Annotated in this window: 50 protein-coding genes, 1 tRNA gene and 1 pseudogene (1 of these 52 only partly in view); 24 read left to right on the forward strand and 28 right to left on the reverse strand. The window is 63.6% G+C overall.

The window, feature by feature from the left end; genetic code table 11:
* The first annotated feature begins 655 nt into the window (after positions 1 to 655).
* A complete protein-coding gene (locus FJ977_RS14070; protein ID WP_181179815.1) occupies positions 656 to 2,626 on the forward strand; it encodes a M23 family metallopeptidase in 1,971 nt (656 codons plus the stop codon).
* Positions 2,627 to 2,637: 11 nt separating this feature from the next.
* Here FJ977_RS14070 and FJ977_RS14075 read toward each other — a convergent pair whose 3' ends face one another.
* A complete protein-coding gene (locus FJ977_RS14075; RefSeq protein WP_140772232.1) occupies positions 2,638 to 4,197 on the reverse strand; it encodes an MFS transporter in 1,560 nt (519 codons plus the stop codon).
* A 151-nt stretch (positions 4,198 to 4,348) separates the two neighbouring features.
* Between FJ977_RS14075 and FJ977_RS14080 the strand changes: the two genes are divergently transcribed.
* A complete protein-coding gene (locus tag FJ977_RS14080) occupies positions 4,349 to 4,981 on the forward strand; it encodes a TMEM175 family protein (protein ID WP_140772234.1) in 633 nt (210 codons plus the stop codon).
* On the opposite strand, the gene FJ977_RS14085 is transcribed toward FJ977_RS14080, so the two are convergent.
* The 8 genes from FJ977_RS14085 to FJ977_RS14120 all read right to left on the reverse strand — a co-directional run bounded on the left by FJ977_RS14085 (position 4,955) and on the right by FJ977_RS14120 (position 16,731).
* Entirely contained in the window at positions 4,955 to 6,469 is a 1,515-nt protein-coding gene (locus tag FJ977_RS14085) for a L,D-transpeptidase family protein (RefSeq protein ID WP_140772236.1), read from the reverse strand. The two genes, FJ977_RS14080 and FJ977_RS14085, sit on opposite strands and share 27 nt — an antisense overlap.
* Before the next feature lie 149 nt (positions 6,470 to 6,618).
* Positions 6,619 to 6,984, reverse strand: coding sequence for an MmcQ/YjbR family DNA-binding protein (locus FJ977_RS14090; RefSeq protein WP_140772238.1), 366 nt, complete (start codon positions 6,982 to 6,984; stop codon positions 6,619 to 6,621).
* Between the two features lie 59 nt (positions 6,985 to 7,043).
* Positions 7,044 to 9,650, reverse strand: coding sequence for an ATP-dependent chaperone ClpB (gene clpB / locus FJ977_RS14095; RefSeq protein ID WP_140772240.1), 2,607 nt, complete (start codon positions 9,648 to 9,650; stop codon positions 7,044 to 7,046).
* Positions 9,651 to 9,870: 220 nt separating this feature from the next.
* Positions 9,871 to 10,860 carry a DUF4167 domain-containing protein gene (locus tag FJ977_RS14100; protein WP_140772242.1) on the reverse strand — a complete coding sequence of 330 codons (990 nt, stop codon included), beginning with the start codon at positions 10,858 to 10,860 and terminating at the stop codon, positions 9,871 to 9,873.
* 310 nt (positions 10,861 to 11,170) lie between these two features.
* A complete protein-coding gene (gene prmC, locus FJ977_RS14105; protein ID WP_140772244.1) occupies positions 11,171 to 12,043 on the reverse strand; it encodes a peptide chain release factor N(5)-glutamine methyltransferase in 873 nt (290 codons plus the stop codon).
* On the reverse strand, positions 12,036 to 13,115 hold the full coding sequence (gene prfA / locus FJ977_RS14110) for a peptide chain release factor 1 (RefSeq protein WP_056576253.1): 1,080 nt from the start codon (positions 13,113 to 13,115) through the stop codon (positions 12,036 to 12,038). The genes prmC and prfA overlap by 8 nt, the downstream gene beginning before the upstream one ends.
* A 10-nt stretch (positions 13,116 to 13,125) precedes the next feature.
* Positions 13,126 to 15,396, reverse strand: coding sequence for a phosphoenolpyruvate--protein phosphotransferase (gene ptsP, locus FJ977_RS14115; protein ID WP_140772246.1), 2,271 nt, complete (start codon positions 15,394 to 15,396; stop codon positions 13,126 to 13,128).
* Positions 15,397 to 15,477: 81 nt separating this feature from the next.
* Positions 15,478 to 16,731, reverse strand: a complete 1,254-nt coding sequence (locus FJ977_RS14120; protein WP_140772248.1) for an aspartate kinase — start codon at positions 16,729 to 16,731, stop codon at positions 15,478 to 15,480.
* A gap of 238 nt (positions 16,732 to 16,969) precedes the next feature.
* Here FJ977_RS14120 and FJ977_RS14125 point away from each other — a divergent pair, with 238 nt between their 5' ends.
* A complete protein-coding gene (locus FJ977_RS14125; protein WP_140772250.1) occupies positions 16,970 to 18,835 on the forward strand; it encodes a CHASE3 domain-containing protein in 1,866 nt (621 codons plus the stop codon).
* Between the two features lie 212 nt (positions 18,836 to 19,047).
* On the opposite strand, the gene FJ977_RS14130 is transcribed toward FJ977_RS14125, so the two are convergent.
* Positions 19,048 to 21,279, reverse strand: coding sequence for a diguanylate cyclase (locus FJ977_RS14130; RefSeq protein WP_181179817.1), 2,232 nt, complete (start codon positions 21,277 to 21,279; stop codon positions 19,048 to 19,050).
* Between the two features lie 344 nt (positions 21,280 to 21,623).
* Here FJ977_RS14130 and ubiG point away from each other — a divergent pair, with 344 nt between their 5' ends.
* A complete protein-coding gene (gene ubiG, locus FJ977_RS14135; RefSeq protein ID WP_140772254.1) occupies positions 21,624 to 22,373 on the forward strand; it encodes a bifunctional 2-polyprenyl-6-hydroxyphenol methylase/3-demethylubiquinol 3-O-methyltransferase UbiG in 750 nt (249 codons plus the stop codon).
* Positions 22,374 to 22,472: 99 nt separating this feature from the next.
* Here ubiG and FJ977_RS14140 read toward each other — a convergent pair whose 3' ends face one another.
* Positions 22,473 to 23,363, reverse strand: coding sequence for a DMT family transporter (locus FJ977_RS14140; RefSeq protein ID WP_140772256.1), 891 nt, complete (start codon positions 23,361 to 23,363; stop codon positions 22,473 to 22,475).
* A gap of 113 nt (positions 23,364 to 23,476) precedes the next feature.
* Here FJ977_RS14140 and FJ977_RS14145 point away from each other — a divergent pair, with 113 nt between their 5' ends.
* Positions 23,477 to 23,962, forward strand: a complete 486-nt coding sequence (locus FJ977_RS14145; protein ID WP_140772257.1) for a MarR family transcriptional regulator — start codon at positions 23,477 to 23,479, stop codon at positions 23,960 to 23,962.
* 4 nt (positions 23,963 to 23,966) lie between these two features.
* On the opposite strand, the gene FJ977_RS14150 is transcribed toward FJ977_RS14145, so the two are convergent.
* The 4 genes from FJ977_RS14150 to FJ977_RS14165 are packed head-to-tail and all read right to left on the reverse strand — an operon-like array spanning position 23,967 to position 26,362.
* Positions 23,967 to 24,392: a DUF1178 family protein gene (locus FJ977_RS14150; protein WP_056576228.1), complete on the reverse strand. Its 426-nt coding sequence runs from the start codon at positions 24,390 to 24,392 to the stop codon at positions 23,967 to 23,969.
* Positions 24,389 to 25,255 (reverse strand): carbon-nitrogen hydrolase family protein, encoded by an 867-nt coding sequence (locus FJ977_RS14155; protein ID WP_140772259.1) that lies wholly within the window; start codon positions 25,253 to 25,255, stop codon positions 24,389 to 24,391. The genes FJ977_RS14150 and FJ977_RS14155 overlap by 4 nt, the downstream gene beginning before the upstream one ends.
* Positions 25,256 to 25,265: 10 nt before the next feature.
* Positions 25,266 to 25,535 (reverse strand): glutaredoxin 3, encoded by a 270-nt coding sequence (gene grxC / locus FJ977_RS14160; protein ID WP_056576221.1) that lies wholly within the window; start codon positions 25,533 to 25,535, stop codon positions 25,266 to 25,268.
* Positions 25,536 to 25,561: 26 nt separating this feature from the next.
* Positions 25,562 to 26,362 carry a ComF family protein gene (locus FJ977_RS14165; RefSeq protein WP_140772261.1) on the reverse strand — a complete coding sequence of 267 codons (801 nt, stop codon included), beginning with the start codon at positions 26,360 to 26,362 and terminating at the stop codon, positions 25,562 to 25,564.
* A 64-nt stretch (positions 26,363 to 26,426) separates the two neighbouring features.
* Between FJ977_RS14165 and FJ977_RS14170 the strand changes: the two genes are divergently transcribed.
* Positions 26,427 to 27,299 (forward strand): methyltransferase domain-containing protein, encoded by an 873-nt coding sequence (locus FJ977_RS14170; RefSeq protein WP_140772263.1) that lies wholly within the window; start codon positions 26,427 to 26,429, stop codon positions 27,297 to 27,299.
* 30 nt (positions 27,300 to 27,329) lie between these two features.
* Here the strand turns inward: FJ977_RS14170 and FJ977_RS14175 are convergent, their stop codons facing one another.
* From FJ977_RS14175 to argJ, 5 genes and pseudogenes are all read right to left on the reverse strand, one after another.
* Positions 27,330 to 27,509: a Flp family type IVb pilin gene (locus tag FJ977_RS14175; RefSeq protein ID WP_140772265.1), complete on the reverse strand. Its 180-nt coding sequence runs from the start codon at positions 27,507 to 27,509 to the stop codon at positions 27,330 to 27,332.
* Between the two features lie 110 nt (positions 27,510 to 27,619).
* Positions 27,620 to 27,937 carry a hypothetical protein gene (locus tag FJ977_RS14180; RefSeq protein ID WP_140772267.1) on the reverse strand — a complete coding sequence of 106 codons (318 nt, stop codon included), beginning with the start codon at positions 27,935 to 27,937 and terminating at the stop codon, positions 27,620 to 27,622.
* Between the two features lie 126 nt (positions 27,938 to 28,063).
* A pseudogene (locus FJ977_RS14185) lies at positions 28,064 to 28,485 on the reverse strand ((deoxy)nucleoside triphosphate pyrophosphohydrolase).
* 8 nt (positions 28,486 to 28,493) lie between these two features.
* Positions 28,494 to 29,246 carry a GNAT family N-acetyltransferase gene (locus tag FJ977_RS14190; protein WP_140772268.1) on the reverse strand — a complete coding sequence of 251 codons (753 nt, stop codon included), beginning with the start codon at positions 29,244 to 29,246 and terminating at the stop codon, positions 28,494 to 28,496.
* A gap of 29 nt (positions 29,247 to 29,275) precedes the next feature.
* Positions 29,276 to 30,517: a bifunctional glutamate N-acetyltransferase/amino-acid acetyltransferase ArgJ gene (argJ, locus tag FJ977_RS14195; RefSeq protein ID WP_140772270.1), complete on the reverse strand. Its 1,242-nt coding sequence runs from the start codon at positions 30,515 to 30,517 to the stop codon at positions 29,276 to 29,278.
* Positions 30,518 to 30,685: 168 nt separating this feature from the next.
* On the opposite strand from argJ, the gene FJ977_RS14200 reads away from it, so the two are divergent.
* Positions 30,686 to 31,915, forward strand: a complete 1,230-nt coding sequence (locus FJ977_RS14200) for a caspase domain-containing protein (RefSeq protein WP_140772272.1) — start codon at positions 30,686 to 30,688, stop codon at positions 31,913 to 31,915.
* Positions 31,916 to 31,934: 19 nt separating this feature from the next.
* Here the strand turns inward: FJ977_RS14200 and FJ977_RS14205 are convergent, their stop codons facing one another.
* Positions 31,935 to 33,152, reverse strand: a complete 1,218-nt coding sequence (locus tag FJ977_RS14205) for an MFS transporter (protein WP_140772274.1) — start codon at positions 33,150 to 33,152, stop codon at positions 31,935 to 31,937.
* Positions 33,153 to 33,429: 277 nt separating this feature from the next.
* Here FJ977_RS14205 and FJ977_RS14210 point away from each other — a divergent pair, with 277 nt between their 5' ends.
* A complete protein-coding gene (locus tag FJ977_RS14210; protein ID WP_140772276.1) occupies positions 33,430 to 34,029 on the forward strand; it encodes a TetR/AcrR family transcriptional regulator in 600 nt (199 codons plus the stop codon).
* A 75-nt stretch (positions 34,030 to 34,104) separates the two neighbouring features.
* Here the strand turns inward: FJ977_RS14210 and FJ977_RS14215 are convergent, their stop codons facing one another.
* Positions 34,105 to 35,025: a peptidylprolyl isomerase gene (locus tag FJ977_RS14215; protein ID WP_140772278.1), complete on the reverse strand. Its 921-nt coding sequence runs from the start codon at positions 35,023 to 35,025 to the stop codon at positions 34,105 to 34,107.
* A 261-nt stretch (positions 35,026 to 35,286) separates the two neighbouring features.
* On the opposite strand from FJ977_RS14215, the gene secA reads away from it, so the two are divergent.
* Entirely contained in the window at positions 35,287 to 38,019 is a 2,733-nt protein-coding gene (gene secA / locus FJ977_RS14220) for a preprotein translocase subunit SecA (protein WP_140772280.1), read from the forward strand.
* 14 nt (positions 38,020 to 38,033) lie between these two features.
* Here secA and FJ977_RS14225 read toward each other — a convergent pair whose 3' ends face one another.
* Complete coding sequence (locus FJ977_RS14225) at positions 38,034 to 38,525, reverse strand: hypothetical protein (protein ID WP_140772282.1); 492 nt, start codon at positions 38,523 to 38,525, stop codon at positions 38,034 to 38,036.
* A gap of 1,033 nt (positions 38,526 to 39,558) precedes the next feature.
* Here FJ977_RS14225 and FJ977_RS14230 point away from each other — a divergent pair.
* The 3 genes from FJ977_RS14230 to FJ977_RS14240 all read left to right on the forward strand — a co-directional run bounded on the left by FJ977_RS14230 (position 39,559) and on the right by FJ977_RS14240 (position 43,260).
* The gene (locus FJ977_RS14230) at positions 39,559 to 40,959 is read left to right on the forward strand and encodes a lipopolysaccharide biosynthesis protein (RefSeq protein ID WP_140772284.1); all 1,401 of its coding nucleotides are present in this window, start codon (positions 39,559 to 39,561) and stop codon (positions 40,957 to 40,959) included.
* Positions 40,959 to 42,239 (forward strand): GNAT family N-acetyltransferase, encoded by a 1,281-nt coding sequence (locus tag FJ977_RS14235; RefSeq protein ID WP_140772286.1) that lies wholly within the window; start codon positions 40,959 to 40,961, stop codon positions 42,237 to 42,239. The genes FJ977_RS14230 and FJ977_RS14235 overlap by 1 nt, the downstream gene beginning before the upstream one ends.
* Positions 42,240 to 42,579: 340 nt before the next feature.
* On the forward strand, positions 42,580 to 43,260 hold the full coding sequence (locus tag FJ977_RS14240) for a hypothetical protein (protein ID WP_140772287.1): 681 nt from the start codon (positions 42,580 to 42,582) through the stop codon (positions 43,258 to 43,260).
* Between the two features lie 119 nt (positions 43,261 to 43,379).
* Here FJ977_RS14240 and FJ977_RS14245 read toward each other — a convergent pair.
* A tRNA-Leu gene (locus tag FJ977_RS14245) sits at positions 43,380 to 43,464 on the reverse strand.
* A gap of 18 nt (positions 43,465 to 43,482) precedes the next feature.
* Here FJ977_RS14245 and FJ977_RS35790 point away from each other — a divergent pair.
* The 3 genes from FJ977_RS35790 (at position 43,483) to FJ977_RS14255 (ending at position 44,924) form a co-directional block, all read left to right on the forward strand.
* A complete protein-coding gene (locus FJ977_RS35790; RefSeq protein ID WP_181179819.1) occupies positions 43,483 to 43,644 on the forward strand; it encodes a hypothetical protein in 162 nt (53 codons plus the stop codon).
* Positions 43,645 to 43,737: 93 nt separating this feature from the next.
* Positions 43,738 to 44,325 carry a YqaA family protein gene (locus tag FJ977_RS14250; RefSeq protein WP_140772289.1) on the forward strand — a complete coding sequence of 196 codons (588 nt, stop codon included), beginning with the start codon at positions 43,738 to 43,740 and terminating at the stop codon, positions 44,323 to 44,325.
* A gap of 80 nt (positions 44,326 to 44,405) precedes the next feature.
* Positions 44,406 to 44,924, forward strand: a complete 519-nt coding sequence (locus tag FJ977_RS14255; protein WP_140772291.1) for a disulfide bond formation protein B — start codon at positions 44,406 to 44,408, stop codon at positions 44,922 to 44,924.
* A gap of 181 nt (positions 44,925 to 45,105) precedes the next feature.
* Here the strand turns inward: FJ977_RS14255 and FJ977_RS14260 are convergent, their stop codons facing one another.
* Both FJ977_RS14260 and FJ977_RS14265 read right to left on the reverse strand, forming a co-directional pair.
* Positions 45,106 to 45,663, reverse strand: a complete 558-nt coding sequence (locus FJ977_RS14260; protein ID WP_008874122.1) for an HNH endonuclease — start codon at positions 45,661 to 45,663, stop codon at positions 45,106 to 45,108.
* Between the two features lie 128 nt (positions 45,664 to 45,791).
* The gene (locus tag FJ977_RS14265) at positions 45,792 to 46,433 is read right to left on the reverse strand and encodes a DNA-3-methyladenine glycosylase (protein WP_140772292.1); all 642 of its coding nucleotides are present in this window, start codon (positions 46,431 to 46,433) and stop codon (positions 45,792 to 45,794) included.
* A gap of 75 nt (positions 46,434 to 46,508) precedes the next feature.
* Between FJ977_RS14265 and gluQRS the strand changes: the two genes are divergently transcribed.
* Positions 46,509 to 47,384 (forward strand): tRNA glutamyl-Q(34) synthetase GluQRS, encoded by an 876-nt coding sequence (gene gluQRS / locus FJ977_RS14270; protein WP_140772294.1) that lies wholly within the window; start codon positions 46,509 to 46,511, stop codon positions 47,382 to 47,384.
* A 150-nt stretch (positions 47,385 to 47,534) separates the two neighbouring features.
* Entirely contained in the window at positions 47,535 to 48,449 is a 915-nt protein-coding gene (locus FJ977_RS14275; RefSeq protein ID WP_140772296.1) for a DMT family transporter, read from the forward strand.
* 111 nt (positions 48,450 to 48,560) lie between these two features.
* Here the strand turns inward: FJ977_RS14275 and FJ977_RS14280 are convergent, their stop codons facing one another.
* Complete coding sequence (locus tag FJ977_RS14280; protein WP_140772298.1) at positions 48,561 to 49,412, reverse strand: YihY/virulence factor BrkB family protein; 852 nt, start codon at positions 49,410 to 49,412, stop codon at positions 48,561 to 48,563.
* A 59-nt stretch (positions 49,413 to 49,471) separates the two neighbouring features.
* On the opposite strand from FJ977_RS14280, the gene FJ977_RS14285 reads away from it, so the two are divergent.
* From FJ977_RS14285 to FJ977_RS14315, 7 genes are all read left to right on the forward strand, one after another.
* A complete protein-coding gene (locus tag FJ977_RS14285) occupies positions 49,472 to 50,338 on the forward strand; it encodes an SDR family oxidoreductase (RefSeq protein WP_140772300.1) in 867 nt (288 codons plus the stop codon).
* Positions 50,339 to 50,364: 26 nt separating this feature from the next.
* Complete coding sequence (locus FJ977_RS14290; RefSeq protein ID WP_027031242.1) at positions 50,365 to 50,556, forward strand: twin transmembrane helix small protein; 192 nt, start codon at positions 50,365 to 50,367, stop codon at positions 50,554 to 50,556.
* Positions 50,557 to 50,575: 19 nt separating this feature from the next.
* Positions 50,576 to 51,157, forward strand: a complete 582-nt coding sequence (locus FJ977_RS14295) for a cob(I)yrinic acid a,c-diamide adenosyltransferase (protein WP_140772302.1) — start codon at positions 50,576 to 50,578, stop codon at positions 51,155 to 51,157.
* 31 nt (positions 51,158 to 51,188) lie between these two features.
* Positions 51,189 to 51,989, forward strand: a complete 801-nt coding sequence (locus FJ977_RS14300; RefSeq protein WP_140772304.1) for a rhomboid family intramembrane serine protease — start codon at positions 51,189 to 51,191, stop codon at positions 51,987 to 51,989.
* 234 nt (positions 51,990 to 52,223) lie between these two features.
* The gene (locus FJ977_RS14305; RefSeq protein WP_056576157.1) at positions 52,224 to 52,973 is read left to right on the forward strand and encodes an electron transfer flavoprotein subunit beta/FixA family protein; all 750 of its coding nucleotides are present in this window, start codon (positions 52,224 to 52,226) and stop codon (positions 52,971 to 52,973) included.
* 20 nt (positions 52,974 to 52,993) lie between these two features.
* Positions 52,994 to 53,923, forward strand: a complete 930-nt coding sequence (locus FJ977_RS14310) for an electron transfer flavoprotein subunit alpha/FixB family protein (protein ID WP_140772305.1) — start codon at positions 52,994 to 52,996, stop codon at positions 53,921 to 53,923.
* 116 nt (positions 53,924 to 54,039) lie between these two features.
* Positions 54,040 to 54,918: a 3-hydroxybutyryl-CoA dehydrogenase gene (locus FJ977_RS14315; RefSeq protein WP_013892834.1), complete on the forward strand. Its 879-nt coding sequence runs from the start codon at positions 54,040 to 54,042 to the stop codon at positions 54,916 to 54,918.
* Between the two features lie 144 nt (positions 54,919 to 55,062).
* Here the strand turns inward: FJ977_RS14315 and FJ977_RS14320 are convergent, their stop codons facing one another.
* A protein-coding gene (locus FJ977_RS14320; protein ID WP_246683084.1) for a PAS domain S-box protein crosses the window boundary here: on the reverse strand, positions 55,063 to 56,864 show its 3' portion. The gene runs 175 nt beyond the window's last position; 1,802 of the gene's 1,977 nt are visible here — the last part of the coding sequence; its start codon lies beyond the right edge, outside the window; its stop codon occupies positions 55,063 to 55,065.

Raw genomic sequence — 56,864 nt, forward strand, 5'->3', positions numbered from 1 at the left:
CCCCTGGCGGAGTAAGAGGTTCAGCAGGACTCTGCCGCCCACGTTTCTCTTTCTTCATTATTCAATTTTCAAAGAACAGACACCGCTTCACGCAGCGTCGTGGCCCGTTACACCTTGGCTTCGGGGCCGTTCGAGTGTCGCTCACGCGGCTCTCTTGAATTTCGCAGAGGGCAGTCTTAGAAGCAAACTTCTTCGTCGCCAGCGGCGCACCGCCCTCGTTCGTGAGGCGTATATAGTCGCCACCAACCAAAACTGTCAACACCACATTCCAAAGTTTTTGAACTTTTTGCGACAGAAATTTTGGAGGCGCCCTGTCGATAGCCGACTGCCCCAAGGGAACCGTGGATAACACGAGGAGGCGGCCACGAAGGAGCCCTATTGCCGCCGCATTGCCGGTCGACACCAAAGCCAACAAAGAAGGAGCAGCACAGCCGTGCGATGCTCTCTTCCAGGAGCCTCTTATAGAACCGCGCGATGAGCCTTGGAGAGAAGGCCCGCCGCCCGCTTTGCAGAGTGCTCTATATAGAGAAGTGCGTTGGGGGGATTTCGACCGGGGCCTGAGGCTTCGTTGACTTAACCTGCCGTGACAGGCAAATGTCATGGCCACAACAAAAGCGACAAGCCGTTCCGCCCGGGGAAGAAGCAGCCTTTCTGGATGCCAGATACGGAAGATGTCATAGCCGAACTCGGCAATGAGCCGCCGCTTATCGCGGATGGCCGCAGTGGCCCGCCCGATCGGCGCGAGGTTTCTGCGCGCTGGCTGTCGGGAACATTCCTGACGGGCGTAACCTCGAGCGTGCTGATGGGCGTGGCGCTGTTCGCCGCCCTTGACGGTCGCCAGCAGCTGGCGACCCCACCCGAGATCGCCGAACTCATCGGCCTTGCCAGCAATGGCGATTCCGGCGAGGTGGCCAAGACGACCAGGCTGGTGGCGCCGCGCCAGATCGCCAAGGCCAAGGACCGCCGCCGCATGGAAGTGTCGATGGTCACCAAGGTCGGCGACCGCGATGTCATCCACACCATGCCTTTCGTGCAGATCAAGATGGCGCTCGCCGCCGGCCACACCACCAGCCGGCCCTACCCGCCCTTCGACCCGATGCAGGTATTCGGCGACGACGGCGACGATGCCCCCGCGCAACCAGCGACGGCCTCCGCCGCCTCCGGCCAGATCTATGGCGCCAAGGTCGAAAGCGAGATGAGCCTGAAGACCGTCGACTTCCCCATCGAGACGGCCACCTTCGACGAAAAGAGCGACCTTTCAGCCGACGAGGTGGAAAAGGTGGTACGCGAAGCGGGCACCGACCTCAGTGACGGCGCCGTGCAGGTCGCTTCACTCCACTATGTCGATCCGCAGCGATTCGGCGAAGCCTTTGCCGAGTCGATGGCCGGCTCCTACGACGTCAAGATCGTGCCGGAAAACGTCTCGGTGTCGCCGCGTGCTGCCATTGACGACCAGGCACCGGCTTTTGCCGAGGAAATCATTCCCTTCACCAAGGACACCGACCTCACCGAGGCCTTTGCCGATTCGGGCTATACGGGTGACGACGCCACCGGCATGGCCGAAGCAATCGCCAAGCTGTTGAACGCGCCGACGCTGAAAGCCGGAACCGTGCTGCGCGTCGGCCTCGAGGTTCACGGCGATGCCGCCAAGGTCGTGCGCACCAGCGTCTACGACAAGACCACGCATATCGTCACCATCGCGCTCGACGACCGCGGCCAGTATGTGCCGGCGCAGGAACCGGAGCCGAATCCCGAACTCTTGACGGCGTTCGATGATTCGTCGGCACCCGTTGTCGTGCGCGGCAACCTGCCCAATGTCTATGACGGCATCTACCGTGCCGCCTATTCCTACGGCATGTCCAAGGCGATGACCCAGCGGCTGATCAAGCTCCTGGCGTCCGACGTCGACTTCCAGTCCCGCCTCAATCCCTCCGACCGCCTCGAAGTGCTGTTCTCGCAGCCCGACGGTGACGACCAGACATCGGACAATTCCGAACTTCTCTACGTCTCGGCGACATTCGGCGGCACGACGCGCAACTTCTACCGTTTCCAGATGCAGGACGGCAGCACCGACTATTTCGACGAGGACGGCTCGAGCGCCCAGCAGTTCCTGCTGCGCAATCCGCTGCCGGCCGGAAAATTCCGCTCCGGTTTCGGCGCCCGCAAGCACCCGATCCTCGGCTATGTCCGCATGCACACCGGCGTCGACTGGGCTGCCCCGATCGGCACGCCGATCATCGCCGCCGGCAACGGCGTCATCGAGAAGGTCGGCTGGGCCGGCGGCTACGGCAAGCAGATCATCATCCGCCATGCCAATGGCTACGAAACCTCATACAATCACCAGAGCGCCTTTGCCAAAGGCATCGAGCCGGGAATGCGGGTGCGCCAGGGCCAGACCATCGGTTATCTCGGCCAGACCGGCCTCGCCACCGGCCCGCATCTCCACTACGAATTGATCGTCAACGGCACCAAGGTCGATCCGATGCGGGTCCGCCTGCCGGTCGGCAAGGTGCTGAAAGGCGACGACCTCGTTGCCTTCAAGCGCGAGCGCGAGCGCATCGACGATCTGCTGAAGCAGGAAGATGGCAATTCACTGAAAGTCGCCAGCGCCAAGATCGAAGGCTGAACCTGCACGTTTCAGTCTTGCCTGGTTTCCGCACGCCGCGACCACGGCAGCGGCTCTCCGGAAATTGTCGTCCACGCGATGACAGCTGAAAGCAGGCAAAGCAGCGCCGTCACCCAAGAGACCACGGAGAAGGCAGCGTCACTGGCGGCCAGCCGTGCCGCATCGAGCGCGGGCGCCAGTCCGGCCGGTGCCGGTTCGCCGAAGCCTGGTACGGCTGAAATCGCACTGCCGTCCAGTGCATGGGCATAGACCCAGGCCGCCAGCGATCCCATCGCCGCCACCGCGATCAGGCCGCCAATGCGCGAGACGGCATTGTTGATGCCGGAAGCAGCCCCCGTATCCTTGTCTTCCACCGCTGTCATGATCGCGGTCGACAGTGGCGAGACGACCAGCGCCATGCCTAGTCCCATCAGCGCCATCAGCGGGAACGTCCCCGTCCAGAAATTATGGATGCCGGCATGGGTGAGCAAGGCAAGTCCGGCAAAGGCGAAAGCCACGATCAGACTGCCGCAGGCGATCGGGAAACGCGGCCCGATCCGGTCAGACAATTGACCGACCGGTCCCGACAGAAGTGCGATCGATGCAGACAGCGGCAGGAAGATGAAGCCGACCTCGGCCGTGCTCAGCCCCCAGCCGGCGATCAGCAGCATCGGCAGATAGAAGAGATTGGCCGACAGCGCGAAATAGAGAAAGAAGGTCGCTACATTGGCGCCGGCGAAAGCGCCGATGCGAAACAGGCTGAGATCGATCATCGGCTCGCGCTGTCGCTGCTCGAACAGGATGAAGACCACAAGCAGCACCGCGCCGGCGGCAATGCTCGGCCCCGCCATGTGGCCCTCGCCGCTGGAACTCATTGACGTCAGCCCATATGCAAGCGCGCCGAAGGCCAATGTCGCCAGCGCCCCACCGCCGAGATCCAGGCTGCGTTTCTCCGTCGGCGCATCGGCTGGAATCTTGGCAAGCAGGAGATAGATCGAAATCAGGCCGAGAGGCAGGTTGACGGCGAAGATCGCACGCCAGATGCCGTCGCCGAAAGCCGACAAAACGAGGCCGCCGAGCACGGGGCCGAGTGCGGTGGTCAGCGCCGAGGCCGCCGCCCAGATGCCGATCGCACGGCCGCGTTCTTTCTTTGGGTAGGCCTTGGCGATGATGGCGAGGCTGCCCGGTACCATGATCGCCGCGCCAATGCCCTGGAGGGCGCGAAACGCGATCAGCACGACAGCATTCGGTGCCAGCGCACAGGCAAGCGAGGCTGCGACAAACAACACGATGCCGGCCACGAAGGCGCGGCGCAGCCCGAACCGGTCGCCGGCGGCCCCGCCGGCGAGGATCAGCGCCGACAGCGTCAACGCATAGCCATTGGAGATCCACTGCGCCTCGGCGAGACTGGCGCCAAGATTGACGCGGATCGCCGGCATGGCGATGGCCAGGATCGAACCGTCGATGAAGCCGAGCGCCGACGCCAGGATCGCCGCGATCAGCACGTATCGGCGCTGCGATTGCGGGCAGAACGTCCCGTTCGTGACCGGTCTGGTCAGCGGAATTGCGGCGGCTTCATCTGGCGAATGCATGGCACTCTGCTTAGACCGCCGCTGGGCTGGCAACAACCGGCCAGCAGCTTGTAGTCCTTGAAACCAGCCATATTGCCAGGAAACATCCCGTCCGGATGCAAATGGCCTCAGTCGTGCTAGATTTTTCCGGGAACCGCAGGCGGAGGAACCGATGAAGCGCCCACTCGAAGCGTCGGCGGAAGGACGCGGCCGCATTGTCGGCATCACCGACGGCGTCTTCGCCATCGCACTCACGCTTATCGTGCTCGAGATCAGGGTACCGGCGCATGAGACTGTTCATTCCGAGAGCGATCTGCTCGCCGCCATCGCGGCACTGGCGCCGCGCTTCCTGACCTATGCGTTGAGTTTCCTGACCCTGACCATATTCTGGTTCGGCCAGCAGGCCCAGCATGGGCTGATCGCCAAGTCCGACAGACGGCTCGCCACGCTGAACCTCTGCTTTCTCGCCTTTATCGCGCTCTTGCCGTTTTCGACCGACCTGCTGGCGGACTTCCTCGAATTCAGGACCGCGGTGCTGGTCTACTGGTTCAACCTGCTGATGCTCGGCGTCACCCTGTTCGCCAGCTGGCACTATGCGGAAAAGAACGGCTTTGTCGCGGAAGATGTCGACGCCGAAACGAGGCGCATGGTCTACATGCGTATCGTCAAGGCGCAGATCCTGTGGGCGATAGGCGCCGCACTCTGCCTGGTCAACCCGTTGCTCAGCGTCGGCTTCATTCTGGTCGTGCAGCTGATCTACGCCGCCGCGCTGCGCGGCTCATTGCTGCGCAACGTCATCGGCTGAAGGTCCGCCGACAAACTCCACGGTAACGCCCGGCGACACCAGCTTGGCGAGTTCGCGCGCGTCCCAGTTGGTCAGGCGCACGCAGCCGTGGCTTTCGGTCTTGCCGATCTTCGACGGTTCGGGCGTTCCGTGGATGCCATAGGTCGGCTTGTCCAAGGCAATCCAGACCGACCCGACAGGTCCGTTGGGGCCGGGCGGAATGGTCAGGATCTTGTCGTTCTGGCCCTGCTTGAAATTGATGTTCGGGTTGTAGGTATAGTTCGGATCGAGCGCGATGCGCGACACGGCGTGGATGCCGGTGGGCGACGGCGTATCGGCCGAGCCGATGGTGGCGGGATAGGCCGCGACCAGCTTGCCACCCGCATCGTAGGCGTACACTTCTTTCTTGGTCTTGTCGGCAACGATGCGCGCGACGGGCGTTGACACCAGCTTGCCGAAATTGGCGACCTTGATGATCGTGCCGGGGCGGTTGAAGTCGACGCCCTTGTTGATCGACTTCAGATAGTTTTCGTCCATGTGGAAGCGCTCCGCCAGCGCCTCGGTGACAGAGGTGTAGCACATGCAGTTGAGCTGCGCCTTCTGGCTGTAGTCTTCCGGGACCGAGGCGACATAGGGACCGGCCGCATCCTCCGCGGTGATCGTATAGTTGGCAAACGCGTCGCCACCGGACTGCGCAAGGGCCGTCTGGATACCGACAGCATCGGTCGACTTGAGATTGCTGCCGGTGATCTCATTATACGCGGCGATCGCCTTGTCCACATTCGAGCCGAACCGCCCGTCGATGACGCCAGGCGAAGCGCCACCCCGGTCGAGCAGCACCTGCAGCGCCGCTACATCCTGGCGGGCGCCCAGCGACAGCGATGGGTCAACCGTGGTCTTGCCGTCAATCTTCGGCGGCAATGCCGATTGGTCGGCGGGCGGTGCCTGTTCCGTCGGCTGCACAGGGTCTATCGAGGCCTCGTTCAGCGGCTGGCGCTTGATGGTGCCCGGCTTTGCCGGCTGCGGCGCATCGGGATAGTTGTTGTCGTAATTGCCGTCGTCCTGCGGCGCCGGCGGATAGGCTTCCACCGAATTGTCGCCATAGGGGTCATATTCGTCGGCCGGCGGCGGGATGACCCGGCCTTCCTCTTCCAACTGCTTGCGGCGGAACCGCGCCATGTCTTCCGGATTGTCGAGATAGTAACGGTCGTCATCGGCGGGAGCCCGGCCCAACTCGCGCAGCCTTGTCTCGCGGCGCAGCGCGCGCCGGTCAAGCCGTGTCTGCGGCGGCTGGATGGCGATGACCTTGCCGGTATCGGCATCAACGATGACGCGGTTGCCGCGGGCATCATAGTAGATATCCAGATTCCCATCCTGGGCGACGAGAATGCCGCCGTCATCGGCAGCGCGCACAAGCCGTGGTGCATTGTCCTGTGTCGGCGCAGCAAGCGCACCAAAAGACACAAGCCCGGCGGCGAGCGCCGAAAGGGCAAAGATCGTGCGGAACATTGTGGCCAAACTCTCCGGTCCGTAGTTGCCGCCGCCCGGCGTCGTTCTTCGGCGAACCCCTTCGCCAGCAAACCAGTTACCCCACCATATGGTTCCAACATGAACCGGGCATGAAGATGGCGGTTTTCCGGCGTATAGACGAATATCAGCTAGCTTGCGGCAAGGCCCAGTTCCTTGCGCGCCTGCTTGGTCAGCTTCAGGGCGACAAGGCGATGGCTTTCGCGCAAATAGTCCTTCAGCGCACCATCATCCATGCTCTGGCTTGTCCGACGCTGGATCCATTTCATGCCGCGTGAAGCAAGATAGGGCGCGGGCAGCAAGCCCGGCTGCTCCTTGAGCACGTCATAGGCGATGTCGGAACATTTGAAGGTGACGAAGAGCTGCTGGCCCTGATCCCAGCCGCCGATCGCAAACACCTTGGTCCCGACCTTCCAGACATGGGCGCCACCCCACTGGACGACATGGTTTGTTGCGGGAAGCGAGGCGCAGAAGCTGTTGTAGTCGTCCAGCGTCATCCACGCCCCATCATCAGTATGAAAACGCCGCGCGCCCAGGGTGGACGCGCGGCGCGGGATCAAGCCGCCGCTTCGGTCGCCACGACCGTCGGCTTCGAACGGAAGTTCAGCCGGTCGGAGCCGGCCGTCACCTTGACGGTCGAGCCGTCGAGGATCTCGCCGAGCAGGATCTTCTCCGCCAGCGGGTCCTGCAACTCCTTCTGCATCACCCGCTTCAGCGGCCGCGCGCCATAGGCCGGGTCATAGCCCTTGGCCGCCAGCCACTCGATCGCCTCGTGATCCAGCGACAGCGTGATCTTGCGATCGACAAGCAGGCTTTCCAGCCGCTTGAGCTGGATTTCGACGATGCGGTCCATGTCCTTGCGGCGCAACCGGTGGAACAGGATCACCTCGTCGACGCGGTTGAGGAACTCCGGCCGGAACGATGCCCTCACCACGCCCATCACTTCGTCGCGCACCGCGTCGACATCCTGGTCCTCGCCGAGATTGACCAGATATTCGGCACCGAGGTTCGACGTCATGATGATCAGCGTGTTGCGGAAATCGACCGTGCGGCCCTGCCCGTCGGTGAGCCGGCCGTCATCGAGTACCTGCAAAAGCACGTTGAAGACATCGGGATGCGCCTTCTCGATCTCGTCGAACAGCACGACCTGATAGGGCCGGCGCCGCACCGCTTCGGTGAGCGCGCCGCCTTCCTCATAGCCGACATAGCCGGGAGGCGCGCCGATGAGCCGGGCGACCGAGTGCTTCTCCATGAACTCCGACATGTCGATGCGCACCATGGCGCTGTCGTCGTCGAACAGGAAGCTTGCCAGCGCCTTGGTCAGTTCGGTCTTGCCGACACCCGTCGGCCCGAGGAAGATGAACGAGCCGATCGGCCGGTTCGGATCCTGCAGACCGGCGCGGGCGCGCCGCACTGCCTTGGAAACGGCTTGCACCGCCTCGCCCTGGCCGACGACCCGCTTGCCGATCTCGTCTTCCATGCGTAGCAGCTTGTCGCGTTCGCCCTGCAGCATCTTGTCGACCGGAATGCCGGTCCAGCGCGAGACGATATGGGCGACGTGGTCGGGGGTGACCACCTCCTCGACCATGCCGGCCTTGCCGTCCTGGGCTTCGGCTTCCTTGAGTTTCTTTTCCAGTTCCGGAATCTTGCCATAGGCAAGCTCGCCGGCGCGCTGGAATTCACCCTTGCGCTGGGCAATGGCCAGTTCGTTGCGCGCCTCGTCGAGCTGCTTCTTCAAGTCGGCGGCGAGCCCGAGCTTCTGCTTCTCGGCCTGCCATTTGGCGGTGATCTCGGTGGATTCTTCCTCGAGCCCGACAAGTTCCTTTTCCAGGCGGGCGAGACGGTCTTTCGAGGCGTCATCCGTCTCGACCTTCAGCGCCTCGCGCTCGATCTTGAGCTGCATGATGCGGCGGTCGATCTCGTCCAGCGCCTCGGGCTTGGAATCGACCTGCATGCGAAGCCGCGAGGCGGCCTCGTCGACCAGGTCGATCGCCTTGTCCGGCAGGAAGCGGTCGGCGATATAGCGATTGGACAGCGTCGCCGCCGCCACCAGCGCCGAGTCGGAGATGCGCACCTTGTGGTGCTGCTCGTATTTCTCCTTCAGGCCGCGCAGGATCGAGACCGTGTCCTCCACCGTCGGCTCATCGACGAAGACCGGCTGGAAGCGGCGGGCAAGTGCCGGATCCTTCTCGACATGCTTGCGGTATTCATCGAGCGTGGTGGCGCCGACGCAGTGCAATTCGCCGCGCGCGAGCGCCGGCTTCAACAGGTTCGACGCATCCATCGCACCGTCCGCCTTGCCGGCACCGACCAGAGTGTGCATTTCGTCGATGAACAGGATGATGTTGCCATTGGCCGAGGTGACTTCCGAGAGTACGGCCTTCAGCCGCTCCTCGAACTCGCCGCGATACTTGGCACCGGCGATCAGCGCGCCCATGTCGAGCGCCATCAACTGCTTGTCCTTCAGCGATTCCGGCACGTCGCCATTGACGATGCGCAGCGCCAGGCCTTCGGCGATCGCCGTCTTGCCGACGCCCGGTTCACCGATCAGCACCGGATTGTTCTTGGTGCGCCGCGACAGCACCTGGATGGTGCGGCGGATCTCGTCGTCGCGGCCAATCACCGGGTCCAGCTTGCCGGCACGGGCATCCGCGGTCAGGTCGCGCGCATATTTCTTCAGCGCATCATAGCCCTGCTCGGCACTCGCCGAATCGGCGGTGCGGCCCTTGCGGACGTCATTGATGACCTGATTCAGCGCCTGCGCGGTGACTCCGGCCTTGGCCAGGATATCGGCGGTCTTTGCCGACTTCTCCATGGTGAGCGCCTGCAACAGCCGCTCGACGGTGACGAAGCTGTCCCCGGCCTTCTTGGCCAGTTCCTCGGCGGTCGAGAACACCTTGGCCAGCGGCTGCGCCAGATAAAGCTGGCCGTTGCCGCCTTCCACCTTCGGCATCGCCTCGAGCGCGGTCTCGACGCCGAGCTTGACGTCGCGGACGTTGCCGCCGGCGCGTTCAATCAGCGACGCGGCTAGGCCCTCATCATCGTCGACGAGGACCTTCAAAATGTGTTCGGGAGTGAATTGCTGGTGATTGCGGGAGAGCGCCATGGTCTGCGCGGACTGGATAAAGCCGCGCACGCGCTCGGAGTACTTCTCAAGGTTCATATCTGTCTCCTTCCATCACCGGCCCGCTTCGCGGCACCGGATCAGATTGCGGTGACGGACCCGCCCATTCGAGCCGGATCCTGTTCAGCCGAGATATGGTGCATGGACCATGCCGTCTCAAGACGCCTTGATATCGGTCAATGCATAATATTCCACGTCAGCCCAAACGGAAACGGCGGAGATTTCTCCCCGCCGCTCCATGTCTTGAAATGGTGTTCGATCAGTTGTCGATGTCGGCAATCACCGGCTCGGAACTGCCGTTGTCTGCCGGAGCCGCGGCCACCTCGCCGGCATCCGCATTGCCGCTGCCGGCGTCGACCTGGTCGGCGCTGGCGCGCGGACGGCGCGGACGGCGCGGACGGCGGGCGGCACCGCTCTCGGTGGCCGCCTCGTTGAGCTCGGCCTGGGCGGCAAGAGCCGCTGGCGAAAAACTCTCGAACAGCGGAGCCGGCTCGGCTACCGCAGCGGTCTCGACCGGCGAACCGGGCTCTGCCTGTACTTCCGCCTGCCCCGGGAATTCGTTGCGCTGCTGCTGACCGCCTTGCTCGGCGGACGAAGCATAATCGCGCTGGCCATTCTGGCCGTAGCCGCCATTGGGACGGCGATCGCGGTGGCGCCCGCCATTGTTGTCGCGGTTATTGTTGCGTCCGTTATTGTCACGTCCGCCATTATCGCGCCCGGCATTGTCACGCCCGGCATTGTCACGATTGTCGCGGCCGTCCCGGTTCAGCGCGACCTCCGCCGGCATGCCTTCGATCACCGGCTGCGGACCGGCGCCATGGTTGATTACAGGTACTTGCGGTTCGGAAACGGTGTTGCCGCTGTTACCGGCCCCATTGTTCCCGGCATTGTCGAACTCGTCGCGATCCTCATCACCGTCATCGTCGAAATCGTCGCGGTTCTGCTGGACGTTCTGGATCGGCATCTGCGCCTGCGCGGCGGCAATGATGCGATTATAGTGTTCGGCGTGCTGGAGATAGTTCTCCGCCATGACCCTGTCGCCGGAGCTTTGCGCGTCACGGGCCAAGGTGGCGTATTTTTCGGCGATCTGCTGAGCCGATCCACGGATCTTCACGTCCGGGCCGTTGCTCTCGTAGTTGCGCGTCAGGGGATTCGGGCCCTTGCGGTTGTTGTTGTTATTGTTGTTGCCACCGCCGCCGCCATTGTTATTGCGACCGCGCATGCGCCTGTTCTGCTGTTGTGGCCTCATTCGACTCTCTTCATCTTGAAATTTTCGAAAACTCGTCACGAACGGAGGCGCTCATGCAGCCAGCCGTTTCGTTTCTTCACCGGCGTTCGCCCGCATCAATTGCGTTGGCGCCACGTGCCATCCTGTTCCGGTTACATCACTTGCCGGACGATTCCCGCACGAAGCTTGGGCGTCGTTTGCGCAAGAAGGCAGCTATTTCCAAGGAGGACCGAATCGCTAAGAGCACTGCCTGCTTCGTCTCATCCGGTTGAGGCGACCCTAGCCGCATTCCCCGGTATTGCCAAGCGGTTTTTTCGCAGTGCGTCAAGGCTTATTCCCATTGAAAGACAAGAACCCTGTCGTTTCCGCCAAGATCACGAAACAACTCACCCGCAGCGTAGCCGGCTGCGCGGAATATGTCGTTGACCTCGTTGCGTTGCGTGTGGCCGATCTCGACCGCAATCCTGCTTTCTGCTTCCAGAAACGGTGCCGCTTCGGCGGCGATGATCCTGTAGGGGGTCAGCCCATCCACGCCACCATCCAGGGCCAGGCGTGGGTCGAAATCGCGGACCTCGTCCTGCAGATTTCCAATGTCTCGTGAAAGTATATAGGGAGGGTTTGCGGCAATTACATGGTATCGGCCGGAAACTTTTTCGAACCAGTCCGATCGAACCGTCGCGAACCGGTCGCCAACCCCGATTTGCCCGGCATTGCGGGCCGCCGTCGCCAGCGCTCCAGCTGCGATGTCGACGCCAGTGGCGGTAGCGGTCGGCACCGCACTCAGCAGCGCCAGGGCGATGGCGCCCGTCCCGGTGCCGAGATCGAGGATGCGGCACGAACCTTCCCGCGCGGCAATTGTCTTGACGAAAGGCAGCACCGCCTCGACCAGAGTTTCGGTATCCGGCCTGGGTTCCAGCGTTTCCGGCGACAGCGCCAGGCGCAAACCGTAGAATTCACGGTAGCCCAGGATGCGATGCACGGGTTCGCCGGCGGCTCGACGCCCCAGGGCGGCGTCGATCGCGGCGATGGCGTTGCTGTCGATCTCATGTTCAGGGTCGGCAATGGCCTGCGTACGGGTCGTGCCGGAAAAATGTTCGACGATCAGCCGTGCGTCGAGCGGGGGATCATCCACCCCGGCCGCCACAAGCCTGGCCCGCGCTTCCCGCAACAGCGGCCCCAGCGCGTTGGGCAGAGGGTCAGCCATCGAGGCCGATATCGGCCAGCAGCTTCGACTGGTGGTCGGCGATCAGCGCGTCGATGACTTCGTCGAGTTCGCCCATCATCACCCGGTCGAGCTTGTAGAGCGTCAGGTTGATCCGGTGGTCGGTAACGCGGCCTTGCGGGAAATTATAGGTTCGAATGCGTTCCGAGCGATCGCCGGAGCCGACCTGCGACTTGCGCGACTCGGAACGCTCCTCGTCGGCCTTGCCGCGCTCCAGGTCATAGAGCCGGGCGCGCAGGATCTGCATGGCCTTCGCCCGGTTCTGGTGTTGCGACTTCTCCGCCTGCACCACCATGATGCCGGTCGGCAGGTGGGTGATGCGGACAGCCGAATCGGTGGTGTTCACATGCTGGCCGCCGGAACCCGAGGCGCGCATCGTATCGATGCGTATGTCTTCGGCACGGATCTCGATGTCGACCTCTTCGGCTTCCGGCAGCACCGCCACCGTCGCCGCCGAGGTATGAATGCGCCCGCTGGCCTCGGTCGCCGGCACGCGCTGCACGCGATGCACGCCGGACTCGAATTTCAGATGGGCGAAAACGCCCTTGCCGGAGACCGTGGCGATGATTTCCTTGAACCCGCCGGCATCGCCGTCGCTGGCCGACACCGTCTCGAACCGCCAGCCACGCTCGGCGGCATAGCGCTCATACATGCGAAACAGGTCACCGGCGAAAAGCGCGGCCTCGTCGCCGCCGGTTCCGGCGCGGATTTCGAGGATGGCGTTCTTGTCGTCGGCGGCATCCTTGGGCAGGAGCAGGATCTGGATATCCTTCTGCAGTGCCTCGATGCGTTCCTCCACCCCCGGCAGATCCGCCTCGGCAAGCGCCCGCATCTCGGCATCGGTGCCCTTGTCGGCGAGCATTGCTTCGAGGTCGGCCTGCTCGTGTTCGGCCGCTCGCAATTCCCTGACCTTGGCCACCATGTCCTGCAGTTCGGCATATTCGGACGCCATCTTCACATAGGCATCCGGCGCTGGGCCGGCCGACATCTGCGCTTCGAGCATCTCGAAACGCTTGACGACTTGATCCATGCGATCGCGGGGCAAATTGACCATGATGGGGGCGCTACAACGGGATCGAGCGGTCGTCGGCGAAGGCCTGCAGCAGCGCCCGCATCGGCAGCCCCTGTGCCGGCGCCATCAGATTGTCGTCGAAGAACGCCGTCAGCTCATCCAGCGGCAATTCCGTCAGCATCGCCTTGACCGGGCCGATCGAGGCCGGTGACATCGAGATCGAGCGGAAGCCGAGACCGATCAGGGCCATCGCCGAAATCGGCTTGCCGGCGAGTTCACCGCACAGCGTCACCGGCGTGTGGTTGCGGATGCCGGCATCGGCGATCTGCTTCAAGACACGCAGGAACGGCGCCGACAGCGTGTCGAAGCGGTTGGCCAGTTGCGTGTTGCCGCGATCGACCGCCATGACGAACTGGAACAGGTCGTTCGAACCGACCGAGACGAAGTCGACCGCCTTCATCAATTCGTCGAGCTGGAACAGAAGCGACGGCACTTCCAGCATCGCGCCCAGCTTGAGGCTGGTCGGCAGATGGTGGGCGAAGCGCGACAGATGCCGCACTTCGCGGTCGATGATCTCGCGCGCCTGGGCAATCTCGCCGAGCTCGGTCACCATCGGCAGCATCAGCTTGAGCTCGCGCCCGCCGCTCGCCTTCAGCAGGGCTCGGATCTGGGTGCGCAGCAGCCCCGGCCGGTCGAGCGTCAGGCGGATCGCCCGCCAGCCGAGCGCCGGGTTCTCTTCCTGGATGGCGCCCTTGAAGTAGGGCAGAACCTTGTCGCCGCCAATGTCGATGGTGCGGAAGGTGACCGGCTTGCCGCGTGCGGCCTCCAGCACGTCGCGATAGAGTTTTTCCTGTGCCTCGGCACGCGGAAAGGTCGAGGCGACCATGAACTGCAGCTCGGTGCGGAACAGGCCGATGCCGGCAGCACCCGCCTCGGCCAGCTGCGGCAGGTCGACGGCAAGCCCGGCATTCATCAAGAGGTCGACCTGGACGCCGTCCCTGGTCATCGACGGCTTCTTGCGCAGTTCGCGGTAGACCTCTTGCCGGCGCGCCCTGAAACGCACTTTTTCGGCATAGGCGGCCTCGAGATCGGACTGCGGCCGCAGATGGATCGTGCCCTCCTCGCCGTCGACGATGATGGCATCGCCATTTTCCGCCATCGAAACGGCGCCCTTCATCTGGCCGGCGACCGGAATGCCCATGGCGCGGGCGACGATGACGACATGGCTTGTGGCCGCGCCATCCTCCAGCACCAGCCCGCGCAGCTTGTCGCGAGGGTAGTCGAGCAGTTCGGCCGCACCCATCGAGCGGGCGACGATGATGGCGTCCTTCGGCAACGAAGCCGCGACATCTTCCGGCCCGCGTCCCATCAGCTGGCGCAGGAGCCGGTTGGCGAGGTCGTCGAAATCGCTCATCCGCTCGCGCAGATAAGGATCGGTCATGTGCAGCATGCGGGCGCGCATGTCGCTCTGCACCTTTTCCACCGCGGCTTCTGCCGTCAGGCCGTTGCGGATCGCCTCTTCCAGGCGCCGCACCCAGCCGCGGTCATTGGCGAACATGCGATAGGCTTCCAGCACCTGGCGGTGCTCGCCCTCGAAAGCGACATCTCGGCGCTCCAGCATGTCGTCGATGGAGAGCCGCAGCGACCCGAGCGAGCTTTCCAGCCGCCGGACCTCTTCCTCGCTGTCCTCGTTGAACAGATTGGTGACCACGATGCGCGGCTCGTGCAGCACGACATGGCCAAGCCCGACGCCATCATTGAAGGACAGGCCAGTGAAGCTGACAGGCCGGCGCAAGTCGAGTTCGAGGCCGGGGCGGGTCAGCCGCGCCAGGTCGCCGGTGGCGATCATCTCGGCGATGACCATCGCCGTGGTTTCCAGCGCCTCGACCTCGTCGTCGCGATAGTGCCGCATGGTCTTGTTCTGGACGACGAGGACGCCCAGCGTGCGTCCTGCCCTGAGCACCGGGACGCCAAGGAAGGAATTGTAGATTTCTTCCCCGGTCTCCGGCAGGTAGGCAAAGGCCGGGTGTTCCTGAGCATTCGAAAGGTTGAGCGGCCGCGCGCTGGCGGCGATGGTGCCGACCAGGCCTTGTCCCAGCCGCAGTTGCGCCAGGTGGACGGCGTTCGGGTTCAGACCCTCGGTGGCGTAGAGCTCGAGCACCGAATCGGCGCGCAGCACATAGAGCGAGCACACTTCCGCGACCATGTTGGAGGCGATGTCGCGCACGATCCGGTCAAGCCGCTCCTGCGGCTCCAGCGGCTCCTGCATGAGCTCGCGGAGCCGTTTCAGCAAAACGCGCGGGCCACTGGCCTGGTCACGCATCGCGGCTTCTTCTCCAATGAAACACTTGCCGGCGCAGTTTCCGCCGCTGCCGGCATGCGCGCAACAACTGATTCAGTCTTGCTACTGCTTATCCAGACCGTAGACGGAATGCAAAGTGCGAACCGCAAGTTCGGTGTACGGACCGTCGATCAGTATCGAAATCTTGATCTCGGAGGTGGTGATGGCGCGAATGTTGATCGCCTTGTCCGCCAGTGCCTTGAAGGCGGTGGCGGCGACACCGGCGTGGCTCCTCATGCCGATGCCGATGACCGAGACCTTCGACATGCCGGCTTCGGACTGCACGACATCGTAGCCGACCTCGGCTTTCAGCCGCTCAAGCACGGCAAGCGCCTTGTCGACGTCGCCCGATGGCACGGTGAAGGTCATGTCGGTGAATTTGCCGTCCTCGGAGATGTTCTGGACGATCATGTCGACATTGATGTTGGCCTCGGCCAGCGGCCCGAAAATGCCGGCGGCGACGCCTGGGCGGTCGCCGACGCGGCGCAGCGAAATCTGGGCCTCGTCCTTGGCGTAGGCAATTCCGGTGACGACCTGCTGTTCCACGATCTCTTCCTCGTCGCAAATGAGCGTTCCCGGAGGATTGAGCAAATCCCCCATTCCGGGCGCGTCGGGATCGTCGAAGGACGACCGCACGAAGGTACGCACCCTGTGCACCATGGCAAGCTCGACCGAACGCACCTGCAGAACCTTGGCGCCGAGCGAGGCCATTTCAAGCATTTCCTCGAAGGAGATCTTGGCCAGCCGCCGCGCCTTGGGCTCGATGCGCGGATCGGTGGTGTAGACCCCGTCGACGTCGGTATAGATGTCGCAACGGTCCGCCTTGACCGCCGCGGCGATGGCGACGGCACTTGTGTCGGAACCGCCACGGCCGAGCGTTGCGATGCGATTGTCGGGCCCGATGCCCTGGAAGCCGGCGATGACGGCCACCTGCCCCTCGCCGAAGCGCTTGATCAGGAACGCGCCGTCAATGTCGAGGATGCGCGCCGCGCCATGCGCGTTGTCGGTCTTGATCGGGATCTGCCAGCCCTGCCAGGAGCGCGCATGCACGCCCATGTTCTGCAAGGTGATCGCCAGCAGACCGGCGGTGACCTGCTCGCCGGAGGCGACGACGGCGTCATATTCGCGTGCGTCGTGCATCGGCGAGGCTTCGCGCGTCCAGCCGACCAGCTCGTTGGTCTTGCCGGCCATTGCCGAAACCACCACCGCCACTTCATGGCCGGCGTCGACCTCGCGTTTGACGTGACGCGCCACATTGCGGATGCGGGCGATGTCGGCGACGGAGGTTCCGCCGAATTTCATCACGATACGCGCCATGGAAGCGAAATGCCTTTGACTGAAGCCGGCCCCTTGCCAAAAAACTAGGAGCCGAAAGCGGAGGAAAGCGCCCGGCTGGCGCCGGCCGCTGAATGCGCGGCCTCCTTAGCCAAATGACGAAGGTTTCGCAAGGCTGGCGGCGGAATGCCGACGTCAACAAGACGGCATATTGCCTTCCAGGCCCGTGCCGCTTACCAAATGCTGCCCGCGGGGAATTCCTTTTGGTTCGGCATAACAGATGATTGCTCGTCTTCGACGCGCCACGCGATTGCAATCGCTCCCGCTTGTCGCCGGCTTCGCCGTGCTGGCATTGATCGTCGGCACGCGTGCCCTGCTCGTCGAGGGCCAGAGGGCCAATCGTGCCGCCGCGCGCGAGACGATCGAGTACCAGGATCTGCTTTCCGGGCTCCTTTCAATGGCGCAGGATGCCGAAAGTGGTCAGCGCGGCTACCTGCTCACCGGGGAAAAATCCTATCTCGAACCGTATCGGAAGGCCGTCGAGGCAATCCCGGGACAGCTCTCCCGCATCAATGCCATGACGGCTTCCGACGACCAGCTGGTCCAGCAGATCAATCACATCAAGGACGCGCTGGCGCAGAAACAGGCAGAACTGGCCGTGACGATCGCCCTCTACGACAAGGGCGACGTGGCCGGTGCCTTGCGACTGGTCCGCAGCGGCCAGGGCAAAGCCGCTATGGACGAGGTCCGCGCCAGCATGGACACGATCCGGCGCATGGGAGGCGCCGCGGTTGCCGAGCGCGACGCGCATACCGACCAGGTCGAGACCTGGCTGCGCATCGGCTCGCTGGCCGCCCTCTTCGCGATCTTCCTGCTCGCCACCTATACGATTCGCGAATCCCGCCGCCGCTTCCGCGAGGTCGCCACAGCCCAGGCAGAGCTGATGGGCAAGAACATCGAACTCGGCAACGAGATCGACACCCGCGAGAAGGCCGAATCCCAGATCCGCCAGATGCAGAAGATGGAAGCGGTCGGCCAACTGACCGGCGGCATCGCCCACGATTTCAACAACATGCTGGCGGTGATCCTTAGCGCCATGAACCTTGCCCAGCGCAAGCTGAAGCGCGGCGAGAACGACATCGAGAAATTCATCAAGGCCGCGACGGACGCTGCCAGCCGCGCCGCCAATCTGACCTCGCGGTTGCTTGCCTTCTCCCGTCTGCAGCCGCTGGCGCCGCAGGTCGTCGACACCAACCGGCTGGTCACCGGCATGTCCGACCTTCTGCACCGAGCGCTCGGCGAAGGCATCCGTATTGAAACGGTTTTGGCAGGCGGCCTGTGGAAAACCCACGCCGATCCGAGCCAGACCGAGAACGCGATCCTCAACCTGGCCGTCAATGCCCGTGATGCCATGGACAATGACGGAAAATTGACCATCGAGACCGCCAACAGCTATCTCGACGAAGCCTATGCCTCGATACACGCCGAAGTCACGCCTGGCCAATATGTGATGGTGGCGGTGACCGACACCGGCGCCGGCATGCCACCGGAGGTCATCGCCAAGGCCTTCGAACCCTTCTTCACGACCAAGCCGGTCAACAAGGGCACGGGACTTGGGTTGAGCCAGGTGTTCGGCTTCGTCAAACAGTCGGGCGGCCACGTCAAGATCTACTCCGAACCGGGTGAAGGCACGACGATCAAGATCTATCTGCCGCGGTTTTTCGGCCCGGAGGAGGCAGCAACACCCGCCGAGCGTGGCAAGAGTTCCGTCAAGGTCACCGAGACAATCCTCGTCGTCGAGGACGATGCCCGCGTGCGGGCCGCCACGACCGACGTCATGCGCGAACTCGGCTACACCGTCATCCATGCCGCAAGCGGCCCGGAGGCCCTTGAGAAGCTCGCCGCGACCTCAGGCGTCGCCCTGCTGTTCACGGATATCGTCATGCCGGTGATGAACGGCCGCAAGCTCGCCGAGGAGGCGGTCGCGCGCCAGCCCGGACTGAAAGTCATCTTCACCACCGGCTTCACCAGGAATGCGGTCGTCCATAATGGCGTGCTCGACCATGACGTGCACTTCCTGGCCAAGCCGTTCACCATCGAGCAGCTCGGCGCCAAGCTGCGCGAAGTGCTGGACGCTAAAGGATAGCCGGCGCTTTCTGCTGGATGTTCCCCGTCCAGGCAGGCAGCTCGCTGGTTTCGCCGGCACCATCGCGACCAGCTCGGTCGATGTGGTGCGCTGGCGGAGCCGCGAGCAGGCTCTCGCCGCAGCCGGGCGGATCATGTCCGAGATCGGCAATTGCGAGGCCATGCGCGCCATCGATCCCGCCAGCGTCGACATGCCGAGCTCGTTCTGTCGCGTTAACCCACGCTTTGGTTGGCAGTGGAAAGGTCCCAGTCGGGATCGGCCTTGCCCAATCCGGCAACGACGCGGTCGCGGCCGTCCGCTTTTGCCTGATAGAGCGAACGATCCGCGGCGTTGACGATTTCGACCCATGACGCGCCGAGTTCCGGGAAGGCGGACACGCCGAACGAGGCCGTGATGGTTCCAAGCGTGCGGCCGCGATGCGCCAGATGCAGCTGCTTGATCGCCTTGCGCAGCGCCTCGGCGCGCTCGGCGGCATCGGCGAGCGACGTTCCCGGCATCATCAGGGCGAATTCTTCCCCTCCGTAGCGGGACACCACGTCACTGTCCCTGGCATGGTCGAGCAGCGTGCCGGCAACCTGCTTGAGCACGAGATCGCCCGCTTCGTGGCCGAACGTGTCGTTGAACTGCTTGAAATGATCGACATCGAGCATGATCATCGCCAGCGGCTGCTGGGAACGCTCCATGCGCCTCAGTTCGCGACTGCTTGTTTCCTCGAGATAGCGGCGGTTGTAGAGTCCGGTGTTCGGATCACGGATCGATTGCTGCCGCAATGTTTCGCGCAGGCGCAGATTGGCCAATGCCAGGGCCAGTGTATCGACGACGCCGCGCAGGATCTGTTGCCGCTCGGCCAGCCAGTCCGGTTTGTCGGCGGCGTCCGGTTCGCACAGATGCACGATGCCAAGCGTCTCCCCCTGCGCCGCCAGCGGCATGCAGACATAGCCGCGGCCGCCATTCTCGGTGATGTGGTTGCAGCGCGGCGTCAGCATGCCGGGGCCGGCAACATGCTCCTGGCCGCGCCGCAGCGCCCAGCAATCTTCCGGCGCAAACTGGCCAACGCTCGAACGCACAGTGCCCCAATGCGCCATTTCCTCGACCAGGTTGCGCGAGGCACTGGTCAGATGCACGGTTCCGCTCAATCCGCCGAAGAAATCCGGCATGGCCGAGCCGACGACGGAAAAAGCCTCCTGGAAGGTGACGCACGCCTGAAGCAGCTCGCCGAGCTTGACCAGGCGAGTCGTTGCCTGGGACGTCTCCTTCAGTTCGCGGTTCAGTGTCGCCAGTTCCTCGGCGCGATCGCTGACCGCCCGCTCGGCGCTGCGCAACTCGCTGATGTCGTTCAACGTCAGCACGATGCCGCCATCGGAGCGATTGAGCGGATTGCAGCTTGCAATCACCGGCAGGTACGATCCATCAGGCTTTGCCAGCCGTACCTCGGCCTGATGCCGGCGACCCGTGGTCAGCGCCAGTTCGATCGGCGATGTTGCCTGCGCCAGCCTCTCTGCCGACGGTCCCCTTATGTCGAGAACCTCAGGCCAATCCTGCCCCTCGATCTTGTCGTTGCGCCGCCCGACGATCTCGGCGGCTGCCGGATTGGCCGAGACGATCTTGCCATTGCCGTCGATGACGACAATGCCCTCGGCGACGGTGCGGACGATATCCTCGATATAGGCTTTCTGCTCGACGAGTTGCCCACGCGAGGATTCGAGCTCGGCTGCCATGCTGTCGAAGCCTCGCGCCAATTGGCCGAACTCGTTATTGGAGGCATGGCCGATGCGCGCCCCGGCGTCGCCGCGCGCCAGCGATTCGATGCCGCGGTTGAGGCCTGAAAGACCGGCGCCAAAGCCGCGTAGCAACAGGAAAGCCGAGAAGGCGGAGATCAGCACGGCGGCAGCGGTGCACAGACCGACAAGCCAAAGGATGGTGTTGGTGCGCTTTTGGGCAGCGTGCAGCAGCGGCGTATACTCGAACAGGACAGCGCCGACCGTCTTGCCGGGGGCATCCTTGATTGGCACTGTGACCAGGTTGATCGCTTCCGATATGTCGGCACTGGTTTCGACGAAGTCCCGCGGCGTGCCATCCTCGATCGTGCGGCCGACTTCATTGTCGGGATCGTGGCCGTACGGTGTGCCGACATTTTTTTCTTCGCCCGGGACATCGGCAAGGATGACCTTGTCGTGATCGACGACAACGAGATCGCGTTTCGAGTCGCTGTGCTGCGATTTCACGAATTCGCGCAGCGCGTCTGGCCTTTCGAACAAGGAATGCGGTGCATCGGAAGCCCTGAAGGAAATCGTTTCGGCCAATTGCCGTCCGACGCTCGTCGCTTCGGCGAGCGCACCGGATCTTGTAAGCGATATCTGGGAGACGATGGCAATGCCGCCCACCAGGCCGATCAGGGCCGCCGCGCTCAACAAGGTGGCAATAATCTGGGTCTTGATCCGCACCAAGCCATCTCAATCAATGGGAGGGCAATGTATATGCCGAATCCCGGTTGTGCTTCAGGAAACCGCCAACCTCGTAAATTTGATGTTAAGGAAACCCGATCGGCCACCATCTCCAGCAGACACCCGGCGCTGAGGGATTCAAGTGCGGCGCTCATGCCTTGGCAGAACGCTCTGACCTGTCGGCACGGCAAAATTGTTGCCTTGACTTTCCCGCGCCCGCGCCCGACTTCGTAGCGCATGACCCCGAAATCGAAGTCGATTTCGGGGTCATGCGCAGAATCAAAGTGCTACAGCGTCCTTTGCGCGTCCAAGGATGCGCGGCGCTGTAGTCGAGGAGACAACCAATGCCAGAGCCCCGACGATCCACGATCGATGCCGGAGAAGTGGAACGCTTTTCCGCCCTTGCCGCCGAATGGTGGAACCCGAACGGCAAGTTTCGTCCGCTGCATAAATTCAATCCGGTCCGGCTTTCCTATATCCGCGACCAGATAGCGGCGCGCTTCGGCCGCGACCCGCGCGCCGCGCGGCCCTTCGAGGGCCTGCGCATCCTCGATATCGGCTGCGGCGGTGGCCTCTTGTGCGAGCCGATGGCGCGGCTTGGCGCCGAAGTCGTGGGAGCGGATGCCTCCGAAACAAACATCGAAGTGGCGAAACTGCATGCCGCCGAAGGCAATGTGAGCGTCGACTATCGCGCCACGACGGCCGAGGACCTTGCCGACGCCGGCGAGACATTCGACGTCATCCTCAACATGGAAGTGGTCGAGCATGTCGCAGACATCGAGCTGTTCGTCGCCAAATGCGGACAGATGGTCCGGCCCGGCGGCATCATGTTCGTGGCCACCATCAACCGCACGCTGAAGGCGCTGGGCCTGGCCATCATCGGCGCCGAATACGTGCTGCGCTGGCTGCCGCGCGGCACCCACCAGTTCGGCAAGCTGGTGCGCCCCGAAGAGCTGGAAAAGGCGCTTGGCGGCGCCGGCCTGACGATCATCGACCGCACCGGCGTCACCTACAATCCGCTCGCCGATCGCTGGGCGCGATCGAAGGACATGGACGTCAACTACATGGTGCTGGCGGAAAAAGGATCGGTCTGACCGACTAGCGTTCCGGAATCGTACCGCAGGCAGCGCGCGCAGCCGGCATCCTCGGCCAGAGCCCGGTGGCGATGCCGACGACGGCACAAACTGAGACCGTCAGGCCTTCTGGTTTTGTGCCCTGGTGGTGATGAACACGCCGGCGGTAATGATGACGGCGCCGGCCCAGGTCAGCAGCCGATAGTGCTCGCCAAGGAAGATCGTGCCGGCAAACAGGCCGACCGCGGCCGCAACATAACCGATCTGGCTGAGATAGACCGGGCCGCCGACCGCCTGCAGCCGGAAGAAGAAGGCGAACATCGCCGACGCGGACGCGACTTGCGCGACGACGACCAGCGGCACGCCGCCGAGCGGCGCGAAGGCCGTGGTGCCGAACAGGGTGAGAATACCGGCGAGCAGCAGCGCCGCCGACGCCAGATGACTGCCGACAGCAAGTTCGATCGGGCCGGTGCCTTCAGGCCAATCCACCGTGCGGTAGATGTTGCCAACCGCAAGGCTGACCGGGATGAGCAGGCCCATGACCACCCAGAAGAGGTCGGCCGGCTGGCCGGCCTCGCCGCGCGTCACCGCCACCATGACGGCGCCGACGAAGCCGACGGCAATGCCGGCAATGCCCAGCATGTTCGGGCGCCGCACACGCAGCAGGATCGAGAACACCAGCGTGATGACAGGCGACAGCGTGAACATGATGCCGGTGTAGCCGGCGCCAAGATGCGGAATGGCCGAGAACATCAGGAGATTGGGGACGGCATAGGACACGGCGGCCGTGACGAAGAAATAGCGCAATTTGTGCGCGGTGAGCCGGATACGCTCCCCGCGCAACAGAAGTACGCACAAAAGCACGCCGCCGGCACCGAACGAGATGACGAAGGCCCAGACCATGGCCGGCACGCCGGCTGCCGTGGCGAGCTTGCCGAAGGGCAGTGTCAGCCCGAGCAGGCCGCCCGTGACGACCAGCAGGCCGAGCGCCGAATCCCAGAGAAATTTCATCGGATGGTCCCGTCACTCTATCGCGAATTCGGCAATGCGGCTTGGCCGGTTCTGTATCTTGAGGTAAGATAACGCAAAGATTCTTAACGTCAAGATATATAACGGTGAGACAAATGGATCGCGCGGCAAAGGCGGTCGAGCAGTGGAAACGGGAGCGGCCGGATCTGGACGTCTCGCCGATGGCGGTGCTCGGGCGATTGAACGAAGCCTCGTCGCTGATCGCGCGGGATCGCCTCGCCCCGCTGTTTGCCCGTTTCGGACTGCAGGCCGGTGAATTCGACGTGCTGGCGACGCTGCGCCGCTCCGGAGCCCCGTACGCGCTCACGCCGACCGCTCTCTATGAAGCGACGATGGTGACATCGGGCGCCATGACCAACCGGCTCGACCGGCTGGAGAAAGCCGGATTGATCGTGCGCGGCCCCCACCCCAATGACCGGCGCGGCATTGTCGTGCGGCTTACCGGGAAAGGTCTCGCCTTGATCGACGAGGCCTTGACCGCCCACGTCGCCAACGAGCATGAAATTCTCGCCGGTCTAAGCGACGCCGAACGGGAAATGCTGGCCCGGCTGCTTGGCAAATTGATCGCAAGCGTGAGCTAACCGCTCAGTTGCGGTCGTCCGGAAACACCGGGATCGGCATGAACTCGACGCCGTCCTCGGCAAGGCTCTTGGCCTCTTCGAGCGTCGCCTCGCCATAGATGCCGCGCGGATCTGTTTCGCCGAAATGGATTTTTCGCGCTTCCTCGGCGAACTTGTCGCCGACATAGTCGGCATTCTCGCGCACCTTCTCCGCCATCGCCTTGAGTTGCGCCAGCGCCTGTTTCTGCGCCTCGCCCATGGCGAGCGCGATGGTCTCCTGCTTGCGGGCCGTCGAAACGGCGGGCGCCATCAGGGCCTTCTCCACCTTGTGCGAGCCGCAGCTGGGGCAATCGACAAAGCCGCGCTTCTTCTGGGTGTCGAAATCGTCATTGCTGCGAAACCAGCCCTCGAACTCGTGCTCGTTTTCGCAGATCAGGGAAAAGCGGATCAAGAGGCGGCACCCCTGAGACGCGGCGCGTCGACCTCGCCGGCATTGATGTCGAAATCCCGCGCATTTTTCAAATTGGGGATCTTCTTGCGCGCCGCAAGCGACTGCGCCGGGTCGATCTCGGCAACGATCACCGCCGGCTCGTCATGCGCGGCTTCGGCGATGATGCGGCCCCAGGGATCGACGATCAGCGAATGGCCATAGGTCTCGCGGCCATCCTCATGCAGGCCGCCTTGCGCGGCGGCAACCACAAAGGCACCGTTCTCGATGGCGCGCGCCCTCAGCAGCACATGCCAGTGCGCCTCGCCGGTCTGGCGGGTGAAGGCGGCGGGCACGGTCAGAATATCGGCTCCGGCCAGCGCCTCGGCACGGAACAGTTGGGGAAACCGCAGGTCGTAGCAGACCGCAAAGCCCAGCCTGGCGCCGGCAACCCCGGTCACGACGGCCTCGGTGCCTGGTTCATAGGCTGAGGATTCGCGCCAACTCTCGCCATTGTCGAGGTCGACGTCGAACATGTGGATCTTGTCATAGGTGGCGAGCGTGGCGCCATCCGGGCCAAACAACAGCGCCCGGTTGGCGAGCTTGCCGTCGGCGCGCAGGATGGCTGTCGAGCCGATATGCAGGAAGACCCCGAGTTCGCGCGCCAACCTGCGCGCGGTCGCCACGATGATGTCCTTGTCTTCGGAGGTGAAGGAGGCTGCACGCGCTTGCTTGTCGCGGATCAGCGCCCCGGTCATTTCCGGCGTCTGGATGTAGGTTGCGCCCTGGCCTGCCGCTTCACGCACCAGCCTTTCGAGATCGACCGCATTGCGCTCGGGACTTTCGCCTGAACGCATCTGGACGGCGGCAGCCTTGAAAACACCCATCATCAAATCCTCAAATCGTCGCGCCGTTGGCGAGCAGTTTGTCGAGCCGGCCTTCGGCCTCCAGCTCGTGGAGGTCGTCGCTGCCGCCGACATGCGTCTCGCCGATGAAAATCTGCGGAAAGGTCGTGCGGCCGTGAGCGCGCGAGATCATCTCCTGACGCAGCTCCGGCGAAAACGAAGCGTCGTGCTCGGTATAGGCGACGCCCTTGCGCTCCAGCAGCCGTTTGGCCGCCGTGCAGTAGCCGCACATCATGCGCGTATAGATCGTGACATCCACCATGACGAATTTCCACTTTCGTTGCCGACTTATATAGTCGCGGACTCGTCCGCCCGAAAGTCCCCCGGCAACACGCGGGCAAAGGTCAGAACATCGACGGCCCCGGCGCCCCCTTTTTTCAGCGCCTTGGTGGCGGCACGCACGGTGGCGCCGGTCGTGTAGACATCATCGATCAGGAGCACCCTGCGGCCGGCGATCTCGATTTCCGCCTCGACCGGCACGCGAAAGGCGGCCCGCACATTCTCCTCGCGCTCCTGCCGCTCCAGCCCGACCTGCTGGCGGGTGAGTTTCACGCGCCGCATGGCGGCGGGTGCGAAAGGCAGCCCGCTGAGGTCGCAGACCGCACGCGCCAATTCCGCCGACTGGTTGAACCGTCGCCGGAAAAAACGCCGCCAGTGCAGCGGCACCGGTACAACCACATCGGCTTCGGCGATGAGATCGGCGCCCGCCCGCACCATCCAGCGCGCCATCCAGGGCGCTAGATCGGTGCGATCCTGATATTTCAGGCCTTGCACCATCTGGCGGGCAACGCCGGAATAGGCGACGGCTGCCCGCGCCCGTTCGAAGGGCGGCGGATCGGCGATCGCCTCGGCCGACAGAAAGCCCTCGCCCATATGGTGGGTGAACGGCGTGCCCATCACCGGGCACCACGGCCGCTCCAGGAGCCGCAGCTTCGGCCAGCAGGCGCCGCAGAGAACCCCGGGTTGCGAGACATGACGGCGGCAGCCGGCGCAGACCGGGGGAAACAGGATACGCGCCGGCCAGCCGAGGGCCGATCGGGTGAGGTTCCTGATCCCGATGGACTTGATCTCTGGCATCGGATCGGCCACGTGGTTGGTTCTCCGTGCCATCATACCAACTATATCAGGGCGTGGACAAACAAGGATCCGCCCGTTGCATCCTATTATCGATACCTCACTGTGGCTGGCGCACAAGCGGCGTGCGCTCACCCACCCGGTCGACGGTGCCGATTTCCTCATGAGCCGCGCTGCCGAGGACCTTGCCGACCGGCTGGGCGCCGTCGAGCGCCGGTTCGGCAAGGCCGCGGTGCTGTTTTGCCAGACGCCGGCCGCGGTCGACGTGCTCGCCGCCAGTGGCAAGGTGGCGGAAATCGCCCGCGTCGAGACGGATACGGTTTTCCTGGATGGTGCCGCCGGCTTGGTCGCGCCGCTGGAGACAGTGCCCTTCGAGCCGCAAAGCCTCGATCTGGCGGTATCGCTTCTGTCGCTGCAGGCGATGAACGACATTCCCGGCATGCTGATCCAGATCCGTCGCGCCTTGCGTCCGGACGGGCTCTTTCTCGGTGCCTTCGCCGGTGCCGGCACGCTCAGCGAGCTGCGCGAAAGCCTGCTTGCGGCCGAGACCGAGCTCTATGGCGGCGTCAGCCCGCGCGTCATCCCCTTCACCGACGTGCGCGACGCCGGTGCGCTGCTGCAGCGCGCCGGCCTCGCTTTGCCGGTTGCCGACGTCGAGACGGTGACGGTGCGCTATGCCAATTTGTTTGCCCTGATGGCCGATCTGCGCGCCATGGGCGAAACCAGCGCCCTCGCGGACCGCAGCCGGCGGCCGGGCTCGCGCCGGCTGTTTGCCCGCGCCGCCGAGATTTACGCCGAGCGGTTTTCCGACCCGGACGGTCGGATCCGGGCGAGCTTCTCGATGGTCTGGATGTCCGGTTGGGCACCCGATGCATCGCAGCAGAAGCCACTGAAGCCTGGCTCAGCCAAGGTCTCGTTGAAGACTGTATTGGAGGGTCCGGAAGGACATTGACCGGCCCGCGGGTGCGGACAGGGTCGCAAGTCAGTGTGCGAAAGCGTTCGCGAGCCTGCTGCCGTTGTCGCTGAACAACCAGGTAATTGAGTTGAAGACCTGGCCGATGCCGCCGATGATCGTCAACGACAGCACCATGATGATCAGGCCGTATTCGACGGCCGTGGCGCCATTGTCGTCCTTCAGAAAACGCAGCAGCACTGTTTTCATCACCTTGATCCCCGTTGCCAGGACCTTACCGCCGATCTGTTAAGAAAGGTTAACGGCAAAGCCTTAACAGGCGGTGAAGCCGCCGCCTTCTCGGAAAATTCTTAACCATGTCAGCAGTCACCGCTGGTCCTGCCATCGGACCCGATGATGCAGACCGAACCGGGCTGTGGCTGCAGCACACTGCGACGCACCGTATAGGTGCCGCGATGGCCGATCGAGCCGGTGGTTGTCATGTCGAGGCCACCGGGAAAGTCGTCTCGCACGGATTGCGAGCGCGTCTGGCTGTCGAGGAAAGGGGTTGCGATCAGCGCCAGCGCCACCGCGGCCGACCCGAACAGCAGCGTGACGCGCAGGATGCCCATGCCGGCATCGGCGGCACGAAAGCTCCGGTCAGGCCGGATCGAGTCCCAATCCCTGTCTAGGCTCATGCTGTCGCTCCCGGGCAAATCGGCCGTGCGGCCGCGACGACACGGCCATGCATCAATTTTTCATGATGAGATAAATCTTCCATTAACGCTGGCTGATATGGACCGTGGTCCGATCAGTTGCGATCCTCAGAGCAGATCGATGAGGAACGGAATCAGCGGCGCGTCGGCCGGCGGCATCGGATAGTCGCGCATCTGCTTTGGCCGCACCCATTTCAGCGCCTGCCTTCCCTGGGCTGCGCAATGCCCCGGAAGCGGCGGCACACAAACAGCGGCATCAGGAGATGGAAGTCGTCATAGGAATGGCTGGCGAAGGTGAGCGGCGCCAGGCACGGGATCTCGGTCTCGATGCCGATCTCCTCATGCAGTTCACGGATGATGCATTGTTCCGGCGTCTCGCCGGGCTCGACCTTGCCGCCCGGAAATTCCCACAGGCCGGCAAGCTGCTTGCCTGGCGGCCGCTGTGCCAGGAGCACGCGGCCGTCGGTGTCGACCAGCGCACAGGCGGCGACCAGGAGCAGGCGCTTGCCGGTATTCACCAGATCATTCATGACCAATTTCACTCATGACCGGGCGGCCGGCGGTAGTGGTATCGGTAGACTTCCTCGAAGCCGAGTGAACGGTAGAGCGCAAGCGCCGGCGCATTGCCAGCCTCGACCTGCAGCCAGGCTTCGCGCGCGCCGCGCAGCCTCGCCCACTTGAGCGCCGACAGGATCAGGTTGCGGCCGTGACCCTTGTTGCGCGCCGACTTGTCGGTGGCGACCTCGAACAGGCCGGCAAGATCGCCGTCATGCACGCAGATCAGCGTCGCCAGCGCCTCTGCTCCATCCTCGAGCGCGAACAGCCCGGCCTCGGGCTGGATGGCGCCTATGATCTCCGACAGGCCGGGCCGCAGCGAAACGTCCGAGCCGCTGACCTTGAGCGACGCGCCGATGAAGCGGCTGATGTCCTTGAGCGGAATCTGATCCATGGCGGCGTCGAGCTGGGCATCGGCCAGCGGCAGCCGCATGACCAGGGATTCGTCGAACCGGCTCCAGCCCTCCTTGTCGAGATGATTCGCCAGATCGGGACCCGAGAGCGGCGACATGCGGAACGTCAGCGGCCTTCCATAGGCATCGAAACGGCGGCTGGCCCGGCCGATACGGTCGGCGATGTGCTGGATGTCGCCGGGATCGAGCGGATTGACCGAATTCAGCCGCTTGGCCGGATGGCCGGCTGTGAGCCGCACCACCCAGGTGCCGTCATAATGGACGGCGGCCGCCGGCCAGGCGCGAAAACCGGCCGCCTCGTAGCGACGCACGATCGCGAGCATGCTTGCCGGATGCCTGGAAGCCAAAACCGTCAGCTCCGATAATCGCCATTGATGGCAACGTATTCCTTGGTGAGATCGCAGGTCCACACCGTTGCCTTGCCGCGGCCGATGCCGATATCGGCGCGGATACGAATATCGTCGCGCTTCATGTAGGCGGAGGTCTTTTCTTCCGAATAGGCCGGATCGCGCTCGCCCTCATGCGCCAGCCGGTTGTCGCCGAACCAGATCGACAGCCGGTCGCGGTCGGCGGGCTCGCCGGCCTTGCCGACGGCCATGACGACGCGGCCCCAATTGGCGTCCTCGCCGGCGACCGCTGTCTTGACCAGCGGCGAATTGGCGATCGACAGCGCTATGCGCTTGGCCGAGCGGGCCGATTTCGCACCGGTGACGGTCACTTCGACCTGCTTGCGGGCGCCCTCGCCGTCACGCACCACTTGCAGCGCCAGCGACTTCAGCACCTTGCCGAGCGCCCGGCGGAACTGGCCCAGGCGCGCATCTTTCGGGTCGGTGATCTCAGGCGCGCCGCGCTTCGCGGCCTTGCCGGTGGCGAAGATCAGCAGCGTGTCGCTGGTCGAGGTGTCGCTGTCGACGGTGACCGCGTTGAAGGTCTTGGCCGTGCCACGCGACAACAGGTCCTGCAGCACCGGCGCCGCGATCGGCGCGTCGGTCGCGATGAAGGAGAGCATCGTCGCCATGTCGGGGGCGATCATGCCGGCGCCCTTGGAGATGCCGTTGATGGTGACTTCGGTGTCACCGAGCTTGATCGTCTGCGTCGCCACCTTCGGATAGGTGTCCGTGGTCATGATGGCCTTTGCCGCCTCGGTCCACAGGTCGGGCTTGCCATCGCTGACCAGCCCGGCGAGCAGATGGCTGAACTTGGTTGTGTCGAGCGGCTCGCCGATGACACCGGTCGAGGCCAGGAAAACCTCACCGGCCGTGCAGCCGGCGGCCTTGGCCGCCGCCTCGCCGGTCAGCGCGGTGGAGTCGCGGCCCTTCTTGCCGGTGAAGGCGTTGGCGTTGCCGGAATTGACGACCAGCACCCGTGCCTTGCCGGCGCCAAGGTTCTGGCGGCAGAAATCGACCGGCGCCGAGGGGCATTTCGACTTGGTGAACACGCCGGCGACCGTGGTGCCGGCGTCGAACACCATGGCCAGGAGATCGGTGCGGTTCTTGTACTTTATCCCCGCTTCGGCGGTGGCGATGCGCACCCCTTCGATGACCGGCATCTTGGGGTATTTCTTCGGCGCGAGCGGCGAAATCGTCGTGGACATGGGGACCTCGGGCGGGAAAATCGCAAGGGAAGGCCGGTTTGCCCGATACGGCGCGCGGGCGCAAGGGCGTTTTCGCCGCGCCTGCCGGGGCGGCCAACCAGGCCGGATCAAGCCTGCATTTCAAATCTGTTGGCATCGCCGGCGCCTGTGGCGCTATGATCGCGCCCCATGGGCAGGCTTGCGATCCTCGCATGGGCATTTCTGGGGTTTTTGCTGCTGAGCGCCGACGCTGAGCCGGCGCGGCGCGTGGCGCTCGTCATCGGCAACGGCACCTATGCCGAGGCCGGGACGCTGGCCAATCCGGTCAACGACGCTCTCGACATCGCCGACAAGCTGCGCTCCATCGGCTTCGAGGTCATCGAAGGCAATGATCTCGGCAAGCGCGAGCTCGAACGCAGCATCGGCGAGTTCTCCGATGCGCTCGAAGGCGCCGGCGTCGGGCTTTTCTACTATGCCGGCCACGGCCTGCAGGTCGACGGGCGCAATTACATCGTGCCGGTCGACGCCAGGCTCGACATGCCGGTGAAACTGCAGCTCGAAGCGGTGCCGATCGACGAAGTCCTCGACATCATGGAACAGCAGACCAAGGTCAGCCTGGTGTTTCTCGATGCCTGCCGCAACAACCCGTTTGCCCGCAGCCTCAGCCGCACCGCCACCACGCGCTCGGCGACGGCGCTCGCCGGGCTGGCGCAGTTCGATTCGACGCGCGGCTCCTTCATCGCCTTCTCGACGGCGCCGGGCGCGGTCGCCATGGACGGCACCGGGCGCAACTCGCCCTTTGCATCAGCCCTCTTGCGGCACATCGCCGAACCCGGCCAAAGCATCAACGACATGATGATCGCGGTGCGCCGCGACGTGGTTTCGCAAACCCGCGAAGGCCAGCGCCCCTGGGAACAGGGCTCGCTGCTCGAACGCTTCGAATTCGTCCCGGGTGCAGGGCCTGCGCCGGAGCCCAGGCCGGCTGCCGAGCCCGCGCCGGGCTCGCAGGTCGCGGCACTGGAGCGCTCCGTCGGCGACGACAAGGCTTCGATCGAAAAATTCCTGCGCCGGGATTATCTGACGCCCGACACTAGGACGATGGCTGACATGGTCAAGCGGATCTACGGCCCGTCCGCTACCATCTTCGGCACGCGCTACGACAACGATGCCCTCGTCAAGGTGAAGACCGACTGGTTCGCGCAATGGGCCTCGTGGTCGCTCGGGCTGGAACCCGGCAGCCTGGAGATCACCCCGCATGGGCAGGACCGCGCCGATGCAGCCTTTGCCATGCGCTACGACTATGTGCCGAAGGACAAGTCGGCGGCAAGGCTGACCGGCAAGGCGCGCGTCACGCTCGGGCTGGTCAAGGCCGTGGGGGGATGGCGCATCGAATCCGAAACCTCGCAAGCCATGCAATGAGAGGTGATCCGCGGCGCATTCACGCGTTTTCGCGCGATATGAATTCAGTGGCGAAACAGAGCAGTCCGGCAATCGGCAGCGCCAGGCCGATCCAGGACACCAATGGCCAGCCGCCTTGCGCATACGCCCAGCCGCCGACGCCCGAGCCGATCGCGCCGGCGATGAAGAACGTCGCCATGTAGAGCCCGTTGAGACGGCTGCGATGTGCGGCGCCGAGCGAGAACAGGTCCCGATAGCCGAGGACAAGGTTGGTCTGCACGCCGAAGTCGAGCACGATGGCGGCGACGACCAGTAGCGCCAACGAAAGCGTCGAGCCGGTATGGGCGATGTGGGTTACGAGAAACGCGACGGCAACGCACAGCATGGCAAAGGCGGTTGCCGGCCGGCCCCATCCGCGGTCGGCGGCTCTTCCTGCGAGCGGCGCGGCGATTGCGCCGGCGACGCCGGCCAAGGCGAACAAGCCGATGCCGCGCTGCGTCAAGCTGAACTCTGGACCGGCCAGCAGCAGCGGCGTCGTCGTCCAGAACAGGCTGAAAGCCGCGAAAAGGAATGCCTGGTAGAGAGCCCGCCGGCGCAGGACGGGCGTCGTGCGCGCAATATGCACCATGGATGCCAAAAGCGCGCCATAGCTCAGACGCGCCGTCGGCACGCGCCTGGGCAGCGCAAACCTCAGCACCACGGCCAGCAGGATCATGACGGTGCAAGAGGTGAAGTAGACCACGTGCCAGGACGACAGCGCGGTGATGAAGCTGGAAAACGGGCGTGACAGCATGATACCCAGCAACAATCCCACCGAGACATTGCCGACCACGCGGCCACGCCTTGCTTCCGGCGCCAGGTGCGCCGCATAGGGGATAAGCATCTGCACCGCGACCGACCCGAGGCCGACAAACAGCATCGCGGCCAGAAAAGCCATTGGCTGCGTCGAAATCGCCGCGCCCAGCAAGGCGAGCGTTGCAACGGCGAGTATGCCAAGCACGAGCCTGCGGTTTTCCACGAGATCGCCTAGCGGCACGATGAACAGCAGGCCCACCCCGTAGCCGATCTGGGCCATCGTAACGATCAGGCCCGCCGCATGGGGCGGCAGGCCAAGTTCGGCGCCGATCGGGCCAATCAGCGGTTGTGCATAATAGATATTGGCAACGATCAGCCCGCAGGCCGCTGCCAGCAGAAAGGTCATCCAACTCGAAATCGTCGTCTCGGCGGGCGCGGAGCCGGATGCGATAATGGTCGTCATGGCGATACCGATCGGAACGGAACGTTCCGTTGAATAGAACGAACCGTTCCGTTTCGTCAAGCGATGATGTATGAATATCTCGATGTACGGGCATATCTTGGCATCGGCGCTTTTTGCGGCCAAATGGCTTCATTTGGCGTCCGCAAGAATGCTGCCAGGAACACGAGCGCTTTTGCTCCGGACGGTTCCTGTCCGAGCAAGAATGTGGTGAGGCAAGGAGTTGCTGGCGGGTTGTTGGTCCAGCAGAGACGAGAACCCGCTTCAGGAGGAACGGCCAATGAACGAAATCGCCGATCCGGCACGCAGATCGATTGGCGCCAGGCGCAACCCCGACAGCGCCGAAGCGATTCTGGAGGCCGCCGAGGCCGTGCTGGTCGAGGCCGGTTATGCCGGGTTCTCGATCGAGGCGGTGGCGCGGCGCGCCCGTGCCGGCAAGCCGACCATCTATCGCTGGTGGCCGAGCAAGGCGGCCCTGCTGCTCGAAGTCTACCAGCGCCAGAAGCGCGTCGACGTTCCCGATACGGGAAGCCTGGAAGAGGATCTCGTCGGCTTCCTGGTCAATCTGTTCGCGCACTGGCGCGAGACATCGTCGGGCAACGTGTTCAGGTCGCTGATCGCCGAGGCGCAGTCGGATGAAACCGCGGCCGCGGCCCTTGCCGGTTATGCCGGAGGGCGCCGCACCCACACCGGCCTGATCATCGAGCGCGCCAAGGCAAGGGGCGAGATCACCAGCGACATCGAGCCTGGCGTGGTCGCGGACCTCGTCGCGTCCTATGCCTGGCGGCATCTCTTGACCAACCGGCTCGACGAGCCTGAGGCGGCGATACGCAAGATGGTCCGCTATCTCCTGCAAGGCATAGCGGCGCCCGGTAGATAACGGCATCGGCGACACCAGCAAAAAGGGCGCGGCAACCCTTGGCTGCCGCGCCCTTTTTGAAAAAACCGTCCGGGCTTACTTGCCGGCTTCCATCGTATCGACAGCCTGCTTCAGCTTGGCATCGGGGATCTCGACCTTGGCATCGGCGCGCAGCGACTTGACCAGCGCGAAATACTTGTCGCGGATGACCGCCTGCTTGGCCTGGTCCTTCACCTCGTCGAAGGCCGGCGGCTGCTTGGCACGCTTGTCCTCGAGCTTGATGACATGCCAGCCGAACTGCGACTGCACCGGCTGCTCGGTGTATTTGCCGACCTCAAGCGCGAAGGCCGCCTTGTCGAATTCCGGCACCATCTGGCCAGGCCCGAACCAGCCGAGGTCGCCGCCATTGGACTTGCCCGAGGGATCGCTCGTGTGCTCGTTGGCGAGCTTCTGGAAGTCGGCGCCGCCGTCGAGCTGCTTGATGATCGCCTCTGCCTCTTCCTTCGTCTTCACGAGGATGTGACGGGCATGCACCTCGTTGACCGGCGGCGTGTTGGCGATCTCCTGGTCGTAGCGGGCGCGAATCTCGGCGTCGGTGACCTTGTCGACGACGCCCTTCTCGACCATCTCGCCATGCAGCGCGCGCTGCTGCAGGAAGGCCATGCGGCGCTGGAAATCGGGATCCTTGTCGAGACCGTCGGTGACGGCCTTGGCAGCCATGACGCGGATCTCGATGGCGGCCGAGAGGGCCGCGGCGCGGCGCTGTTCGGGCGGCAACTGCGCGAATTGCTGCGACAGCTCGCCTTCGGCAAGCACCAGATCGGCTTCAGTCAGGGGCTGGCCGTTGACCGTGGCGACCACGGCGTTCGGATCGACCGGCGCCGCCGCGGGGGCCGCCGCATCGGCCGGAGCAGCAGGAGCGGTCTCCTGCGCCATCAGCGGCGACAGGCAAAGAGCCGACAGGCCGAAGGCCAAGCCAAGGCTGGCGAGCGACGCACGGCGGAACAACAAGGACATAAGGATGACTCCGGTGAAGGATTGTAAGAGGGATGGCTTCCAGATCAGCCAGATTGTGGCGGAATTTGGCGCGGCCTGCATGGCCAGCGCGGCGTTGACATCAGTTGAGCCCCCTCTTATCTGTCCAACGACTTGGCGTCCAGAACCGTTTTCCGGGCGCTATTTGTGTTTGCCCGCGTTCAGGCGGTGCGTTCACGCGGATTTGATGGGGCCGGCCGGCGCCTGTCTCAAGATTGAGAATTCTATCGAAAGGACCATTGGATGGTCAGTCTCGGCGGTCTCGCCCGTAAGGTTTTCGGTTCCTCCAACGACCGTCGGGTCAAATCAACCCGGCCCCGCGTCGAGGCGATCAACGCCATGGAAAACGAGATGCGGGCTCTCTCCGATGCCGAGCTTGCCGGCCGCACGGAGAAATTCCGCCAGGATATCGCCAATGGCGCCAGTCTTGACGATCTGCTGATCCCGGCCTTCGCAACCGCACGTGAGGCGGCGCGCCGCGTGCTCGGCATGCGCCCCTTCGACGTCCAGCTGATCGGCGGTATGGTGCTCCACAATGGCGGCATCGCCGAGATGCGCACCGGCGAGGGCAAGACCCTGGTCGCGACGCTGCCGGTCTATCTCAACGCGCTCGCCGGCAAGGGCGTCCACGTCGTCACCGTCAACGACTATCTCGCCACCCGCGACTCCGAATGGATGGGCCGCGTCTACAAGTTCCTCGGCCTCTCGGTCGGCGTCATCGTTCATGGCCTCTCCGACGAGGAACGCAGCACCGCCTACGCTGCCGACGTCACCTACGCCACCAACAACGAACTCGGCTTCGACTATCTGCGCGACAACATGAAGTATGAGCGCGCCCAGATGGTGCAGCGCGGTCACAACTACGCGATCGTCGACGAGGTCGATTCCATCCTGGTCGACGAGGCACGTACGCCGCTGATCATTTCCGGTCCGCTCGAGGACCGTTCGGAAATGTACAACACGATCGACACCTTCATCATCCAGCTGCAGCCGCAGGACTATGAGATCGATGAAAAGCAGAAGACCTCGATCTTCACCGAGGAAGGCACCGAGAAGCTGGAGAACCTGCTGCGCGATGCCGGACTGTTGAAGGGCGAGTCGCTCTACGACGTCGAGAACGTCGCCATCGTCCACCACGTCAACAACGCGCTGAAGGCGCACCGGCTGTTCCAGCGCGACAAGGACTATATCGTGCGCAACGGCGAGATCGTCATCATCGACGAATTCACCGGCCGCATGATGCCGGGCCGCCGCTATTCGGAAGGCCTGCATCAGGCGCTGGAGGCCAAGGAGCATGTGGCGATCCAGCCGGAGAACCAGACGCTCGCCTCCGTCACCTTCCAGAACTACTTCCGCCTCTACAAGAAGCTTTCCGGCATGACCGGCACGGCGCTGACCGAGGCCGAGGAATTCGGCAACATCTACGGTCTCGAAGTCACCGAGATCCCGACCAACCTGCCGGTCATCCGCAAGGACGAGGACGACGAGGTCTACCGGACGGTCGAGGAGAAGTACAAGGCGATCGTCAAGGAGATCCGTGAAGCCAGCGCCAAGGGCCAGCCGACGCTGGTCGGCACGACCTCGATCGAGAAGTCCGAGCAACTGGCCGACCGCCTGCGCAAGGAAGGCTTCAAGGATTTCGAGGTGCTGAACGCCCGCCATCACGAGCGCGAGGCGGCGATCGTCGCGCAGGCCGGCAAGCCGGGCGCCATCACCATCGCCACCAACATGGCCGGCCGCGGCACCGACATCAAGCTCGGCGGCAACGCCGAGATGCGCATCGAGGACGAACTGGGCGACATGCCTGCAGGTCCCGAGCGCGAGGCGCGGGAAAAGGAAATCCACGCCGACATCGAGCGCCTGAAGGAAAAGGCGCTGGCCGCCGGCGGCCTCTATGTGCTCGCCACCGAGCGCCATGAATCGCGCCGCATCGACAACCAGTTGCGCGGCCGCTCCGGCCGCCAGGGCGACCCCGGCCGTTCGAAATTCTTCCTGTCGCTGCAGGACGATCTGATGCGCATCTTCGGTTCCGAGCGCATGGACGGCATGCTGCAGAAGCTCGGCCTCAAGGAAGACGAGGCGATCATCCATCCCTGGATCAACAAGGCGCTGGAAAAGGCGCAGAAGAAGGTCGAGGCTCGCAACTTCGACATCCGCAAGAACCTTTTGAAATATGACGACGTCTCGAACGACCAGCGCAAGGTGGTGTTCGAGCAGCGCATCGAACTGATGGACGGCGAAGGCCTCTCGGAAACCATTGCCGAGATGCGCGAGGGCGTCATCGACGAGATCGTCGCCAAGGCGATTCCCGAAAACGCCTACGCCGAACAGTGGGATGTCGCGGGCCTGAAGGCCGAGGTCGCCGAATTCCTCAATCTCGACCTGCCGATCGAGGAGTGGGCCAAGGAAGAAGGCATCGCCGAGGACGACATCCGCGAGCGCATCACGCAGGCCGCCGACGCCGCCGCCAAGGAGCGCGCCGAGCGTTTCGGCCCAGAGGTGATGACCTATGTCGAGCGTTCGGTGGTGCTGCAGTCACTCGACCATCTGTGGCGCGAGCACATCGTCAATCTCGACCATCTGCGTTCGGTCGTCGGCTTCCGCGGCTACGCCCAGCGCGACCCGCTGCAGGAGTACAAGGGCGAGGCATTCGAGCTGTTCCAGGCAATGCTTGGCAATTTGCGCCAGGCCGTTACCGCGCAGCTGATGCGCGTCGAACTGGTCCGCCAGGCCGCCGAAGCCCCGCCGCCGGAAGCGCCCGACATGTTCGGCTCGCATATCGACGGCACCACCGGCGAGAACGATTTTGGCGACGGCGAGACCGCCCTCCTGGTGCGCCAGGAGCAGAACGCCGTCGTCGCCCCCGAGGATCGCGATCCGAACAACCAGGCGACCTGGGGCAAGGTCGGCCGCAACGAAGCCTGCCCCTGCGGCTCGGGCAAGAAGTACAAGCACTGCCACGGGGCGTTTGCGTAGTCGAAGTAACGCGGCTATCGCCACCAATCAAAAATGAAAGATGCTATCAGAGAGGCTAATATACCTAGGCAGAACGAGAATCCTCTCTCGAACCATCTTTGGGATCGCGTCGGAACCGCAAATGCCCTTTGCACAGAGCGCGTATCTAAGTTCGCTAAGGTTCGTATGGTTGTTAGTTCGTTGGTTACGGCTGCTTTCTCACTTGCAGCGTGAGCTACTGCTGCTGTCAGAACCTCTAACTCAGCTTTCTGACGGCTCGCTTGACTTCCAAGCTCTTCAATTGCACTTAGCGCGTCGGTCAGGTTCTGACGAGCCTGATCAATTTTTAATAAACGCTCATCGACTGACGATTCGCTATCGTCTAATATCTTGGCCAAATCAAACTTGCCGATCTTGGTCGGAAAGCCGAGATCGCGCAGATAAGAGAGCAACACTTTTCCAAGTTGGCTCGTAAAACCTGCACCCAGTGCTGATAGTGCACCAATCACGTCAGGGCCGACGCTCATTTTACATTGTCCCTCTATTCACCTTCTTTTGAACTCGACCCCTTTTCAGGGGCGCGCTCAAATTCAACGCTAAAATTATTTGGTCCATGCACGCGTCTAATATGCTTTCCCATCCGTGCTATCGATCGCGGGGCGATCAATAGAACAAGAATTAGGCCTAACGGCCAACTCGACGCAAGATTTGAAATAAAGGTGCAATCCATTTCCGCCCCCTTCTAGAAAGCGAACTTGTTCGTTTTTTGCCAATCACTAGGATTAGAAGCACATCGATCTGCGCAAACTACATATTGAGTTTATGACACTCGTCAACTTGCTAACTGACGGATTTTTAACGAATCTGGTTAGGTCAGGCGGTTCGGGAGCGGCTGCTGCAACGGCGCATTGTGACAAAGCCATTGTGATTCAAAACCTTTTCCGGCGAATATGAAAAAACCGGCTCGGCGCGAAATTTTCTGAAATAATTAGCTTGACAGTCACCTGTCCCCCGCCGGTCCCCCACAATGGGGGCACGCTGGGGATAAATCCCGCTAAACCCATGCTAACAATTAGATTTTTTGAATGGGAACTCTCACACAATAATTCATATGTTCTTTCTTTGTTCATGGCTTCACCTCCAGGGACCAGTTAGTGAGCTGGTCCCCAAAGTCCGCAGATTGCACCGCGAGCCGAAACCCGACCGCCATCGGCAATTCCTCTAGCCGTATCGTCGTTCGTATTCCGCAACACGCGGATCTCGAAAAGCGAATCCTTGGCTTCACTACTGCACGGACAGCTCCCGCGACTGGAGGTTCGTCACCTCGGGTAAACTCCCAGGCGTTCGCTTGCCTTTTGTAGTGCCATCGGCATGACAAAGCGCATGCCTTGCGTCGGTGGCTCTGTCGGCCCCTCCGCTACGACTTGAGCGTTCGTTGCTCGAAAAGCCAAATCGTTGGCTTTCATCCGCCACGCATCCCCACTGTCACCCAACCGTTTCTTAATGTGTCTCCGCTACACCAAAACCTGAAAAAGAGGCGGAAAACGGAGAGAGATCGGGGTGCGCTTTTCCGCGGCCACGACTGCCGGGCGGTTCTTGCCGCAGCGTTTGGCGCTGCGCGTGGAGCCGTTGCTCGGCCGCATCGACGCCGTGCTGTTCACCGCCGATGAACGCGGCGAAGCCGGCCGCATGTCGGTCATCGCCTTCTCCATCCGCATCGTCAGCGCCGTCATCGCCTTCATCAGCCAGGTGCTGATGGCGCGCTGGATGGGCTCGTTCGAATACGGCATCTTCGTGCTTGTCTGGGTGACGATGGTCATCGTCGGCAACCTCGCCTGCCTCGGCTTCCACACCTCGGTCATCCGCTTCATCCCCGAATACCGCGAGCGCGGCATGATGGACGAACTGCGTGGCATCGTCGTGGCCAGCCGCCTGTTCGTGCTGATCGCCTCGACCATCATCGCCGGGCTCGGCGCACTCGCTGTCTGGCTGGCGGCGCCCTGGATCGAAAACTACTACGTGATACCGTTCATCCTCGGCGCCATCTGCCTGCCGATGATCGCGGTGTCGGATCTGTTGCAGGGCCAGGCCAGGGCTAACAGCTGGGCGCTTTTCGCCCTGTCGCCGACCTACCTGATACGGCCGGTGCTGATCCTGCTGTTCATGGCGCTGATGCTTTTCGCCGGCTATGCCGCCGATGCCAGGACGGCGATTTTCGCCTCGATCGCCGCCACCTACGTCACCACGCTCGCTCAGCTGATCGGCGTCACCCACCGTATGGAAAGGCAGATCCCGGCCGGACCGATGAAGGTGCATTTCGCGCAATGGTTCGTCGTCTCGCTGCCGATCTTCCTGGTCGAGAGCTTCTTCTTCCTGCTCACCAATGCCGACGTGCTGATGGTCGGCGCCTATATGAATCCCAACGACGTCGCCGTCTATTTCGCCACGGTCAAGACGCTGGCGCTGGTGCATTTCGTCTATTTCGCCGTCAAGGCCGGCGTTGCCCAGCGCTACGCGCAGTTTACCCATGGCGAGCCGGAAAAGCTCGCCGCCTTCGCCCGCGAGACGGTGTCGTGGACCTTCTGGCCCTCGCTGCTGATGGCGCTGCTGGTGCTGGCGCTGGGCAAACCCATGCTGGTGCTGTTCGGCCCCGAATTCACGTCCGGCTATCCGCTTCTGTTCCTGCTCGTCTTCGGCGTCGTGGCGCGCGCCGCCGTCGGCCCTTGCGAAAGCCTGCTCACCATGAGCGGCAACCAGAACATCTGCGCCGCCGTCTATGCCATGACACTGGCCTTCAACATCGGCCTCAACGTGGTGCTGATCCCGCATTTCGGCCTGTGGGGCGCGGCCATGGCCACCGCCTTTGCCATGATCTTCGAAGCCAGCGCGCTATCCTTCACGGTGTGGCGCAAGCTCGGCATCGTCATGGCGATCTTCGTGCCAGCCAAAGGAGCCGCCTGATGGCCGCCATCCCGTTGCTCGAGGAAACCAGCGGCGGCACCGCCGGCGCCATGGTGTCCGGCCTTGCCGGGCTGGCGCGCGATCCCGACCCCGCCCATATCGAAATCTTCGCCAACAACCGGCCCGAGCGCAAGCTTGCCATCTATCCGGCATCGGCCGGTTTCGACCTGGTCGAGGAGCTGGACTATCTCTGCGCCCGCACAATCGAGCCGAACGTCTTCTTCAACCCGCGCTTCCTGGCGCCCGCCATGCCCCGGCTGGAGGATCGCGAAGTGCGGCTGGCCGTGATCCGCGACGGCGACGAATACCGCAACCGGCTGCGCCTCCTGGTGCCGATCTCGGTGGAGCGCCCGGTTGTCCCGCTCGGCGTTCCGGTGATGCGTACCTGGTCGAGCCCCTTCGGCCCGCTCGGCACGCCGCTGATCGACCGCGACGATCCGGTCGGCGTCGTCGAGGACTTCTTCTCGATGCTGTCGCGCCCGCATCTCAAACTGCCGAAAGTCTTCGTGCTCCCCGACATCAGGCTCGACGGCCCGGTGGCGAGCCTGCTCGGCACGGTGGCCGAAACGCGCGGCCTGACGCTGGTCACCACCGGCCAGACACTGCGCCCGGTGCTGGAGAGCGAGCTCGACGGCGACGACTATCTGAAGGCATCGCTGCGCTCGCACCATTATCGCGAGTTCCGCCGCCTGAAGCGGCGCCTTGCCGACCTCGGCAGGCTGGAGCATGTGGTGGCGCGCGGCCCCGAGGAAATCCGCCATGCCATAGAGAGCTTCCTGACGCTGGAAGCGTCCGGCTGGAAGGGCCGCGAGCGCACCGCCATGGCGATCGACCGCTTCCGGGCCGCCTTCGCCCGCGAGGCCGTGCACCGGCTCGCCGAACAGGACATGTGCCGCATCCATTCGCTGACGCTCGACGGCCGCACCATCGCCTGCCTGATCGTCTTCGTCGAAGCCGGCGTCGCCTATACCTGGAAGACGGCCTATGACGAGACGCTGGCCGCCTATTCGCCGGGCACGCTGCTTATGATCGAGGTCACCCGGCAGCATCTCGACGATCCCAACATCATGATGACCGATTCCTGCGCGGTGCCCGACCATCCGGTGATGAGCAGGCTGTGGAGCGAGCGCAAGCCGATCGGCACGCTGGTGATCGGGCTGACCACGGACGCCGACCGCCTCGCCCGCCAGGCCGCCTCGCAACTGCATCTCTATCGCGAGACCCGCAACATGGCGCGCCTGCTGCGCAACCGGATGAAGAGCCTGCTGAGACGGCGCTGAATGCCGGCCTCCAGTTTGCGACGACCCGGCCTTTGGATAGCCTTGTTGATCGGCCTCTTGATCCTGTTTAGACATATATTCGGGGACTGGATCCCCTTCTAGCCATCGGCTCGATGGCTGGCCGGCTGCCGCGCAACCGGCTGGTGTGAGCGTGCCTCCGCCGTCTCGCCGGTGTGGCCAATCTGCACCGCCGAGACCCCATCGAGAGCCGTATGGGCAAAGTCGTCCACACGAATGGCACACCGTCACATAACTGTAATGACGCGCGCCTAGCTAAATCGCCGCCACATCCCAACGCGCCGCTCCATTCCGATGCGCCGCTACATATCGAGGAAAGACCATGCTTTTGCGCACCATCATCGCCCCATTGGGCGTTTGCTTGTCCATGGCCACATCGGCCTTTGCGGCCGATCTGGTCGAAGCCCCGCCACCGGCAGCGCCGACCTGGACGATTGGAATAGAGGGAAGCCCGGAATTCTACGCCATCAACAATGGCAGCAACACCGCCCGGTCGCTTGCCGACACCTATTTCAAGCTCAGCGTGTCGCACAGTTTCGACAATAATTTCGTCGGTGGCATCTTTATCCAGCCCACCTTCAAGACCGGTGGAAAATCCCAGTACTACGCCGAAGCCAGCCTCGGCTACAAAATCAAGGTCACGGATGCCTTCACCCTGACCCCCAGCCTGGGGCTCGGCTACACCTGGCACGATACAGGCATCATCAAGGATGCGGATGCCAATGCGAATGTTCCTTACTACGCCCTGTATATCGCGGGCGATTGGAAGGTCTCCAAGCAATGGACCTGGAACGTCTTCAACTTCCGCTACCGCAACGCTTTCAACACCACCTGGGAAACGCCGAAGCTGGCCACCGGCTTGACCTACAGCATCGACTCCACCAACGCGGTCTATGCCAGCGTTGGCTATTCCTGGAAGAAGACCGACACCACTTCGGCCCCATACAACGATCTCGCGGGTGACAAATGGAATATCGCGATCGGCTATAAGCATTCGCTCTGAGCGGATTGGAAAGGGCGCAGGCTGGCGCTGTAGCCGGTCTGCGCCCCTCAATCCTGTCGGCGGGTTTTGCCCTGCATCATGCGCAGCCGAGCAATACGGATCAGTTCCTGAACATGGAATGGTGCCCCTAGCCGGGATCGAACCAGCACTCCTTGCGGAACTCGATTTTGAGTCGAGCGCGTCTACCAATTCCGCCATAGGGGCTCAGGCCGGACAGCCTGGATGGGCGCGGACTATACGGTCGGAGGCCTGTTCGTCAACTGGCCAATTCTCAGCAATCCCCGGATGCGACCAACTGCGCCTTTCGATTTCGTGGCGGCGCTGCCATTGTGCGGCGCGGAAAATCTTTCTAGACAGGCGGCGCATGATGCGTGGCGGGTCTGAAGGCACCGACGCGCAAGCCTGGGCCCCTGTTTTCATCCCTGCCATTGTCCCCGGGCGGCTGCGCATTTTGGACCACATGCATTAGGAGAGCCGATGCTTCGCGGACTGTACGACTGGACCTTGTCGCTGGCGGCCCGCAAATCCGCGGAATGGTGGCTGGCCTTCATCGCTTTCGTCGAGAGCTCCGTGTTCCTCGTGCCGGCCGATGTGCTCTATCTGCCGATGGCATTATCGCGGCCGGATCGTGCCTATCGCTATGCGCTGATCGCCACCGCCGCCTCGGTGCTGGGCGGCATTGCCGGCTGGTTCATCGGCCACTACGCTTATGAGGCGGTGGCACGGCCGATCCTCGAATTCTACGGCAAGTACGACGAGTTCGAGAAGCTGCGCACCTCGTCGGGCGTCGGCTTCATCATCCTGATGCTGATCACCTCGGGTGCGGCGCACCTGCCGCCGATCAAGGTGGTGACGATCCTGTCCGGCGTCATCGGCGTCAATCTGGCGCTGTTCATCGTGCTGGCCATCGTGGCGCGCGGCGCCCGTTTCCTGCTGTTGGCCTGGTTGTTGCGCCGCTATGGCGAGTCGATCCGCGAATTCATCGAAAAGCGCCTTGGCCTGATCGTTGGCGCTGCCGCCGCTGCCCTGATTTTGCTCTATATCCTGATCAAATACGCCCTCTGAGGCCCCGGTCTCAAAACCGGGTGACGGTTTTGAGGGGCAAGCGGACCCGGCGGGCGGCGAACACAACGGACGAAAGACCCATGACAGCGACCATGAATGTCGATACCGGACGCCAGCGGACGCGGACTGCCCTGTTTCTCGCCGTCGCCATGGCCGCGACCGTCGGCTCGGCGCTCGGCTTCCAGTACCTTGGCGGCTACATCCCCTGCCATCTCTGCCTGGAACAGCGCACCCCCTACTATATCGGCATACCGCTGATGGTGCTGGCGGTGATCGCATCGATGCTGCGCGCGCCCACATGGCTGACGCGCGGCCTGCTGGGCATTGGCGGCCTCTTGATGCTCTACGGCCTTTATCTCGGCGTCTACCATTCCGGCGTCGAATGGCAGTGGTGGGCCGGCCCGACCGACTGCACCGCGGGCGCAGGCCCGGTGGACACCGGCGGCAAGGGCGTGCTCGACGCGCTCGACAAATTCGTGCCACCCTCCTGCGACAAGGCGGCGCTCCGCATCCTGGGCCTATCGCTGGCCGGCTGGAACGCCATCGCCAGCCTCATCCTGGCCGCCGTCGCCTTCCGTGGTGCGCTGGCCCGCGACTAGTTAAATCAGCGCGGCACAGAGTTCGTCCAGAAATTCGGCAGGCTGAGTCGAATGGCGCGGCTTTCGAGAACCGGAGCGGAGCGTACTTAAGTACGTGAGCACAGTTCTACTGCGACGCAGTAGAACTGGGAAGCGCAGAAAGCTGCGTCAGGCGGCCAGTATGGCGGATTTCTGCCGAACTCTATGGTTCGAGTTCGACATCCCAGTAAAGATAATCCATCCAGCTTTCATGCAGATGGTTCGGCGGGAACAGGCGGCCGTTGTTGTGCAGATCATGCACCGTCGGCTGATAAGGCTTCTGCAGCGGCCACATCTTGGCGTGCGCCGGCATCATGCCGCCCTTCCTGAGGTTGCAGGGCGAACAGGCGGCGACGACATTCTCCCAGGTCGTCGCGCCGCCGCGATGGCGCGGGATGACATGGTCGAAGGTCAGATCCTCGGGCGTGCCGCAATACTGGCATTGGAAGCGATCGCGCAGGAACACATTGAATCGGGTGAAGGCCGGATGCCTGGACGGCTTCACATAGGCCTTCAGGCTGACCACGCTCGGCAGCTTCATGGAGAAGGTCGGCGAGGACACCGCATGCTCGTATTCGGCGACGATGTTCACCCGGTCGAGGAACACCGCCTTGATGGCATCCTGCCAGGACCAGAGCGACAAGGGGTAGTAGCTGAGCGGACGGTAATCCGCATTCAGCACCAGTGCTGGAAGCCCATCCGGAGATACGGCAACCGTCACGTGTTTACCTCCTTGGTTCTAGACCCGAACGGCGCGGATACTGTAAGCCCGACATGACAGGGATGTGAAGCGGATTGTCGCTTGCCCAAAGCGTCAAAAACCCTCGATTTTTATACTTTTTTGCGGATTCAGGACGGCGGCGCGGCGTCCCTGCCTCTGGTTTCGCGATAATAGGACCAGAAAAGCCGCGATGCGACACCTCGCCACGGGCTCCATGATTCGGCCAATGCGATCAGCGTTTTCTCCGGCGGACGCGGGTCGATGCCGAGCGCATGGCCGACCGCCGTTTGCAGCGCGACATCGCGCGCGGGAAAGATATCGGGGTGCCCGGCGGCAAACAGAAGGTACACTTCCGCCGTCCAGGGACCGATGCCGGGCACCGCGGTCATCGCCGTGATCGCATCGGTCGCGTCGAGCGAACAGAGGTGATTGAGGTCGAGACCGCCGGCCACGGCCTGCGCAACCGCGATCAATCCGCGCTGCTTGGGTCGCGACAGGCCGGCCTCGCGAAACATGTCCTCACCGGCGGCCAGGATCGCCTGCGGCGTCAGCGGATCGACCAGCCTGGTCAGCCGGCCGAAGATCGCATCGGCGCTCGCCCGGGAGACCTGTTGCGAGACGATGATCGAGGCCAGGCTCCTGAAGCCCGGCTCGGACAGCCTGAGCGGCACCTCGCCGGCCATGCCGCGCACCTTTTCCAGGCGCGGGTCGATGATGCAGAGCGCATCCAGGCCGCGGGCAATGTCGTCCAGTGTCGCGATACGTTGCATGGTTTCCTTGTCCTGGAATGTGCCGCAAGGTAGCAACCGCCGAAACAGCAGCACAACCCGATTGCCGCCAAAGACATGACGCTCCTGACATTCCGCTTCGCGCCCAGCCCCAACGGCGAACTGCATCTCGGCCATGCCTATTCGGCGCTGCTCAACCAGAAGCTGGCAAAGGTCACTGGCGGCCGCCTGCTGCTGCGCATCGAGGATATCGACACCACGCGCTGCACGCCGCAATTCGAGGCGGGCGTGCTTGCCGATCTGGAATGGCTGGGGCTTGGCTGGGAAGAACCAGTGCGCCGTCAGTCCGAGCATTTCGCGGAGTATCAGGCGGTGCTTGACCGGCTGATCCGCGAAGAACTCGTCTATCCCGCCTTCATGAGCCGAGGCGACATCAGGGCCTTCATCGCCGACAGCGAAAAGCGCGGACGTGACTGGCCGCACGATCCCGACGGCGTGCCGCTCTATCCCCCCGCCGACAAGGCGCTACCGGTGAAAGAACGCAAACGGCGCATCGCCGACAACGAGCCTTTTGCCTGGCGGCTGGATGTCGGCGCCGCCATGGCGCGTGTCGGCAAGGACCTCGCCTGGACCGAATTCACCGATGAGACACTATCCGCGACGCGCCCGGTCGAGGCCCGTCCACAGGATTGGGGTGACGTGATCGTGGCGCGCCGCGACATCCCGACCAGCTACCACCTCGCCGTCATTGTCGACGACACCCTGCAAGGGGTCAGCCATGTCGTGCGCGGCCAGGACCTGTTTTCCGCCACCGGCGTGCAGCGGCTGCTGCAGGAATTGCTTGGGCTGCCGCAACCCGCCTACTTCCACCATCGGCTCATCCTCGGGCCGGACGGGCGAAAACTGTCGAAGAGCCTTGGCGACACCGGCCTTGCCAAGCTGCGCGGGGCCGGCACGACACCTGACGACATCAGGCGGATGATTGGACTTTGACCTCTGCGAGGTCGGGAGAACCGGACGCCGGACCCACAGCTCCGTTGAATTCCCGTGATGCATGGATCAATCGTTTCGTTTTGCGCGCCGGGTTGAACGGGACTAGAGCATCGCCACGGTCAACTCTCCCCAACGCGGCGGTCTCCGGAAATGCACAGCATCAAGCGGTTCATCCCCGCCACCTTCGTCGTCCTGTGGGCGACCGGCTTCATCGGCGCGCGCTACGCCATGCCATGGGCGGAGCCGTTCACCTTCCTCGCCGCGCGTTTCGTCATCGCCGCCATCCTGCTGGCTGTCCTGATGCCGGTGCTGGGCTCGAAGCGAGCCACCCGCAAGGAGGCGCTGCACGCCACCGGCGCCGGCGTGCTCATGCATGGCGTCTATCTCGGCGCCGTCTTCTGGGCCATCCACCGGGGCATGCCGGCCGGGTTTTCGGCCCTGATCGTCGGCCTGCAACCGCTGATCACGGCGGTGCTTGCCGGCAAGTTCCTCGGCGAGGCAATCCTGCCGCGCCACTGGCTTGGCCTTGGCATCGGCCTGATCGGCATCGTCATCGTGCTGTGGCCAAAACTCGGGGCGCTGGGTGGCGGCGTGACCGCCGCGACCCTGACCGCCTCGCTGGTCTCGGTGCTCGGCATGAGCGCCGGCACCATCTGGCAGAAGCGTTTCGCTTCCGGCGGCGACCTCGTGGCCGCCACCATGTGGCAATATGTCGGCGGCGGCTCGCTGATGATCCTTGCCGCGCTTGCCTTCGAGACGCACACCGTCGTCATCAACGGCGAACTGATCTTCGCCATGGCCTGGCTCGTACTGGTGCTGTCGCTCGGCGCCATCTTCCTGTTGATGGTGATGATCCGCGACGGCGAGATGTCAAAGGTCGCCTCGCTGTTCTACCTCGTCCCGGCGGTAACGGCGGTCATCGCCTGGGCGTTGTTCGACGAACAGCTCAACGCGCTGCAGATCGTCGGCATGGCCATCACGACTTTCGGCGTTGGCCTGGCAACGGCGCGGCAGACCAGGGGAAGAATTGCAGGCAAGGGAAGGATCGAGGAACTGAGGAACTGAGGAACTAAAGAACTGAGGAACTGAGGAAGCAGCCTGTGTACTGCTTCTTCAATTCCCCAGTTCTTTAGTTCCTCAGTTCCCCTGCTCTTCAGTTCCCCTACCGCTACCGACTCATCCCACCCGGGCCCGCGCCTCCAGATAGCGGCTGATCGCGGCATTGAGCTCGCCGCCAAGGATGAAGATCGCCGAGACGATGTAGAGAAAGACCACGGCGATCATGATCGAGGCCAGCCCGGCATAGGTCGTCACATAGGACGAGAAATGGTCGAGATAAGTGGCGAACATCGTCGAGCCGATCAGCCACGCCGCCAGCGTGAAGACGATGCCCGGCACCAGCGAGACGAAGCGGCGCTTGCCGGCCGGCAGCCAGTAATGCACGGCAAACAGCCCGCCGATGATGACGGCTGAGGCAATGACGTAACGCCATAGCGTGATCGTGCCGGTATAGGGTTTGATCCACTGGAAATGGGCTTCCGCCAGCCGCGCCAGCAGCGGCGCGAACACCAGCAGCACGCTGATCGCCAGGAACCCTGCGGTGGCGATCAGCACGAAGAAGATGCTCTGCACACGACGGTAGATGATGCCGCGCGTCTCCGTGACGCGATAGGCCCGGTTGAGCGACGTGCGCAGCGCCTCGATGCCGTTCGAGGCAAAGTAGGCGGCGAGCAGCACGCCATAGGTCAACAGGTCGCTGCGCCGGACGGTCAGCACGTTCAGCACCTCATGCGCGATCGGCTTGGCGATCTGATCGGGCCAGGTGTCGAAGACCAGGTGCACGGCCGTGTCGGCAAAGGCCTCGGCGCCAAGGAAGCTGCCCAGCGTCGTGGCGAAAATCAGGAACGGAAACAGCGCCATCAGCGAAGTGATCGCCAGATGGCTGGCCATGGCCCAGCCGTCATCGGTGTTGAAATGGCCGAGAGCGTCGTAGAGCACGCGGCGCAGGGCGACAATATTCCGCAGCAAAAACGCGCGCTCCCCTTCGATTGTCTAGACGCCGCGAATATGGGAAGTGAATGCGGCAAATGGCAACCCTTCGTCAAACCACGAATTCTCCAGCGGCGGAGTTGCGCACCGTCATCGTCACCGGCGCGTCTTCAGGGATAGGCGCCTATTGCGCCCGAGCGTTGAAGGCAGAGGGCTGGCGGGTGTTCGCGACGGCGCGCAAGCAGCAAGACATCGCCGCCCTCGAAGCGGACGGCATCGAGGCTTTTTACCTCGACTACGGCGAACCGGATTCTATCGCCGTCCTGGTGACTTCAGTTCTCGAACGCACCGGCGGCCGGGTCGACGCCTTGTTCAACAATGGCGCCTACGCGCAGGCCGGTGCGGTCGAGGACCTGTCGGTGGCCGCGCTCAAGGAGCAGTTCGAGGTCAATTTCTTCGGCTGGCACGATCTGACCCGCCGTCTGGTCCCGGTGATGCGCCGCCAGGGTCACGGCCGCATTGTCCATTGCTCGTCGATACTCGGCCTCGTGCCGGTGCGCTTTCGCGGCGCCTATTCGGCGTCGAAACATGCGCTCGAGGCGCTGATGCTCTGCCAGCGCCAGGAACTGGAAGGCAGCGGCATCCATGTTTCGCTCATCGAACCGGGGCCGGTGAAATCGAAGATCGCCAGCAACGGCCTGCCCTGGTTCGTGAAAAACATCGATATCGAGAATTCCGTGCACAGTGCGGACTATACCGCGCAGTTGGAGCGGCTGCGGGCCGGCGGCAGCCAATCGGCGCTGAAGCCTGGGCCGGAAGTGGTCCACAAGGTTCTGCGCCATGCACTTCTGTCGCGGCGCCCGCGCCCGCACTATGTGGTAACAGTGCCGGCCAGGATCGGCGCTGCATTCAAGCGCATCCTGCCGGCATCGATGCTCTACCGCCTGATGGCCAAACGCGCCTGAACGCGAAAACAACTGGAAACGCAACAATGGCAACCGTCTTCAATATCCTCGCCATTCTGGTCATGGCCGCCGTGGTGATCGTGCTGATCCGGGGCCTCATCAACATGATGCGCGGCGGTTCCGGCGTTACCTCGAACAAGCTGATGCAGGCACGCGTGATGCTGCAGGCCGTGGCGCTGGTGCTGATCCTGCTGGCGGTGTATTTCACCCGCAAATGAGGACCGTTCGGGAGGCGATGTGGTCAAGCTCAACAAGATCTACACCCGCACCGGTGATGACGGCACGACAGGACTCGGTACTGGCGAGCGGCGGCTGAAATCCGACCTGCGGGTGGATGCCTACGGCACGGTTGACGAGGCCAATGCCTGCATCGGCATTGCCCGTGTCCACACGGCAGCCAGCCACCCGGCGATCGATGCCATGCTTTCGCGCATCCAGAACGATCTGTTCGACCTCGGTGCCGACCTTGCCGTACCCGACGACGGCAAGCCGCTGGGCTATGAGCCTTTGCGGATCACGCCCGTGCAGACCGACCGGGTCGAGAAGGACATCGACCTCCTCAACAAGGATCTGCAGCCGCTCAAATCCTTCGTGCTCAACGGCGGCACGCCGGCCGCCGCTGCCCTGCATCTTGCCCGCACCGTGGCACGGCGGGCCGAACGGCTGATGGTGGCGCTGGCTCAGGATCCGGCCGAGCATGTCAACCGCGACGGGCTGAAATACATCAACCGCGTCTCGGACTTCCTGTTTGTCGCCGCCCGGGCGGTCAATGACAATGGAAATGCCGACGTGCTATGGGTTCCCGGCAAGAACCGCTGAACGGACCGAAAGCGGGAGGGGCCAGACACGCATGTTCATCCCGCTTTACGACACCAACAGGCTGCGCCACATCCGCCTTCAGTATGTGACGATCGGCCTGATCGTGGTCAACGCGCTGGTCTATTGCGCCACCGCGCTCGGCGGGGAGAACTTCACCAACGCCGCCGTGCTTGGCCTCGGCTTCATCCCGTCCGTCGTCCATGACACGGCCGAACTCGACCCTCGCTTTGTGATCATCCCCGAAAGCCTGAGCTACCTCACCTATTCCTTCCTGCATGCCGACATCTTCCACCTTGGCGGCAACATGCTGTTCCTGTGGGTGTTCGGCGACAATGTCGAGGATGCCCTCGGCCACATCCGCTACCTCATCTTCTATCTCCTGTGCGCCGTCGCCGGCGCCGCCTTCCAGAGCTTCGTCGCCTGGGACTCGCAGGTGCCGCTGATCGGCGCCTCCGGCGCCATTGCCGGCGTGGTCGTCGCCTACCTGATCCTCTATCCCCGGGTGAAGGTCTGGGTGCTTGCCTTTGCCCGCATACCGCTGCGCATTCCGGCCTTCATCCCGCTGATCCTGTGGGTGCTGTTCCAGGTCTTCATGTTCGCCGCTGGTGGCGAGGATCAGATTTCCTGGGCCTGCCACATCGGCGGCATCATTGCAGGCGCGGTGCTGGTGCTTGTCCTGCGCAGCCGCGGCGTGCCGCTTTTTGCCGGCGCGGACGAGGACACCGTGGCTCCCACTCCCGACCAGCCGCCGGTCGCGGCTCAGCCAGCGGCGCCCGAACCGCCCGCCACCACGGCGCGCTGGGGCCGGGGAAACCCTTCTGGCCCGAACTGAACCGATTTGAGCCGCTTTCAGCGTATTGACGTCAAGGGTTGCCCCAACTACGGAAACGTCTCCGTCCGAGCCCAAGGCTGTTAAGGAGCAGTCAAAGACGGGCAAAGACCAGAATTTCCATCCGGCCGGAATTCCGTCTGGCCGGAATTCAGTCAGGAATGTCGGCTTTCGACAACTCAGAAAGGGCGCAGGCTGTTATAGCGCGCCCAACTAGCGTGAAGAGGTGACAGGCAAATGAAGATCCTTGTGCCCGTGAAGCGGGTTGTGGATGCGAACGTCAAGGTTCGCGTGAAGGCTGATGGTTCGGCGGTTGAACTCGCCAACGTCAAGATGGCGATGAACCCGTTCGACGAGATCGCGGTGGAAGAGGCGATCCGGCTGAAGGAAGCCGGCAAGGCCGAGGAGATCATCGTCGTCTCGATCGGCCCGCAGCAGGCGCAGGAAACGCTCCGCACCGCGCTCGCCATGGGCGCCGACCGCGCCATCCTGGTCAAGACCGACGAGCAGACCGAGCCGCTCGGCGTCGCCAAGGTGCTGAAGGGCGTAGTCGAGGCCGAACAGCCCGGCCTCGTCATCCTCGGCAAGCAGGCGATCGACGACGATTCCAACCAGACCGGCCAGATGCTGGCGGCACTGCTCGGCTGGGCGCAAGGCACCTTCGCCTCCAAGCTCGTGCTCGACGGCGACAAGGCCAAGGTGACGCGCGAAGTCGATGGCGGCCTGCAGACGGTGGAACTGAAGATGCCGGCGATCGTCACCGCCGACCTTCGCCTCAACCAGCCGCGCTACGCCTCGCTGCCCAACATCATGAAGGCCAAGAAGAAGCAGCTCGACGAGAAATCGCCGGCCGACTACGGCGCCGACGTCAAGCCGCGCCTCAAGGTCATCAAGACCGAGGAGCCGGGCGGCCGCAAGGCAGGCGTCAAGGTCAAGAGCGTCGCCGAACTGGTCGACAAGCTCAAGAATGAAGCCGGCGTGCTCTGAGATCGGAAGGAACAGATAAAATGGCAATTCTCCTCATCGCGGAACACGACAACGCCACCCTTTCCGACCAGACCGCCAAGGCGCTGTCGGCGGCCCTGCAGATCGGTTCGGACGTGCATGTGCTGGTGGCCGGCAAGGGCGCCAAGGGCGCTGCCGACGCTGCCGCCAAATTGAAGGGCGTGAGCAAGGTGCTGCTCGCCGAAGCCGACGAACTCGCCGAGCGCCTCGCCGAACCGACGGCGGCCCTCGTCGTGTCGCTGGCTGGCGGCTACGACACCATCATCGCGCCGGCGACCTCGTCGGGCAAGAACGTCGCGCCGCGCGTCGCGGCGCTGCTCGACGTCGCGCAGGTGTCCGAGATCATCGAAGTGGTCTCGCCCGACACCTTCAAGCGTCCGATCTACGCCGGCAACGCCATCCAGACGGTGCAGTCGACCGACGCCAAGAAGGTCATCACCGTGCGCACCGCCTCCTTCCAGGCGGCGCCCGAGGGCGGCTCCGCCGCTGTCGAGACCGTCAAGGCGGCCGCCAATCCAGGCCTGTCCTCCTTCGTCGAGAACAAGCTGTCGGAGACCGATCGTCCGGAACTGACCTCTGCCAAGATCATCATTTCGGGCGGCCGTGCTCTCGGCTCGTCGGAGAAGTTCCAGGAGGTCATCCTGCCGGTCGCCGACAAGCTCGGGGCCGCGGTCGGCGCGTCCCGCGCCGCCGTCGATGCCGGCTATGCGCCGAACGACTGGCAGGTCGGCCAGACCGGCAAGGTCGTCGCTCCCGATCTCTACATCGCGGTCGGCATCTCCGGCGCCATCCAGCACCTCGCCGGCATGAAGGATTCCAAGGTCATCGTCGCCATCAACAAGGACGAGGAGGCCCCGATCTTCCAGGTTGCCGACTATGGCCTCGTCGGCGACCTCTTCGTCATTCTGCCGGAGTTGCAGAAGGCGCTTTGACGCTCTCTGGCAAAGCGTATTAAATGCTTGGGGTGGGGTAGACGAAGTCGTGCCGCCCTTTTAGTTTGCACCGCACAAAAAGCAGGCTGCAAAGGCCTTTTGACGGGATCGGTGTAATGAGCAAGATCGAGACGATCGGCATCATCGGCGCGGGCCAGATGGGTGGGGGTATCGCCCATGTCTCCGCGCTTTCGGGCTACAAGGTGCTGATCTACGATATATCGCCCGACCGCATCGAGAAGGGCATCGCCACCATCAGCGGCAACATGGCCCGCCAGGTGGGCTCCGGCAAGCTCGACGAGAAGCTGCGCAACCAGGCAATGGCGCGCATTGCCTCGGCACCGGCGATGGCGGATCTCGCCGGCGCCGATCTGGTGATCGAGGCGGCAACCGAGGACGAGACCGTCAAGCGCAAGATCTACGCGCAGCTCTGTCCGCAGCTCAATCCCGAAGCCATACTGGCGACCAACACCTCGTCGATCTCGATCACCCGGCTTGCCGCGCAGACCGACCGGCCGGAGCGTTTCATCGGCATACACTTCATGAACCCGGTGCCGCTGATGAAGCTGGTCGAGCTGGTGCGCGGCATCGCCACCGAGGACCAGACCTTCGAGGCGGCGAAGACCTATGTGAAGCAGCTCGACAAGACGATCACGGTCTCGGAGGACTTCCCGGCCTTCATCGTCAACCGCATCCTGCTGCCGATGATCAACGAGGCGATCTACACGCTCTATGAGGGTGTCGGCTCGGTCGACGCCATCGACACCGCAATGCGGCTCGGCGCCAACCATCCGATGGGACCGCTGCAGCTGGCCGATTTCATCGGCCTCGACACCTGCTTGTCGATCATGCAGGTGCTGCATGACGGCCTGTCGGATTCGAAGTACCGCCCCTGCCCGCTGCTGGTCAAATATGTCGAGGCGGGCTGGCTCGGCCGCAAGACCGGGCGTGGCTTCTACGACTATCGCGGCGAGCATCCCGTTCCGACGCGCTAGAGCAATTCCAGGAAAAGTGTGAGCGGTTTTCCCGGGAAAGGCGCGTAGCGCTTTCCCAAGGGAATTGTGTCAAAACAAGGAGTTGGAGTGGTTCGCCGTTTCCTTGAAACGGTGAAGCGTTCTAACGTTTCCGCCGGCCGCCGCTCACGACGCCGCGGCGAGGGGCTTGGGCTCTTCTGACCCGTGGTCGGTGATACTGCCGTCCGGCGCCACGCAGACGCATCCGCGGCCGGCGGCCTTGGCCGCATAGCAGGCGGCGTCGGCCCTTGCGATGATCTCATCGGCTTCGCCGCAATCGGGATTGATCGCCGCCAGCCCGATACTGGCGCCGATCGCGTGAGACCGGCCATCCCAGGTGAAGTTCAGACCGGCTATCGCATCGATGATGGAGCGCGCCGCGATCCTGGCACCGGCGGTCGAACCCGATTTCAGGATGACGGCGAATTCGTCGCCGCCCAGGCGCGCGACGATGTCCTCGGGACCAAGCACGCCGCGCACGGCCTCGGCGACCCGCTTCAGCAAGGCGTCTCCGGCGGCGTGACCGCCCGTGTCGTTGACCAGCTTGAAATGGTCGAGGTCGATGAACATGAACTGATGGCCGCCCCCAGCCGTGCCGTCCTTGCGTGACTGCTCGACCAGTTCCTCCATCGTCCGGATGAAGCTCGAGCGATTGGCAAGGCCGGTCAATGCGTCATGTGCCGCGGCGTGGGCAAGCTGACGCTGCAGCGCGCGCGCATCGGTGAAGTCCTGGAAGACGATGACCAGCCCGCAGAATTCGTTGCGCTCGTTCATGATTGGCGACACGACCTGGCGGATGCTGCAGCGTGTGTTGTCGCGGCGGACCAACACGGCGCGGCTGTTCTGGTCGGAGGGAGCCTCCCCGCCGATCGCCGGCCGCGTCACGCCGATCCTGTGACCCGTCTCCTCGTCGACCGCCCAATAGACATGGCCGAGCGTCTTGCCGAGAGCCGCCTCGCCGGAAACGCCGGTCAGCTTCTCGGCAACCGGGTTCATGAAGGTGACGCGGTTCGCCGCATCGGTGCAGATGACGGCATCGCCGATCGACTGCAGCGTCACCCGCAGCCGCTCTTTCTCATCGGCCAGCATTGCCGCCGACACGGTCAGGCGCTCCTCGATCTCCTTGCGCCGGGTGATGTCGGTCAAGCTGCCGATGGCCCTGATCAGACGCCCTTCCTCGTCGCGCTCGATGGCCTTGCCGCGGTCGAGTATCCAGATCCAGCGGCCGTCCTTGTGGCGCATCCTGAACTCGGCTTCGAAGAATGGCGTCTTGCCGTCAAGGTGGGCACGATCCGCTTCGGCGACGGTCTCGCGGTCGTCGGGATGGATCATGGTCAGCCAGCGGTCGGGATCGCCATCAAGCTCACCCTCATCGAACCCCAGCATCTTGACCCAGGTCGAGGAATAGGTTGCGCCGCCCTTGCGCATGTCGAGGTCCCACACGCCCTGACCGGCGCCGGCGAGCGCGAAATTCCAGCGCGTCTCAGCCTCGGCGATGCGCGCCTCGGCCTGCTTGCGCGCATCGATGTCCTCGATCTGCGAGACGAGATAGAGCGGGCGACCGCTTTTCTCGTCACGAATGACGGAGCCGGCAAGATGCGCCCAGACCGGCGTGCCGTCCTTGCGCAGATAGCGCTTCTCGAAGTGAAACGCATGGGCAGTCCCTGCTTTCAGACGGTCCATCGTTTCGCGTCCGATCTGCAGATCGTCGGGATGCGTGATCTGGAAGAAGGTCAGCGCCTCGATCTCGTCGCGGCTGTAGCCAAGCATGGTGGCGAAGGCCGGATTGGTTTCGAGAATGCGCCCGTCAAGCCCGACAATGGCGATGCCGATCACCGAATCCTGCATGGCCCGGCGAAAGCGCTGCTCTCCCTCCGCCATCTGTCGTCGATCTTCAGAGATGCGACCGATGAAAAGGTAGGCGAAGA

The organism is Mesorhizobium sp. B2-1-3A (assembly GCF_006442655.1).
Taxonomy (GTDB): Bacteria; Pseudomonadota; Alphaproteobacteria; order Rhizobiales; family Rhizobiaceae; genus Mesorhizobium.

What these genes read in the sequence shown, in the direction of transcription:
- FJ977_RS14075 (WP_140772232.1), bottom strand. Translation starts at nt 4,197, where the DNA reads ATGCATTCGCCAGATGAAGCCGCCGCAATTCCGCTGACCAGACCGGTC.
- gluQRS (WP_140772294.1), top strand. Translation starts at nt 46,509, where the DNA reads ATGACGCTCCTGACATTCCGCTTCGCGCCCAGCCCCAACGGCGAACTG.
- FJ977_RS14205 (WP_140772274.1), bottom strand. Translation starts at nt 33,152, where the DNA reads ATGACGACCATTATCGCATCCGGCTCCGCGCCCGCCGAGACGACGATT.
- clpB (WP_140772240.1), bottom strand. Translation starts at nt 9,650, where the DNA reads ATGAACCTTGAGAAGTACTCCGAGCGCGTGCGCGGCTTTATCCAGTCC.
- FJ977_RS14175 (WP_140772265.1), bottom strand. Translation starts at nt 27,509, where the DNA reads ATGAAAACAGTGCTGCTGCGTTTTCTGAAGGACGACAATGGCGCCACG.
- FJ977_RS14080 (WP_140772234.1), top strand. Translation starts at nt 4,349, where the DNA reads ATGAAGCGCCCACTCGAAGCGTCGGCGGAAGGACGCGGCCGCATTGTC.
- FJ977_RS14250 (WP_140772289.1), top strand. Translation starts at nt 43,738, where the DNA reads ATGCTTCGCGGACTGTACGACTGGACCTTGTCGCTGGCGGCCCGCAAA.
- FJ977_RS14200 (WP_140772272.1), top strand. Translation starts at nt 30,686, where the DNA reads ATGGGCAGGCTTGCGATCCTCGCATGGGCATTTCTGGGGTTTTTGCTG.
- FJ977_RS14305 (WP_056576157.1), top strand. Translation starts at nt 52,224, where the DNA reads ATGAAGATCCTTGTGCCCGTGAAGCGGGTTGTGGATGCGAACGTCAAG.
- FJ977_RS14155 (WP_140772259.1), bottom strand. Translation starts at nt 25,255, where the DNA reads ATGGGTGTTTTCAAGGCTGCCGCCGTCCAGATGCGTTCAGGCGAAAGT.
- secA (WP_140772280.1), top strand. Translation starts at nt 35,287, where the DNA reads ATGGTCAGTCTCGGCGGTCTCGCCCGTAAGGTTTTCGGTTCCTCCAAC.
- FJ977_RS14120 (WP_140772248.1), bottom strand. Translation starts at nt 16,731, where the DNA reads ATGGCGCGTATCGTGATGAAATTCGGCGGAACCTCCGTCGCCGACATC.
- FJ977_RS14290 (WP_027031242.1), top strand. Translation starts at nt 50,365, where the DNA reads ATGGCAACCGTCTTCAATATCCTCGCCATTCTGGTCATGGCCGCCGTG.
- FJ977_RS14145 (WP_140772257.1), top strand. Translation starts at nt 23,477, where the DNA reads ATGGATCGCGCGGCAAAGGCGGTCGAGCAGTGGAAACGGGAGCGGCCG.
- FJ977_RS14190 (WP_140772268.1), bottom strand. Translation starts at nt 29,246, where the DNA reads ATGCTCGCGATCGTGCGTCGCTACGAGGCGGCCGGTTTTCGCGCCTGG.
- FJ977_RS14125 (WP_140772250.1), top strand. Translation starts at nt 16,970, where the DNA reads ATGATTGCTCGTCTTCGACGCGCCACGCGATTGCAATCGCTCCCGCTT.
- FJ977_RS14235 (WP_140772286.1), top strand. Translation starts at nt 40,959, where the DNA reads ATGGCCGCCATCCCGTTGCTCGAGGAAACCAGCGGCGGCACCGCCGGC.
- FJ977_RS14085 (WP_140772236.1), bottom strand. Translation starts at nt 6,469, where the DNA reads ATGTTCCGCACGATCTTTGCCCTTTCGGCGCTCGCCGCCGGGCTTGTG.
- FJ977_RS14100 (WP_140772242.1), bottom strand. Translation starts at nt 10,860, where the DNA reads ATGAGGCCACAACAGCAGAACAGGCGCATGCGCGGTCGCAATAACAAT.
- FJ977_RS14300 (WP_140772304.1), top strand. Translation starts at nt 51,189, where the DNA reads ATGTTCATCCCGCTTTACGACACCAACAGGCTGCGCCACATCCGCCTT.
- FJ977_RS14315 (WP_013892834.1), top strand. Translation starts at nt 54,040, where the DNA reads ATGAGCAAGATCGAGACGATCGGCATCATCGGCGCGGGCCAGATGGGT.
- ptsP (WP_140772246.1), bottom strand. Translation starts at nt 15,396, where the DNA reads ATGCGTGACCAGGCCAGTGGCCCGCGCGTTTTGCTGAAACGGCTCCGC.
- FJ977_RS14310 (WP_140772305.1), top strand. Translation starts at nt 52,994, where the DNA reads ATGGCAATTCTCCTCATCGCGGAACACGACAACGCCACCCTTTCCGAC.
- argJ (WP_140772270.1), bottom strand. Translation starts at nt 30,517, where the DNA reads ATGTCCACGACGATTTCGCCGCTCGCGCCGAAGAAATACCCCAAGATG.
- FJ977_RS14285 (WP_140772300.1), top strand. Translation starts at nt 49,472, where the DNA reads ATGGCAACCCTTCGTCAAACCACGAATTCTCCAGCGGCGGAGTTGCGC.
- FJ977_RS14265 (WP_140772292.1), bottom strand. Translation starts at nt 46,433, where the DNA reads ATGCAACGTATCGCGACACTGGACGACATTGCCCGCGGCCTGGATGCG.
- FJ977_RS14210 (WP_140772276.1), top strand. Translation starts at nt 33,430, where the DNA reads ATGAACGAAATCGCCGATCCGGCACGCAGATCGATTGGCGCCAGGCGC.
- FJ977_RS14255 (WP_140772291.1), top strand. Translation starts at nt 44,406, where the DNA reads ATGACAGCGACCATGAATGTCGATACCGGACGCCAGCGGACGCGGACT.
- grxC (WP_056576221.1), bottom strand. Translation starts at nt 25,535, where the DNA reads ATGGTGGATGTCACGATCTATACGCGCATGATGTGCGGCTACTGCACG.
- ubiG (WP_140772254.1), top strand. Translation starts at nt 21,624, where the DNA reads ATGCCAGAGCCCCGACGATCCACGATCGATGCCGGAGAAGTGGAACGC.
- FJ977_RS35790 (WP_181179819.1), top strand. Translation starts at nt 43,483, where the DNA reads ATGGGCGCGGACTATACGGTCGGAGGCCTGTTCGTCAACTGGCCAATT.
- FJ977_RS14180 (WP_140772267.1), bottom strand. Translation starts at nt 27,937, where the DNA reads ATGAGCCTAGACAGGGATTGGGACTCGATCCGGCCTGACCGGAGCTTT.
- prfA (WP_056576253.1), bottom strand. Translation starts at nt 13,115, where the DNA reads ATGGTCAATTTGCCCCGCGATCGCATGGATCAAGTCGTCAAGCGTTTC.
- prmC (WP_140772244.1), bottom strand. Translation starts at nt 12,043, where the DNA reads ATGGCTGACCCTCTGCCCAACGCGCTGGGGCCGCTGTTGCGGGAAGCG.
- FJ977_RS14215 (WP_140772278.1), bottom strand. Translation starts at nt 35,025, where the DNA reads ATGTCCTTGTTGTTCCGCCGTGCGTCGCTCGCCAGCCTTGGCTTGGCC.
- FJ977_RS14070 (WP_181179815.1), top strand. Translation starts at nt 656, where the DNA reads ATGCCAGATACGGAAGATGTCATAGCCGAACTCGGCAATGAGCCGCCG.
- FJ977_RS14225 (WP_140772282.1), bottom strand. Translation starts at nt 38,525, where the DNA reads ATGAGCGTCGGCCCTGACGTGATTGGTGCACTATCAGCACTGGGTGCA.
- FJ977_RS14140 (WP_140772256.1), bottom strand. Translation starts at nt 23,363, where the DNA reads ATGAAATTTCTCTGGGATTCGGCGCTCGGCCTGCTGGTCGTCACGGGC.
- FJ977_RS14240 (WP_140772287.1), top strand. Translation starts at nt 42,580, where the DNA reads ATGCTTTTGCGCACCATCATCGCCCCATTGGGCGTTTGCTTGTCCATG.
- FJ977_RS14275 (WP_140772296.1), top strand. Translation starts at nt 47,535, where the DNA reads ATGCACAGCATCAAGCGGTTCATCCCCGCCACCTTCGTCGTCCTGTGG.
- FJ977_RS14090 (WP_140772238.1), bottom strand. Translation starts at nt 6,984, where the DNA reads ATGACGCTGGACGACTACAACAGCTTCTGCGCCTCGCTTCCCGCAACA.